53 protein-coding genes, 1 tRNA gene and 1 pseudogene (2 of these 55 running past the window's edge) are annotated in these 56,066 nt (G+C 71.8%); 32 read left to right on the top strand and 23 right to left on the bottom strand.

The window, feature by feature from the left end; translation table 11 throughout:
- Together M8C17_RS11625 and M8C17_RS11620 are read right to left on the bottom strand one after the other, a co-directional pair.
- A protein-coding gene (locus M8C17_RS11625; RefSeq protein WP_252416451.1) for a phosphoketolase crosses the window boundary here: on the bottom strand, positions 1 to 11 show its 5' portion. It extends 2,383 nt beyond the left edge of the window; 11 of the gene's 2,394 nt are visible here — the first part of the coding sequence; its start codon is at positions 9 to 11; its stop codon lies off the left edge, out of view.
- Positions 12 to 83: 72 nt separating this feature from the next.
- Positions 84 to 944, bottom strand: coding sequence for a universal stress protein (locus M8C17_RS11620; protein ID WP_252416450.1), 861 nt, complete (start codon positions 942 to 944; stop codon positions 84 to 86).
- A gap of 164 nt (positions 945 to 1,108) precedes the next feature.
- Between M8C17_RS11620 and M8C17_RS11615 the strand changes: the two genes are divergently transcribed.
- The 6 genes from M8C17_RS11615 (at position 1,109) to M8C17_RS11590 (ending at position 6,421) form a co-directional block, all read left to right on the top strand.
- Complete coding sequence (locus M8C17_RS11615) at positions 1,109 to 1,345, top strand: helix-turn-helix domain-containing protein (protein WP_252416449.1); 237 nt, start codon at positions 1,109 to 1,111, stop codon at positions 1,343 to 1,345.
- Positions 1,345 to 1,923, top strand: a complete 579-nt coding sequence (locus M8C17_RS11610) for a Clp protease N-terminal domain-containing protein (RefSeq protein WP_252416448.1) — start codon at positions 1,345 to 1,347, stop codon at positions 1,921 to 1,923. Before M8C17_RS11615 ends, M8C17_RS11610 begins: the two co-directional genes overlap by 1 nt.
- A gap of 110 nt (positions 1,924 to 2,033) precedes the next feature.
- Entirely contained in the window at positions 2,034 to 3,038 is a 1,005-nt protein-coding gene (locus M8C17_RS11605) for a diacylglycerol kinase family protein (RefSeq protein ID WP_252416447.1), read from the top strand.
- A complete protein-coding gene (locus tag M8C17_RS11600) occupies positions 3,031 to 4,032 on the top strand; it encodes a YihY/virulence factor BrkB family protein (RefSeq protein ID WP_252416446.1) in 1,002 nt (333 codons plus the stop codon). Before M8C17_RS11605 ends, M8C17_RS11600 begins: the two co-directional genes overlap by 8 nt.
- 80 nt (positions 4,033 to 4,112) lie before the next feature.
- The gene (locus M8C17_RS11595; RefSeq protein ID WP_252416445.1) at positions 4,113 to 5,603 is read left to right on the top strand and encodes a phosphatase PAP2 family protein; all 1,491 of its coding nucleotides are present in this window, start codon (positions 4,113 to 4,115) and stop codon (positions 5,601 to 5,603) included.
- Between the two features lie 8 nt (positions 5,604 to 5,611).
- Entirely contained in the window at positions 5,612 to 6,421 is an 810-nt protein-coding gene (locus tag M8C17_RS11590) for an endonuclease/exonuclease/phosphatase family protein (RefSeq protein ID WP_252416444.1), read from the top strand.
- A 155-nt stretch (positions 6,422 to 6,576) separates the two neighbouring features.
- On the opposite strand, the gene M8C17_RS11585 is transcribed toward M8C17_RS11590, so the two are convergent.
- Both M8C17_RS11585 and M8C17_RS11580 read right to left on the bottom strand, forming a co-directional pair.
- A complete protein-coding gene (locus M8C17_RS11585; RefSeq protein ID WP_252416443.1) occupies positions 6,577 to 7,410 on the bottom strand; it encodes an alpha/beta fold hydrolase in 834 nt (277 codons plus the stop codon).
- Positions 7,407 to 8,369: a TIGR03557 family F420-dependent LLM class oxidoreductase gene (locus M8C17_RS11580; RefSeq protein WP_252416442.1), complete on the bottom strand. Its 963-nt coding sequence runs from the start codon at positions 8,367 to 8,369 to the stop codon at positions 7,407 to 7,409. Before M8C17_RS11580 ends, M8C17_RS11585 begins: the two co-directional genes overlap by 4 nt.
- A 379-nt stretch (positions 8,370 to 8,748) precedes the next feature.
- Here M8C17_RS11580 and M8C17_RS11575 point away from each other — a divergent pair, with 379 nt between their 5' ends.
- On the top strand, positions 8,749 to 10,080 hold the full coding sequence (locus tag M8C17_RS11575; RefSeq protein WP_252416441.1) for a cellulase family glycosylhydrolase: 1,332 nt from the start codon (positions 8,749 to 8,751) through the stop codon (positions 10,078 to 10,080).
- A gap of 51 nt (positions 10,081 to 10,131) precedes the next feature.
- On the opposite strand, the pseudogene M8C17_RS11570 reads toward M8C17_RS11575, so the two are convergent.
- The 7 genes and pseudogenes from M8C17_RS11570 to M8C17_RS11540 form a co-directional block, all read right to left on the bottom strand.
- Positions 10,132 to 10,470 (bottom strand): annotated as a pseudogene (locus M8C17_RS11570) (multidrug efflux SMR transporter); the annotation flags it as partial.
- A gap of 572 nt (positions 10,471 to 11,042) precedes the next feature.
- Positions 11,043 to 12,248: a DUF6596 domain-containing protein gene (locus M8C17_RS11565; protein WP_252416439.1), complete on the bottom strand. Its 1,206-nt coding sequence runs from the start codon at positions 12,246 to 12,248 to the stop codon at positions 11,043 to 11,045.
- Between the two features lie 66 nt (positions 12,249 to 12,314).
- Positions 12,315 to 12,716 (bottom strand): YciI family protein, encoded by a 402-nt coding sequence (locus M8C17_RS11560; RefSeq protein WP_252416438.1) that lies wholly within the window; start codon positions 12,714 to 12,716, stop codon positions 12,315 to 12,317.
- Between the two features lie 106 nt (positions 12,717 to 12,822).
- Entirely contained in the window at positions 12,823 to 14,961 is a 2,139-nt protein-coding gene (locus M8C17_RS11555) for an alpha-galactosidase (protein ID WP_252416437.1), read from the bottom strand.
- A complete protein-coding gene (locus M8C17_RS11550; protein WP_252416436.1) occupies positions 14,958 to 15,872 on the bottom strand; it encodes a carbohydrate ABC transporter permease in 915 nt (304 codons plus the stop codon). The genes M8C17_RS11555 and M8C17_RS11550 overlap by 4 nt, the downstream gene beginning before the upstream one ends.
- Positions 15,869 to 16,825, bottom strand: a complete 957-nt coding sequence (locus M8C17_RS11545) for a carbohydrate ABC transporter permease (RefSeq protein WP_252416435.1) — start codon at positions 16,823 to 16,825, stop codon at positions 15,869 to 15,871. The genes M8C17_RS11550 and M8C17_RS11545 overlap by 4 nt, the downstream gene beginning before the upstream one ends.
- A 21-nt stretch (positions 16,826 to 16,846) precedes the next feature.
- A complete protein-coding gene (locus tag M8C17_RS11540) occupies positions 16,847 to 18,172 on the bottom strand; it encodes an ABC transporter substrate-binding protein (protein WP_252416434.1) in 1,326 nt (441 codons plus the stop codon).
- 283 nt (positions 18,173 to 18,455) lie between these two features.
- On the opposite strand from M8C17_RS11540, the gene M8C17_RS11535 reads away from it, so the two are divergent.
- Both M8C17_RS11535 and M8C17_RS11530 read left to right on the top strand, forming a co-directional pair.
- Positions 18,456 to 20,459 (top strand): beta-galactosidase, encoded by a 2,004-nt coding sequence (locus tag M8C17_RS11535; RefSeq protein ID WP_252416433.1) that lies wholly within the window; start codon positions 18,456 to 18,458, stop codon positions 20,457 to 20,459.
- A gap of 36 nt (positions 20,460 to 20,495) precedes the next feature.
- Positions 20,496 to 21,272, top strand: coding sequence for a DeoR/GlpR family DNA-binding transcription regulator (locus tag M8C17_RS11530; RefSeq protein WP_252416432.1), 777 nt, complete (start codon positions 20,496 to 20,498; stop codon positions 21,270 to 21,272).
- A gap of 64 nt (positions 21,273 to 21,336) precedes the next feature.
- On the opposite strand, the gene M8C17_RS11525 is transcribed toward M8C17_RS11530, so the two are convergent.
- Positions 21,337 to 22,071, bottom strand: a complete 735-nt coding sequence (locus M8C17_RS11525) for a TetR/AcrR family transcriptional regulator (RefSeq protein ID WP_252416431.1) — start codon at positions 22,069 to 22,071, stop codon at positions 21,337 to 21,339.
- Between the two features lie 43 nt (positions 22,072 to 22,114).
- Between M8C17_RS11525 and M8C17_RS11520 the strand changes: the two genes are divergently transcribed.
- From M8C17_RS11520 to M8C17_RS11510, 3 genes are all read left to right on the top strand, one after another.
- Positions 22,115 to 23,077, top strand: coding sequence for an ATP-binding cassette domain-containing protein (locus tag M8C17_RS11520; protein ID WP_252416430.1), 963 nt, complete (start codon positions 22,115 to 22,117; stop codon positions 23,075 to 23,077).
- Positions 23,074 to 23,856, top strand: a complete 783-nt coding sequence (locus tag M8C17_RS11515) for an ABC transporter permease (protein WP_252416429.1) — start codon at positions 23,074 to 23,076, stop codon at positions 23,854 to 23,856. Before M8C17_RS11520 ends, M8C17_RS11515 begins: the two co-directional genes overlap by 4 nt.
- A 142-nt stretch (positions 23,857 to 23,998) precedes the next feature.
- The gene (locus M8C17_RS11510; RefSeq protein ID WP_252416428.1) at positions 23,999 to 24,949 is read left to right on the top strand and encodes a sporulation protein; all 951 of its coding nucleotides are present in this window, start codon (positions 23,999 to 24,001) and stop codon (positions 24,947 to 24,949) included.
- Between the two features lie 72 nt (positions 24,950 to 25,021).
- Here the strand turns inward: M8C17_RS11510 and M8C17_RS11505 are convergent, their stop codons facing one another.
- Both M8C17_RS11505 and M8C17_RS11500 read right to left on the bottom strand, forming a co-directional pair.
- Positions 25,022 to 25,399, bottom strand: a complete 378-nt coding sequence (locus M8C17_RS11505; protein ID WP_252416427.1) for a hypothetical protein — start codon at positions 25,397 to 25,399, stop codon at positions 25,022 to 25,024.
- A 188-nt stretch (positions 25,400 to 25,587) separates the two neighbouring features.
- Entirely contained in the window at positions 25,588 to 27,630 is a 2,043-nt protein-coding gene (locus M8C17_RS11500; protein ID WP_252416426.1) for a glycerophosphodiester phosphodiesterase family protein, read from the bottom strand.
- A 191-nt stretch (positions 27,631 to 27,821) separates the two neighbouring features.
- Between M8C17_RS11500 and M8C17_RS11495 the strand changes: the two genes are divergently transcribed.
- The gene (locus tag M8C17_RS11495) at positions 27,822 to 28,241 is read left to right on the top strand and encodes a hypothetical protein (RefSeq protein WP_252416425.1); all 420 of its coding nucleotides are present in this window, start codon (positions 27,822 to 27,824) and stop codon (positions 28,239 to 28,241) included.
- A gap of 63 nt (positions 28,242 to 28,304) precedes the next feature.
- Here M8C17_RS11495 and M8C17_RS11490 read toward each other — a convergent pair whose 3' ends face one another.
- The gene (locus tag M8C17_RS11490) at positions 28,305 to 30,524 is read right to left on the bottom strand and encodes an ATP-binding domain-containing protein (RefSeq protein ID WP_252416768.1); all 2,220 of its coding nucleotides are present in this window, start codon (positions 30,522 to 30,524) and stop codon (positions 28,305 to 28,307) included.
- Between the two features lie 224 nt (positions 30,525 to 30,748).
- Here M8C17_RS11490 and M8C17_RS11485 point away from each other — a divergent pair, with 224 nt between their 5' ends.
- Positions 30,749 to 31,384, top strand: a complete 636-nt coding sequence (locus tag M8C17_RS11485) for an SGNH/GDSL hydrolase family protein (RefSeq protein WP_252416424.1) — start codon at positions 30,749 to 30,751, stop codon at positions 31,382 to 31,384.
- Positions 31,385 to 31,437: 53 nt separating this feature from the next.
- Here M8C17_RS11485 and M8C17_RS11480 read toward each other — a convergent pair whose 3' ends face one another.
- Entirely contained in the window at positions 31,438 to 32,544 is a 1,107-nt protein-coding gene (locus M8C17_RS11480; protein ID WP_252416423.1) for a sigma-E factor regulatory protein RseB domain-containing protein, read from the bottom strand.
- 95 nt (positions 32,545 to 32,639) lie between these two features.
- Here M8C17_RS11480 and M8C17_RS11475 point away from each other — a divergent pair, with 95 nt between their 5' ends.
- Positions 32,640 to 33,296, top strand: coding sequence for a response regulator transcription factor (locus M8C17_RS11475; protein ID WP_252416422.1), 657 nt, complete (start codon positions 32,640 to 32,642; stop codon positions 33,294 to 33,296).
- Positions 33,297 to 33,511: 215 nt separating this feature from the next.
- A complete protein-coding gene (locus M8C17_RS11470) occupies positions 33,512 to 34,879 on the top strand; it encodes a cell wall metabolism sensor histidine kinase WalK (RefSeq protein ID WP_252416767.1) in 1,368 nt (455 codons plus the stop codon).
- 31 nt (positions 34,880 to 34,910) lie between these two features.
- Here M8C17_RS11470 and M8C17_RS11465 read toward each other — a convergent pair whose 3' ends face one another.
- Together M8C17_RS11465 and M8C17_RS11460 are read right to left on the bottom strand one after the other, a co-directional pair.
- Positions 34,911 to 36,677 carry a tetratricopeptide repeat protein gene (locus tag M8C17_RS11465; RefSeq protein ID WP_252416421.1) on the bottom strand — a complete coding sequence of 589 codons (1,767 nt, stop codon included), beginning with the start codon at positions 36,675 to 36,677 and terminating at the stop codon, positions 34,911 to 34,913.
- A 57-nt stretch (positions 36,678 to 36,734) separates the two neighbouring features.
- Positions 36,735 to 37,196, bottom strand: a complete 462-nt coding sequence (locus M8C17_RS11460; protein ID WP_252416420.1) for a MarR family winged helix-turn-helix transcriptional regulator — start codon at positions 37,194 to 37,196, stop codon at positions 36,735 to 36,737.
- 49 nt (positions 37,197 to 37,245) lie between these two features.
- Here M8C17_RS11460 and M8C17_RS11455 point away from each other — a divergent pair, with 49 nt between their 5' ends.
- Positions 37,246 to 37,767, top strand: coding sequence for a VOC family protein (locus M8C17_RS11455; protein ID WP_252416419.1), 522 nt, complete (start codon positions 37,246 to 37,248; stop codon positions 37,765 to 37,767).
- A 24-nt stretch (positions 37,768 to 37,791) separates the two neighbouring features.
- Positions 37,792 to 38,667 carry a hypothetical protein gene (locus tag M8C17_RS11450; protein WP_252416418.1) on the top strand — a complete coding sequence of 292 codons (876 nt, stop codon included), beginning with the start codon at positions 37,792 to 37,794 and terminating at the stop codon, positions 38,665 to 38,667.
- An 87-nt stretch (positions 38,668 to 38,754) separates the two neighbouring features.
- Here M8C17_RS11450 and M8C17_RS11445 read toward each other — a convergent pair whose 3' ends face one another.
- On the bottom strand, positions 38,755 to 38,934 hold the full coding sequence (locus M8C17_RS11445) for a DUF4236 domain-containing protein (protein ID WP_030333600.1): 180 nt from the start codon (positions 38,932 to 38,934) through the stop codon (positions 38,755 to 38,757).
- A gap of 249 nt (positions 38,935 to 39,183) precedes the next feature.
- Between M8C17_RS11445 and M8C17_RS32290 the strand changes: the two genes are divergently transcribed.
- From M8C17_RS32290 to M8C17_RS11415, 7 genes are all read left to right on the top strand, one after another.
- Complete coding sequence (locus M8C17_RS32290; protein WP_349881247.1) at positions 39,184 to 39,261, top strand: putative leader peptide; 78 nt, start codon at positions 39,184 to 39,186, stop codon at positions 39,259 to 39,261.
- 132 nt (positions 39,262 to 39,393) lie between these two features.
- Positions 39,394 to 40,425, top strand: a complete 1,032-nt coding sequence (locus M8C17_RS11440) for an ABC transporter substrate-binding protein (protein ID WP_252416417.1) — start codon at positions 39,394 to 39,396, stop codon at positions 40,423 to 40,425.
- On the top strand, positions 40,422 to 41,351 hold the full coding sequence (locus M8C17_RS11435) for an ABC transporter ATP-binding protein (protein ID WP_252416416.1): 930 nt from the start codon (positions 40,422 to 40,424) through the stop codon (positions 41,349 to 41,351). The genes M8C17_RS11440 and M8C17_RS11435 overlap by 4 nt, the downstream gene beginning before the upstream one ends.
- A complete protein-coding gene (locus tag M8C17_RS11430) occupies positions 41,344 to 42,210 on the top strand; it encodes an ABC transporter permease (protein ID WP_252416415.1) in 867 nt (288 codons plus the stop codon). The genes M8C17_RS11435 and M8C17_RS11430 overlap by 8 nt, the downstream gene beginning before the upstream one ends.
- Positions 42,211 to 42,221: 11 nt before the next feature.
- Positions 42,222 to 43,553 (top strand): LLM class flavin-dependent oxidoreductase, encoded by a 1,332-nt coding sequence (locus M8C17_RS11425; protein WP_252416414.1) that lies wholly within the window; start codon positions 42,222 to 42,224, stop codon positions 43,551 to 43,553.
- Positions 43,550 to 44,119: a flavin reductase family protein gene (locus M8C17_RS11420; protein WP_252416413.1), complete on the top strand. Its 570-nt coding sequence runs from the start codon at positions 43,550 to 43,552 to the stop codon at positions 44,117 to 44,119. The genes M8C17_RS11425 and M8C17_RS11420 overlap by 4 nt, the downstream gene beginning before the upstream one ends.
- On the top strand, positions 44,116 to 44,727 hold the full coding sequence (locus M8C17_RS11415; protein ID WP_252416412.1) for a malonic semialdehyde reductase: 612 nt from the start codon (positions 44,116 to 44,118) through the stop codon (positions 44,725 to 44,727). Before M8C17_RS11420 ends, M8C17_RS11415 begins: the two co-directional genes overlap by 4 nt.
- Positions 44,728 to 44,733: 6 nt before the next feature.
- On the opposite strand, the gene M8C17_RS11410 is transcribed toward M8C17_RS11415, so the two are convergent.
- The gene (locus M8C17_RS11410; RefSeq protein ID WP_210785538.1) at positions 44,734 to 45,189 is read right to left on the bottom strand and encodes an Rrf2 family transcriptional regulator; all 456 of its coding nucleotides are present in this window, start codon (positions 45,187 to 45,189) and stop codon (positions 44,734 to 44,736) included.
- A 43-nt stretch (positions 45,190 to 45,232) separates the two neighbouring features.
- Positions 45,233 to 46,183, bottom strand: a complete 951-nt coding sequence (locus tag M8C17_RS11405) for an AraC family transcriptional regulator (protein ID WP_252416411.1) — start codon at positions 46,181 to 46,183, stop codon at positions 45,233 to 45,235.
- A 184-nt stretch (positions 46,184 to 46,367) separates the two neighbouring features.
- Between M8C17_RS11405 and M8C17_RS11400 the strand changes: the two genes are divergently transcribed.
- Positions 46,368 to 47,144 carry a glucose 1-dehydrogenase gene (locus tag M8C17_RS11400; RefSeq protein WP_252416410.1) on the top strand — a complete coding sequence of 259 codons (777 nt, stop codon included), beginning with the start codon at positions 46,368 to 46,370 and terminating at the stop codon, positions 47,142 to 47,144.
- Between the two features lie 115 nt (positions 47,145 to 47,259).
- Here the strand turns inward: M8C17_RS11400 and M8C17_RS11395 are convergent, their stop codons facing one another.
- Positions 47,260 to 47,691: an SsgA family sporulation/cell division regulator gene (locus tag M8C17_RS11395; protein ID WP_007457244.1), complete on the bottom strand. Its 432-nt coding sequence runs from the start codon at positions 47,689 to 47,691 to the stop codon at positions 47,260 to 47,262.
- A 273-nt stretch (positions 47,692 to 47,964) separates the two neighbouring features.
- On the opposite strand from M8C17_RS11395, the gene M8C17_RS11390 reads away from it, so the two are divergent.
- The 5 genes from M8C17_RS11390 to M8C17_RS11370 all read left to right on the top strand — a co-directional run bounded on the left by M8C17_RS11390 (position 47,965) and on the right by M8C17_RS11370 (position 51,975).
- Complete coding sequence (locus M8C17_RS11390; protein ID WP_374558094.1) at positions 47,965 to 48,597, top strand: TIGR02611 family protein; 633 nt, start codon at positions 47,965 to 47,967, stop codon at positions 48,595 to 48,597.
- 50 nt (positions 48,598 to 48,647) lie between these two features.
- Positions 48,648 to 48,719, top strand: a tRNA-Val gene (locus M8C17_RS11385).
- A gap of 1,412 nt (positions 48,720 to 50,131) precedes the next feature.
- Positions 50,132 to 50,479 (top strand): PadR family transcriptional regulator, encoded by a 348-nt coding sequence (locus tag M8C17_RS11380; protein WP_252416408.1) that lies wholly within the window; start codon positions 50,132 to 50,134, stop codon positions 50,477 to 50,479.
- Positions 50,476 to 51,531 (top strand): hypothetical protein, encoded by a 1,056-nt coding sequence (locus M8C17_RS11375; RefSeq protein ID WP_252416407.1) that lies wholly within the window; start codon positions 50,476 to 50,478, stop codon positions 51,529 to 51,531. The genes M8C17_RS11380 and M8C17_RS11375 overlap by 4 nt, the downstream gene beginning before the upstream one ends.
- Before the next feature lie 177 nt (positions 51,532 to 51,708).
- Positions 51,709 to 51,975, top strand: a complete 267-nt coding sequence (locus tag M8C17_RS11370) for a hypothetical protein (RefSeq protein WP_252416406.1) — start codon at positions 51,709 to 51,711, stop codon at positions 51,973 to 51,975.
- Positions 51,976 to 52,279: 304 nt separating this feature from the next.
- Here the strand turns inward: M8C17_RS11370 and M8C17_RS11365 are convergent, their stop codons facing one another.
- Positions 52,280 to 53,278: a hypothetical protein gene (locus M8C17_RS11365; protein WP_252416405.1), complete on the bottom strand. Its 999-nt coding sequence runs from the start codon at positions 53,276 to 53,278 to the stop codon at positions 52,280 to 52,282.
- 225 nt (positions 53,279 to 53,503) lie between these two features.
- Here M8C17_RS11365 and M8C17_RS11360 point away from each other — a divergent pair, with 225 nt between their 5' ends.
- Positions 53,504 to 56,066 carry the 5' portion of a right-handed parallel beta-helix repeat-containing protein gene (locus M8C17_RS11360; RefSeq protein ID WP_252416404.1) on the top strand. It continues 35 nt past the right edge of the window, so only the first 2,563 of its 2,598 coding nucleotides appear in the window; the start codon lies at positions 53,504 to 53,506; its stop codon lies beyond the right edge, outside the window.

Genomic DNA, 56,066 nt, shown 5'->3' with positions numbered 1-56,066 from the left:
GCGGTGTCCATGATGCTGAGCCTCTCGCAGATAGGGGAGTGGGGCGTCCGATGTCCAGCCTCGCCACTGCCGGCGGTCCCGCGTCAGGGCCGTTGGTCCCGGTCGGGGTGGGCGGCGGGCCTGGTCAGCGGCGCCTCGGCCAGCCCACGGACGACGATCAGGGGGGCCGGAGCGTGGTAGAGCAGCGACTGGGCGACCGCGCCCAGCATGCCGCGCCCCGGCTCGTCACCGCGGGCGGCGACGAGCGCCACCTGCGCCGAGCGGGCCATGTCGACCAGCACCTGGCCGGGGTCACCCTTGACGACACGGCACTCGGTCGGCACCTCGCTGCGCCGGGCGGTGTAGTGGGCCACCACCTTCGTGAGCGCGTCGGTGACCGCTTCGGCGTCCTCGTCGGGTTCGACCACGCGCAGCGCCAGCAACCGGGCGCAGCGCAGGGCGGCGCATTCGAGGGCCCACTCCAGGGCGAGGTTCGAGCTGGGTGAACCGTCCACCCCGACCAGCACCGGACCCTCCGGTGGCTGCTCGCCGCGCACCACCAGCAGAGGGCAGCCGGCTCGCGCGGCGAGCTGGACGGCGATCGTGTCGGACGGGACGCACTCGCCGCTGCCGGCCATCCCGCTGTCGCCGACCGCGAGCAGGAAGGCCACCTCGGACCGGCGGATCAGCGTGGGCAGCGTCTCGCTCTCGATGATCTCGCCGCGTACGGTCAGTCCCGGCTCGACCTCGTGGGCGAGTTGGGCGGCCCGGGTGATCAGATCCTCGGCCTGGTCCCGGGGCGCGGCGACGGTGTCCGCGGCGAAGGCCGCCTGCCAGTCGAAGGTGTGCAGCAGGTGCAGCGGCCGGCCGTGTGCGGCGGCCTCCTGTGCGGCCAGCCGGACGACCGTGAGGTCGTGGTCGGAGCCGAGGCCGACCAGCACCGCTGCATCGGTGGATGTGGCCATCCGACATCACCTCCCGGGCGTCGCGCCCGGCACGACCACGCTGTCCCTGACCGAGGGTAGTCGGGTGGTAACGGCGGCGGGCGGGATCGGGCGGTGCCGGCGACGGTCGAGGGATCTCGTCAACTGGGGTTGACAGGGTGCCGCTGTCAACGTATGTTGACGACATGAGTCAGGCGACGGAACTCGCGGCGGCAGCCGGCAGCACCGATCCCCGGGTCGGGCTGCGCGCCGTCCGCGCGCTGCGCCGGCTGCTCGAGCGACTGGAGGTGGTCCAGGTGGACAACGCCCGCCGACAGGGCTGGTCCTGGCAGGACATCGCCGACGCGCTCGAGGTCAGCCGGCAGGCGGTGCACAAGAAGCACGCCGGGCGGCCGGCGGTCAATCAATCGTGGGAGGCGTGATGTTCGAACGGTTCACCGACCGGGCGCGCGGAGTGGTCCGGCGGGCGGTGGAGGAGGCACGGGCCGAGGGCCAGCGCCCGGTCGGCACCGAGCACCTGCTGCTCGCCCTCGTGGCCGACGAGGCCGGACTGGCCAGCCGGGTGCTGGCCGACGCCGGCGTACGCGCCGACGACCTGCGCGAGCGGGTCCGCCGGCACACCGCCAACGGGGGCGCCGGCCTCGGCGACGCGGACGCGGCGGCGCTGCGCGAGATCGGCATCGACCTGGCCGCCATCGTGGCCCGCATCGAGCAGTCCTTCGGGCCGGACGCCCTGCGCGAGGCCGTGCCGGCACCGCGACGCCGCTGGGGCCGCCGGCGCTTCCTCGGCGGGCCGTTCTCGCCCCGCTCGAAGAAGGTGCTGGAGTTGTCGCTGCGCGAGGCGCTGCGGCTGCGCCACAACCACATCGGCACCGAGCACATCCTGCTCGGCGTGCTCCGCGAGGGCCAGGGGCTGGGCGCGCTGGTGCTCACCGAGGCCGGGGCCGACCTCGACGACCTGCGCCGGCGGGTCGAGAGCGCGCTGCGGACGGCGGCCTGACAGCGGTCGTGGTGAAACGGCGGCGGACGCGTTGAAACCTGTCTGTGGCACTTCCGACGCCGGCCGCCCGGGGGCTCGCTGAAGGCGTCCCGGTGCTGCACACTGACGCCGTGGATGCTGCACAGGAAAGGCGGCCCTCGGGCGGCGACGGCGGGCTGCGTTCCGCCGTGGTGGTCAACCCGGTGAAGGTCGACGATCTCGACGAGCTGCGCCGCACCGTCAACGACGCCCTCGCCGCCGCCGGCTGGCCCGAGCCCCAGTGGTTCGAGACCACCGTCGACGACCCCGGCCGGGGCCAGACCGAGCAGGCCGTCAAGGCCGGCGTCGACCTGGTCTTCGCCTGCGGCGGCGACGGCACCGTGATGTCCTGCGTCAGCGGCCTGGTCGGCACCGACGTGGCGTTGGCCGTGCTGCCCCAGGGCACCGGCAACCTGCTCGCCGCCAACCTGGGGCTCTCCACCGACCTGGCCGCCGGGCTGCAGGTCGCCGTCGAGCGGGGCCGGCGGCTGCTCGACGTCGGCGCCGTCGAGGACCGGTACTTCACCGTGATGGCCGGCATGGGCTTCGACGCCCAGATGCTGGCCGCCACCTCGGAGACCACCAAGGCCCGGATCGGCTGGCCCGCGTACGTCATGGGCGCCGCCCGGCACCTGCGGGACCGGCCGATGCGGGTACAGATCCGCATCGACGACCGCCCGCCGGTACGCCGTCGAGCCCGCTCGGTGCTGATCGCCAACGTGGGCCGACTCCAGGGCGGGGTGCGCCTGCTCACCGAGGCCGAGCCGGACGACGGCTGGCTCGACGTCGCGGTGCTCACCCCGCGCAACCTGCGGCACTGGCTCGCCCTCGGCTGGGCGGTGATCCGCCGCAGCGGGCAGGTGCCGCGGATGGAGGTGTTCCGCGGTCGGCGCGTGGTGGTCACCAGCAACCGGGCCCAGCCCCGGGAGCTGGACGGCGACCTCATCTCCCCGGCCCGGCAGCTACGGGCCGACGTCCGACCCCAGGCGCTCTGGCTCTGTGTGCCGCAGCCCGAGGACGCCCCCGACCTGGCCGTCGACGCGCAGGGCGCCGGGGAGCGGGGCGAGGAGCTGATCAAGGAAGCGCGCAGTGAGTAGCACCCGGATCGTGCCGGAGACCCGGCTGATGGCCGACGAGGAGCTGTCCGCCGACGACGCCTGGCACACACTGCGCCGTCAGGGCGGCTGGCACCTGCTGCGGGACGCCTTCATCCGTTTCCGCTACGGCGACGGGTTCAGCCACTCCCGTGCCTTCGCGTTGCAGCTCTGCCTCGCCGTGGTGCCGTTCATGATCGCCCTCACCGGCCTCATCAGCGAGCTGGGCGTCGAGGAGGGCGGCCGCGTGGTGGCCGACACCGTCCTGGCGCTCACCCCCGGCCAGAGCGAGCAGATGGTCGCCGAGCTGCTCGGCGAGGGCGAGCGCGTCGAGGACGCCGGCGAGCTGGCGCTCACCCTCGGTCTGCTCACCGGGCTGGTCGCGCTGACCACCACGATGGCCCAGATCGAACGGGGTGCCAACCGCATCTACGGCGTGGAGCGGGACCGCCCGGCACTGTGGAAGTACCTCCGCGCCGCCGTGCTGGCCGTCAGCGCCGGCCTGCCCGCGCTCGCCGGCTTCCTCATCCTCGTCGCCGGCGGGGCGGTGGGTGACTCGGTGCGGGAGCACTACGAGTGGGGCGAGGTCGCCGACGGCATCTGGAACGTGATCCGCTTTCCGCTGAGCCTCGGGCTGACCGTGCTCGCCGTGGCGGTGCTGTTCCGGCGCGCGCCGCGCCGCAAACAACCCGGCCTCTCCTGGCTCTTCTTCGGCGCCGGCATCGCCACGGCGCTCTGGTGGCTGGCCAGCCTGCTGCTCGCCGCGTACGTGCGGTTCAGCGACGGCTTCGGCCAGACGTACGGCGCGCTGACCGGGATGATGGCGCTGCTGCTGTGGGCCAACCTCACCGGCATGGCGCTCTTCGGCGGGCTGGCCTTCGCCGCCCAGTTGGAGGCACTGCGCATCGGGGTGCAGGAGCCCGCCCAGCCGGATCTGTGGGAGCCCGAGGCCGACCGCGCCGAGCTCTTCGACACCGGAGACATGACGGCCCTGTAGCCGCCCCCGCCGGGCGTCCGCGTGTACGGGAGGCGCCGATCGGGTAAAGCGCCTCGCCAGACAGACAAGGGAGGTGCGGGGTGACCGCGGTCAAAGAGGTGGCGAGGCGTCCGATCGGTCACTTCGCCGAGCGGAGCGTCGCCGGTCTGGTCGCCGTCACCGGCGCCGGAGTGGCCTTCGGGCTGCTGTTGTTGCTGGTCCGGGTGCGGTGGAGCCCGTTGCAGGACGCCGACCACGCGGTCGCCGAGTGGTTCAACGGGCTCGTCGCCCCGCACCACGCGCTGGTCACCGTGCTCCAGGCGGTGACCGACCTGGGCGGGCGGCCCATCCTCATCTGGCTGGTCACCATCGCCGTGGTGGGGCTGCTCATCCGGCGGCAGCCGCGGCTGGCCGTCTACCTGATCGTCACCGGGGTCGGTGGTCTGATCCTCGACCCGTCCCTGAAGGAGCTGGTCGGCCGGCTCCGTCCGGTGGTGGACGTGCCGGTCGCCAGCGCTCCCGGGAACAGCTTCCCGAGCGGGCACGCGCTCGGCTCGTTCGTCGCGTACGGGGCGCTGCTGCTGGTGTTCCTGCCGGCGATGGCGCCGCGCTGGCGTAAGCCGGCGATCGTCGCGGTCGGCGTGCTGGTGGCCCTGATCGGGCTGACCCGGATCGCGCTGGGCGTGCACTTCATCTCCGACGTCCTGGCCGGCTGGCTGCTCGGCGCCGCCTGGCTGGGCGTCACCGCGTACGCGTTCCGGCTGTGGCGTCGTGAGCGGGGCCGCCCGGTGGTCCCGTTGACCGAAGGGCTGGAGCCGGAGGCCGGGCACGACATCGCCCCCGCCCCCGCCGAAGAGCACGTGCTGGCCCACCCCCGCTCGGCGGTGGCCGAGCTGCTGGTCGGCTGGGTGCTGGTGTTCGGGGCGCTGTACGCCTTCGGCATGTACGTCAGCTACCACGCCAAGGGCACCTTCTTCCACACCCTCGACACGGAGGTGCCGCGCTGGTTCGCCGACCGGCACACCGGGGTGCTGACCGAGGTGAGCTGGTGGTGGAGCAAGTTCGGCGACACCCACGCGATCCTGCTGATCTCGCTGGTGTTCTGTCCGCTGGTGCTCGCGGTGTGGCGGCGTTGGCGGCCGGTGCTGTTCGTGGCGCTGGCGATGGTCGGCGAGCTGACCCTCTTCCTCGCCTCCGCCCGGGCGGTCGACCGCCCGCGCCCGGCGGTGGAGAACCTGGACGGGCAGATGCCCACCTCGTCCTTCCCGTCCGGGCACATCGCGGCGACCATCTGCATCTGGCTGGCGATCGCCGTCGTCGTGCTGCCGCGTACCGACCGCTGGTGGCGCTGGATCTTCGTGGCCCTCGCGGTGATCATGCCGGTCGGGGTGGCCACCTCGCGGATGTACCGGGGGATGCACCACCCGACCGACTTCATGGGCGCGATCCTGCTCTCCGCGCTCTGGATCGGGCTGCTCTACCTGGTCATCCGCCCGAACGCCGATGTGCGGGAGGGCAACCGGCCGAGCATCGAGTCGGAGGACGTGGGCACCCTCGACGACGAGCTGGCCCGGGCCGGCCGGGCGGACTGAGCGCCGCCGTGCTGCGGGTGATGACCTGGAACATCCGGACGGGTGGTCGGGACCGGAACGACCCGGGCCGGCTGGACCGGGTGATCGAGGTGATCACCGCGCAGGCGCCGGACGTGCTGGCCCTACAGGAGTTGCGGGGCTTCGAGCGCGGCGGACTCATGGCCCAGGTGGCCACCCGGGTGGGGATGACACCCCATCTGGCCCGGTCCTGCTTCGGGCAGCCGGTGGCGGTGCTGGTCCGGCCACCGCTGCGGGTCGTCGCCGCGGGGGCGCTGCGCCGGCCGTTCCACCACGCCGCCGCCCGCGTCGTGGTGGGCACCTCGGCCGGCCCGCTGACCGTGCTCGGCACCCACCTCTACCCGTACTCGGGGGGACGGCGACGGGTGGAGGTGGACTGGCTGGTGGCCGCAGTGCGACGGGCACAGGGGCCGCTGACGCTGGTCACCGGTGACCTCAACTCGCTCGACCCCACCGTCGACCACACGGCGCGCCTGGCCGGGATGCCCGCCCTCTACCGGCGTCGCCATCTGCGGCGGGGCGGCGGCAGCGTGGACACCCGCGTCGTCGCCCGGCTGCTGGCCGCCGGCCTGGTCGACCTCTGGCCGTCGGTCGCCGCCGGAGCACCGGAGGCCGACGGCCTCACCGTGCCCACCCGGTTCGGCGGGGCCGAGTTCGCCGGGATGCGGCTGGACTACCTGTTCGGCACCCCGGCGCTGGCCGAGCGGGTCCGGGACTGCCGGGTGATCCGGGGCGGGGTGGCCGACACGGCGTCGGACCACTATCCCGTCCTGGCCGATGTGGACCTGACCGCCGGCTGACCGGGTGATCCCGGCGCTGTGCCCCCGCCGGTCAGAGCACCACGTTGAGCAGGACGGTGAGCACCACCGAGGCGACGATCGAGAAGAGGATCATCAGGAGGCAGCCGAGGCCGCCACCGAGCGGCCGGATCTCCGTGTTGCCGAAGCGCATGGGTTCACCTGTTCGTCAGAGTCGGGGAGAGAAGATGGCGGACCGCGTCAGCGACCGCCGTCGGGGCGGTGGTGGCCACGTTGTGGGCGGCGCCGGGCACGGCCACCGGGCGACCGTCGGGGACCAGTCGGGCCGCCAGGTCCCGCCAGGTGGCCGGCACCACCGGATCACGGCCACCGGTGATCACCACGGTCGGCGCGGCTATCCGCACCAGGTCGGCCTCGATCGGGTTGTGGACCGAGTGCGACAGCGTCGCGAGGACCCGCCACGGCCGGGCGTCCCAGATGTCCCGGAGCAGGATCGGCGCCTGCCAGGGCGCCTCCCGCAGGGTGTCGACCAGCCACCGGCCGAACTGGCCGCGTCGGGACCGGGCGGTCGGGTCGCTGGTCGGCCCGGCCAGCACCAGCGCGCGGACCGCGTCCGGGCGCGCCGCGGCGAGCGCGGCGGCCACCTCGGCGCCGAACGAGTGCCCGAGCAGGCAGACCGGCGGTAGCCGGTACGCGGCCAGCCAGGCGGCCAGGTGGTCGGCGTGCCGGCGCACGTCGTACGCGCCCCGGGGCCGCTCGGTCAGCCCGAAGCCGGGCAGGTCCGGCACGTACACCGGGTGGGTGGAGGCGAGCGCGACGGCCAGCGGGGTGAGGTACCGGTGCGAGACGGCCAGGCCGTGCACCAGCACGACCGGCGGAGCCCCGGTCTCCGGGTCGGCGCTGCGCCGGGTGTGTGTCCGTAGCCCGTCGACCAGTCGCCACTCGCTGACCAACCCGGCGGCCGGTCTGGGCGCGGCCAGCGCCAGCCGCAGCTCCGCGAGGCTGAATCGCCCGGCCGGGCTGAGCTTCACAGCTCACGCAGCCGCGGCAGCAGCTGCTCCTGCGCCCAGTCCAGGAACATCGGCTGGCTCTCCCCGCCGACCTGGACGACCGCCACGTGGGTGAAGCCGGCGTCGACGAACTTCCGGAACGCCTCGACGTGCGCGTCCACGTCCGGGCCGCAGGAGATGCCCTCCGCGACGTCCTCCTCGCGGACGAACTGGGTGGCGGCGGCGAAGGAGTCCGGGCCGGGCAGCTCGGCGTTGACCTTCCAGCCCAGCCCGAACCAGCGGAACTGGTCGTGCACGATCTTGCGGCACTCCGCCTCGTCCGGGCCGTAGCAGATGGCGACCTGCCCGTAGCGGGGCTGGCCGGCGCCACCGGCGTCGTCGTACATCTCGATGATGTGCCGGTCCGGCTCGGTGGCCACGATGCCGTTGCCGTACTCGGCCGCCAGGGTGGCCGACTGCCGGCCGGAGGCGGCGATGGCCATCGGCACCGGCCGCTCGGGGCGGTCCCAGACGTAGGCGTCGGGTACGTCGAAGTGGTTGCCGGAGAAGGTCAGCGACTCGCCGTTGAGCAGCGGTCGGATGATCTGCAACGCCTCCTCGAACATCTCGTGCCGCTGCTGCACGTGCGGCCAGCCGCCGACCACGTGCTCGTTGAGGTTCTCCCCGGCGCCCAGACCGAGGGTGAACCGGCCGTCCGAGAGAGCGCCGATCGTGCTGGCCTTCTGCGCCACGACGGCCGGGTGGTAGCGGCGGATCGGGCAGGTCACGAAGGACATCAGCTCCGCGCGGGAGGTGGCGTGGGCGACCGCGCCGAGCACCGACCAGGCGTACGGGGAGTGCCCCTGGGCGTCCAGCCAGGGGTAGTAGTGATCGGAGATCACCAGTTGGTCGAAGCCGGCCGCCTCCGCCCGTACGGCGTGGTCGATAAGCTGCTTCGGACCGGACTGCTCACACATCAGGGTGTAGCCGACGCCGACCATCCTGGTAACCCCTTCCCACCGCACGGTTCGTCCCGGGATACCCAGGTCGGCAGCGGTCAACCCTCCCGTCCGGTTCGGACGGGCGACGCTTGACGGATGACGGCGGCCTGCCTACGGTCGCTCTTAACCGGTTAAGACTCCGGTGTTGGCGCACATCCTGTGGTGGGGATGACCGCCCCGTGACGGCCCGCGTCCGCGTGGGCCGTCACGGCTGTCTCCGGCCCGGGCCCGGCCACTGAACCGGTTGCGCCGGTCGATCCATCGTCCTACGCTGATGCCTGCGCCGCCGGGATCCGGGCGGTGGCTGTCGGGCTGCAGCCGCCTTCCCCTGTCACGTCCCACCCCTGTCGGGCACCGGGGGTCCTCCCTGAGGAAGGCCATGAAGACTCGACTCTCCGCCGCCGGCGCGGCCCTGCTCGCGCTGGTCGTCGCCGTGCTGGCGTTCGGCCAGCCGGCACACGCCGCGGCCGGCTTCTCCGTCGCGGGCGGCAAGCTGTACGACGCCAACGGCACCGAATTCATCATGCGCGGGGTCAACCACGCGCACACCTGGTACCCCCAGGAGACCAGCTCGTTCGCCAACGTCAAGGCGCTCGGCGCGAACACCGTCCGGGTGGTGCTCTCCAGCGGCGACCGGTGGACCCGCAACACCAACGCCGACGTCGCCAACGTCATCTCGACGTGCAAGGCCAACCGGCTGATCTGCGTGCTGGAGGTGCACGACACCACCGGCTACGGCGAGCAGAGCGGCGCGATCACCCTCGCCCGGGCCGTCGACTACTGGCTAAGCCTCGCCGACGTCCTCGCCGGCCAGGAGAGGTACGTCATCGTCAACATCGGCAACGAGCCGTACGGCAACCAGAACTACGCCTCCTGGGCCACCGACAACGCCACCGCGATCAGTCGACTGCGTGCCGGCGGCCTGACCCACACGATCATGGTGGATGCGCCGAACTGGGGTCAGGACTGGTCGTTCACCATGCGCGACAACGCCGCCTCGGTCTTCGCCGCCGACCCGGCCCGCAACACCGTCTTCTCCATCCACATGTACGGCGTCTTCGACACCGCCGCGGAGATCAGCGACTACCTGGGTCGCTTCCGCGCCGCGGGGCTGCCCATCGTGGTCGGCGAGTTCGGTTTCAACCACTCCGACGGTGACCCGGACGAGGACACCATCCTCGCCTACAGCCAGGCCAACGGGATCGGCTGGCTGGGCTGGTCGTGGAGCGGCAACGGCGGTGGCGTGGAGTATCTCGACATGGCCACCGCCTTCGACCCGGCCAGCCTGACCAGTTGGGGCCAGCGGATCTTCAACGGCGCCAACGGGATCCGGCAGACCGCCCGGGAGGCAACGGTCTTCGGCGGCACCCCGCCGCCGACCACACCCCCACCGACGACTCCACCGCCGGCTGGTGGTTGCACCGCCACGTACACCGTCACCAACCAGTGGCAGGGCGGATTCCAGGGTGAGGTGAAGGTGACCGCCGGCGCGACGGCGATCACCGGCTGGAGCGCCCGGTGGACCTTCGCCAACGGCCAGAGCGTCAGCCAGGCCTGGAACGCGACGCTGACCAGCAGCGGAGCCACCGTGACCGCGCGCAACGTGGACTACAACGGCAGGTTGGCCGCCGGCGCCAGCACCAGCTTCGGCTTCATCGGCGGCTGGACCGGCAGCAACGCCAGGCCCGAGGTGAGCTGCACCGCGAGCTGACCGACGGGCAGGTGGCCGGGCCCGAGCCGGGCCCGGCCACCGCGACCCTGGTCAGTGCTCCCCGGCCAGGTTCACGATGACCACCCCCGCGATGATCAGCGCGATGCCGGCGAGCTTGGCCAACCCGACCGGCTCGTCGAGGAACACCGCCCCGATCGCCACGATGGTGGCGGTGCCCAGGCCCGACCAGAGGGCGTACGCGACCCCCACCGGGATCTCCTTGACCGCCTGCGCCAGCAGGATGAACGCCACCAGGTAACCGCCGAGGCACGCCACCGTCGGCCAGAGCCTGCTGAACCCGGTGGTGGTCTTGAGGAGGCTGGTCGCCAGCACCTCGGCGGCGATGGCGATCCCCAGCAGCACGTACGCCATGCGGTCCTCAGTCCTGGTTGCTCGGCGGGAACTCGTCGCTGGTCAGGCTAGCGCCGCCGCTGCTCGGCTTGGTGATCCACGACGCGAGCCCTCGCGCCCGGTGCGACGTGACGTCCGTGCGTCCGGGTGCATGTCGTCCAACGCTTTGGAGCTGATGTCACAAACGATTCAGGCCAAGGGCGTCCACCTGCTGCAAGCCGACGAGCAGGTAGCTGCGGCGGGTAGGGCGGCGGCTGGCGGGACTCGGGTGGGCCGGTGGCGGATGGCGGTTGCGGGTTGCGGGTTGCGGGGTTGCGGGTGAGTCGTTTACGACATCAGCTCCAAAGGCGGTGCAGGTAGCTACTCCGGCCCCGAGGCCGAGACTCCCATCCACGCGGTCCCCTCGCCGGGAGCCTGATGCGCCGGCAGTCTCTGCCCGCGGCCAGGCGGCGATGTCGCGGCACCGATCGGGTCTGGGTCCGACGGTGGAGTCCCGGCCCGGTCCGAGCGGCGGGTCCGCCTGGCTCCGGGCGGTCGCGGGTCCGGGCGGTCGCGGGTCTGGGCGGTCGCGGGTCTGGGCGGTTGGGGGTCCGGGCGGTGGTGGCCTCGGCCTAGGCAGTGGCCCGTCCGGTTTCGGCGGCGAGCCGGGCCGCCCGCATGGTGAGGTAGCGCTGCTCGGGCAGGCTGCTCGTGCGCCCGGCGGCGGCCCGGTAGTCGGCGATCGCCCGGTCCCGGTCGCCGGCCATCTCGTGCAGGTGGGCGCGGGCGGCGGCCAGCCGGTGGTGTCCGGCCAGCTGCGGGTCGTCGGTCAGCGCGTCGAGGGCGGCCAGTCCGGCCGCCGGTCCGTGCACCATGGCGGTCGCCACGGCCCGGTTGAGGGACACCACCGGGCTGCCGGACATCCGTTCCAGCACCTCGTAGAGCGCCAGGATCTGCGGCCAGTCGGTCTTCTCGGTGCTGGGCGCCTCGTCGTGCAGGGCGGCGATGGCGGCCTGCACCTGGTACGGGCCGGTCGGGCCGCGCGGCAGCGCCCGGGTGACCAGCGCGACCCCCTCGGCGATCGCCGCCGCGTCCCAGCGGGTGCGGTCCTGGTCGGCCAGTGAGACCAGCTCGCCGGAGGGTCCGGTACGGGACGGGCTACGGGCCTCGGTGAGCAGCATCAACGCCAGCAACCCGGCCGATTCGCTGTCGTTGGGCAGCCGAGCGTGCAGCGCCCGGGTCAGCCGGATCGCCTCCGCCGCCAGGTCGACCCGGCGCAGGTCCGGGCCGGCCGTGCTGGTGTGCCCCTCGGTGAAGATCAGGTAGAGCACCTGCCGTACGGCGGCAAGCCGGTCGGCCCGCTCGGCCTCGTCGGGCATCCGGAACGGCAGGCCGGACGAGCGGATGCGCTGTTTGGCCCGGCTGATCCGCTGCGCCATGGTCGCCTCGGGCACCAGGAACGCACGCGCGATCTCGGCGGTGCTCAGCCCGCCGACCGCGCGCAGGGTGAGCGCGACGGCCGACGCGGTCGTGAGCGCCGGGTGGCAGCAGAGGAGGAGCAGAACCAGCGTGTCGTCCCGCTCGCTGGTCAGTTCCTCGTCCGCCGGGGGCGCGTGCTGGCGGTCGTCCGGGGCCTCGCGGGCGACCAGGTCCTCCCTGCGGCGCCGGGCCTGCTCGCCGCGGATCAGCTCGATCATCCGGCGGTAGCCGACCTGGATCAGCCAGCCGCGCGGGTTCGCTGGCAGGCCCTCCACCGGCCACTGGGTCGCGGCGGCCAGCAGCGCCTCCTGCACCGCGTCCTCGGCGGTGGCGAAGTCACCGAACCGGCGGGCGAGCACGCCGAGGACCTGCGGCGCCAGCTCGCGCAGCAGGTCCTCGATGCGGGGATCGGTGGGGGTCAGGCCTCACAGCTCCTCAGGTGGGGCGGACATCACCGGGTGCACCTCGATCGGCATGTTCAGTGGCCGGCCACCGGGGCCCGGTGCGGTGGAGATGTACGCGGCCAGCTCCACCGCCCGTTGCGGGCTGTCGCAGTCGACGATCCAGAAGCCGGCCAGGAACTCCTTCGTCTCGGCGAACGGCCCCTCGGTGACCACCGGCGTCCCGCCCTCACCGGCGCGGACGATCCGCGCCTGCTGCGGGCCACCGAGGCCCTGCCCGTCGACCCACTCCCCGGCGGCGGTGAGCTTGGCGTTGACCTCGCCCATGAACGCGAGGTGCGCCTCGACCTCCTGCGGGGTCCAGGTGTCGATGCCCGGGAAGTCGGTTCCGGCGGTGCTGAACTGCATCAGCAGCATGTACTTCATGGTCTCGCTCCTCACGCCTGCGCACCATCTTCGGTGCTCTCACCCTGAGGTAGAAGCAGGCGGCACCGTTCTCGACACCCCGGCCCCAAAATCTTCGGGAATCTTCTCAGCCGGCGGCGGTGACCTCCAGGACCAGGCTCTGCTCCGGGTGCAGCGCGGGCAGTTGCACCCCGACCCGACCCAGCGCCGCCCCGGTGAGCGTGACGCCGGCGGCCAGCCAGCCCGGCGCGGACCGGTCGATCGTCGCCGGGGCGGGCACGTCCGACACCGGCCGGACCAGGTAACGCCGGCCCGGGTCCAGGCCGGGCAGCCGGACCGCGCCGGGGGACTGCGCCACCGAGGTGGCGAGGCGGGCCACCGCGTACACCGCCCGGGTGCCGTCGTGGTCGACCACGCCGTGCGCCCAGACGGCCGGGTCCGGGTGGTCGACCCGGACCACCCGGCCGGTGTGCAGCAGCGGACGGAGCCGCTTGTGCAGCGCCACCCAGGCGGCCAGTTCGGTCTGCTCGGCGGCGCTGATCGAGGCGATGTCCCACTCGATGCCATGGTGGCCGAAGAGCGCGGTGGCCGCCCGGAAACCGAGGTCGTGCACCCGGTTGGTGGTGTGCGAGCGTTCCGGACCGACGTGCGTGCCGACCAGCTCCGGTGGCAGCAGCAGCCCCGTCCAGCGTTGGATGCTGAGCCGTTCCAGGGCGTCGTTGCAGTCGCTGGCCCACACCCGGTCGGTACGCGCCAGGATGGCCAGGTCCACCCGGGCGCCGCCGGACGCGCAGCTCTCGATCTCCACGCCCGGGTGGCGGCTGCGCAGCTCGTCGAGGAGCCGGTAGACCGCCAGCGTCTGCCCGTGCACGCCGGGTCGACCGTGGTGCCCGGCCTCGGTGAGGTCCCGGTTGTGGTCCCACTTGAGGTAGCTGATGCCGGGATGCTCGGTGAGCAGCGCGTCGAGCCGTTCCAGCAGATAGTCGTACGCCTCCGGGCGGCCCAGGTCGAGCACCTGCTGATTGCGCCAGAGCGGCGGCAGACGCCCCGGTACGGCCAGCAGCCAGTCGGCGTGCGCGCGGAACAGGTCGGAGTCGGGGTTGACCATCTCCGGCTCGACCCAGACGCCGAACTCCAGGCCCCGGCCGGTCACGTGGTCGATCAGCGGTTGCAGGCCGTCGGGCCAGACGCCGTCGTCGATGAACCAGTCGCCGAGCCCCGCGGTGTCGTCGCGGCGTCCGCGGAACCAGCCGTCGTCGAGGACGAACCGCTCGACGCCGATCTGCGCGGCCCGGTCGGCGAGCGCCCGCAGCCGGTCCAGGTCGTGGTCGAAGTAGACCGCCTCCCAGACGTTGAGGGTCACCGGACGGGCGGAGCGCGGGTGCCTCGGCCGGGCGCGCAGGTGCGTGTGGAGCACGTCGCTGAGCCCGTCCAGGCCGGCGTCGGACCAGACCGCGTAGAGCAGGGGGGTGTCGTACCACTCGCCGGGGCCGAGTCGCACCTCGCCAGGGGCCAGCAGCTCGCCGCCGCCGAGGGTCGACTCGCCGGTGGGCCGGCGCTCGGCGAAGGTGACATGGTCACCGCTCCACGCGGTGTGCACCGCCCACACCTCGCCGTGGCCGAAGTCGAACCCGGCGGTGCCGGCGACGAGCAGCAGGGTGGCGTCGTGCCCGGTGCGCCCGTGCCGCCCCTCGCGAACCCAGGTGCCCTGCTGCCACGAGTGCCGCTGCGGGGACCGTTCCCGGCACCACCGGCCGGTCAGGTCCAGCAGTTCGGTGGCGACCGCCGGCACCGGCAGCACCGGGGTCAACTCGCGCAGCTCGTACGGGCTGTCGCCGTCGTTGCGCAGCCGGTGGCGCAGCAGCAGCAACCCGGTCGGGTCCACCTCGACCTCGATGGTCAGGGACAGGCCGGCGGCGGGGTCGCTGGCCCGTACGGTCACGCGAGCCGAACCCTCTGCGGTGGGTTGGTCGACGTCGAGGCCGTCCAGCCGGAAAGCGGTGGACCAGCCGGTGCCGTCGCGGTGCCCGGCCAGGCCCGGCCGGCCGCTCCAACCGGTGCTCGGCTCCGGCAGCAGCGAGAGCACGGTGGGCTCGTCGAAGCTGCTCGGCACCACCGGCGGCACGGTCGCGTCGACGAGCTGACGCAGGGCGTCGTCGTCGAGGTCGCCGACGTCGCCGCCCCAGTGCACGACCCGGGGCAGCCCCGGGCCGCGCGCGTCGAGCACCAGGCTGGTCCGCGCGCGGCGCAGGTGCAGGATCGTCATCCTTTGGAGGCTCCCAAGGTCAGGCCCCGAACGAAGTGCCGCTGGAGCATAAAGAAGATCACCAGGGTGGGGATCGCGACGAGCACACTGCCCGCCGAGACCAGGTTGTTGTCGGTGAAGAACTCGCCGCGCAGGTTGTTCAGCGAGCTGGTCACCGGGAACTTGTCGCCGGTGCGCATCAGGACGGTGGCCCAGAAGAACTCGTTGTAGATCCAGGTCACCTCCAGCGTCGCCAGCGCGGCCAGGGCGGGTCGGCACAGCGGCATGGTGACCTGCCAGTACTGCCGCCAGATGCTCGCCCCGTCCACCATCGCCGCCTCGTACAGGTCGCGGGGCAGCGCCTTCATGTAGTTGCTGAGCACGAAGACGCAGAACCCGCACTGGAAGGCGACGTTGATCAGGATCAGCCCCCAGTAGCTGTCGTAGAGCAGCTCCGAGTCGCTCATGAACTCCGGCAGCGGCACCTCGGTGAAGAGCCGGAACAGGGGGATGAGCAGCGCCTGCTGGGGCAGCAGGTTGGCCGCGGTGAACACCCCGAGCAGGACGAGGTTGAGTTTCCAACTGAACCGGGCGATCACGAACGCCACGCACGAGGCGAGGAAGAGCGTCAGCAGCACCGCCGGCACGGTGATGTACACCGAGTTGAGGAAGTGCTTGCCGAACTCGGCGGTCTGCCAGGCGGTGACGTAGTTGTCGAGGGTCCAGCCGCCGAACGAGACGTAGCCGTTGGCGGCCGTGTACTCGTAGGAGCGCAGCGACGTCAGCACCGCCCAGGCGATCGGGAACAGCCAGGCCAGCGAGACGGCGATGAGAAAACCGTGCAGCAACATCCGCAGGGGGGTCATCCTGCGGCGGCGCTGCGGTGCGTCGGGCCCGCCCTCGGTACGCCGGGTGATGGTCGCGGTGCTCATTGCCGGTTCTCCCTCATCACGGTCGCCAGGTAGATGGTGATGAAGACGAGCGAGACGACCAGCATGATGGTCGCCAGCGCCGAGCCGAACCCGATCCGGCTCGCCTCACCGACCACGTTCTGGGTGACCAGCGCGGAGATCAGCTCCAACCCGTTGCGGCCCTTGTTGACCACCCAGACCAGGTCGAACGCGCGCAGTGACTCGATCACCGTCACCACCAGCACGATGACGTTGATCGGCCGCAGCACCGGGAACACCACCCGGAAGAACGTCCGGCTCTCCGAGGCGCCGTCGACCGCTGCGGCCTCCCGCAGCGACGGGTCGACGCCCTTCAGCCCGGCCAGGTACAGCAGCATGATGTAGCCGACGTGCCGCCATCCGGAGGCGACCATGACCGCCCAGATGTTGACGTTCGAGTCGCCGTACCAGTCGATGTTGCTGCCGAAGACCGCGTTGATCAGACCCTGGTCGCGGGAGTAGAGCAACTGCCAGACAAAGCCGATCAACGCCAGCGAGAGCACCACCGGCAGGTAGAGGGCGGTCTGGTAGAACCGGCTGCCCCGCAGCTCCTTGTCGAGCAGGACGGCCAGGAACATGCCGAACGGGGTGGCGACGACGAACAGCGCCCCCAACCAGAGCAGGTTGTGCTGGATCGCCGGCACGAACGGCGGGTAGATGTTCACCACGTCGCTGTAGTTACGGGCACCGACGAAGTCGATCTCGTTGAGGGGGCCGATGCCGTCCCAGTCGGTGCCGGAGAGCAGCACGGTGGCCGCCGCGGGCAACCAGACGAACCCGGTGACGAGCAGCAGCGGGACGAGCACCATCAGCGTGATGACCACGCGGTCGGTGCGGGACAGGAGCCGTAGCCGCCGACGACGACCACCCGTGGAGGTGGTCGTGGCCGGCGGCGGCACGGCGCGATCCGCTTGGATCAGGGGCAGGTCGGACACGATGTCCTCCCCCTTCCGCCGTCAGTCAGTGAAGATCGACTTTTTCTGGTTCTCGATGGACGAGGTCAGGCCGTCGATGTCCTTGGGGTTCTTGATGAACTGCTGGATCGCCGGGATCATCACCGTGGAGGCGAAGTCCGGCCGGGTGTCCCGGTCGAGGAACTGGGCGATCTCGGTGGCCGACCCGACCAGCTCGGCCGCCTTCTTCTGCAGGGCGGTGTAGCCGCTGACGTCAGCGCTGCCGTTGGCGACCAGGGTGGCCGGGTCGTTCTTGACCGTGATGTCGCCGGCTTCCTTGCCACCGAAGTACTCCAGCAGCTTGCGCGCGTTGTCCTCGTTCTTGGGCTTGCGGGCCATCATGTAGCCGTCGATCGGGGCGTCCAGGGCCTTGGCGCCGATGGCCGGGTCGATCTCCGGGAAGGTGAAAAAGTCGAGGTCGCTCTGCTCCTCGTTGCTGAACTGCTGACCGACGAAGAGGCCGAGCATGTACATGCCGCTCTTCTTCTGCTGCAACGACTGCGCGGCCTCCTGCCAGGTGCGGCCGAGGCTGTCCGGCTGGTGCAGGGGGAGCAGGCCGGCCCAGGTGTCGAAGACCTTCTTGACCTTGTCGGAGGTCCAGGCCTCCTTGCCGGCCATCAGGTCGACGTGGAACTGGTAGCCGTTGATGCGCAGGTTGAGGATGTCGAAGGTACCCATCGCCGGCCAGCCGTCCTTGTCGGCGAAGGCGATGGGGACGAGGCCGTCCCTCTTCATCTGCGCGCCGAGCGCGGTGAGCTGGTCCAGGGTTGTGGGCACCTGGTAGCCGTACTGCTGCCACACCGACTTGCGGTAGAACATCGCCCACGGGTAGTACGACGCCGGGACGAAGTACTGCTTGCCGTCGTCCCCCGTGGACGCCTTCTTGAAGGCGTCGGAGTAGCCGGAGAGCTTGCCCCACACGTCGCTGATGTCGCTGGCCAGGCCCTTCTGCGCGAAGAAACGCATCCGGTAGCCGGCGAACCAGGTGAACACGTCGTCCGGCTTGCCCTGCAGGTAGTTGTTGATGTTCTCCTGGAACGTGTTGTGGTCGACCGTGTTCACCGCGACCTGAACGCCGGACGATGTCTTGAACCCGTCGGCGACCTTGGCGAGGACGTCCTTCGGTTTCGGGTCGGACTGGTTCGAGCCGAGTGACACGTCCTTCGAGTCGGACCCGCCGGCGTCGTCGCCGCAACCGGCCAGTAGGCCGGTGCCGAGCAGCGCGCCGGTGCCGGCCGCGCCGGCCAGCAGTGAACGTCGGTTGATGCCGGCTACGGAGGGCGGTACGAGCCGGGCCAGGTATTCGGCTTGGGATCGGGGACGGGACATCTGTGCCTCCTGCGAATGAAGAGGTGCTACGCCCAAGGGCCGTCAGGGTGGTGAAGGCAGGTGCGGCGCCGTGACTACACAGAGGGATCCCACGAGAATCCACATTGGCAAACACGAACGGCCATTGGGGCCTCAAGCTACCCGTCCGCCGGACGCTGTCAAGAGGGCACTTCGCCTCCAGGAACCCAGCCGTGACACGGCTGTTACGCGGTAAACGTTGGAAAAGAAGTCGATGTTGGAACCTGTTGACTTCCGTGGGTTGCCCGGTGCACCCTCAGCTCTCATGCGGCGATGGCAGGGTGACGGCATCTATTTCGGCGGCGACTACAACCCGGAGCAGTGGCCCGAGCAGACCTGGTCCGAGGACGTCGACCTGATGCGCCGCGCCGGGGTCAACCTGGTCTCCGTCGGCATCTTCTCCTGGGCGCTGCTGGAACCCACCCCGGGCCGGTTCGAGTTCGGCTGGCTGGACCGGGTGCTGGACCTGCTGCACGACGGCGGCATCCAGGTCGACCTCGCCACCGCCACCGCCAGCCCGCCGCCGTGGCTGGCCCGCGCGCATCCGGAGACGCTGCCCCGCCGGGCCGACGGTGCGATCCTCTGGCCGGGCGGACGGCAGGCGTACTGCCCCAGCTCTCCGGTGTTCCGACAGCGGTCGCTGGAGTTGGTGCGGGCGGTCGCCGACCGGTACGCCGAGCACCCGGCGGTGGTGATGTGGCACGTCTCCAACGAGCTGGGCTGCCACAACGTGCACTGCTACTGCGACGTCAGCGCCGGGGCCTTCCGCGACTGGCTGCGCGAGCGGTACGGCGACCTGGACCGGCTCAACGACGCGTGGGGCACCGCCTTCTGGAGCCAGCGCTACGGCGACTGGGCCGAGATCAACCCGCCGCGCACCGCCCCGACCTTCGCCAACCCCACCCAGCAACTGGACTTCCTGCGTTTCTCCTCCGACGAGCAGCGGGCCCAACTGCGCGCCGAACGCGAGTTGCTGAAGACGTTGGTCCGCCAGCCGGTGACCACCAACTTCATGATCGGCACCGGGATCAAGTACATGGACTACCACTCCTGGGCCGGCGACGTGGACCTGGTCTCCAACGACCACTACCTGACCGCCGCCGACCCGCAGGCGCACGTCGGGTTGGCGCTCTCGGCCGACCACACCCGGGGCGTCGCCGGTGGCGACCCGTGGCTGTTGATGGAGCACTCCACCAGCGCCGTCAACTGGCAGCCGCGCAACGTGGCGAAGCTGCCGGGGGAGTTGCGCCGCAACAGCCTGGCGCACGTCGCCCGCGGCGCCGACGGGGTCCTGTTCTTCCAGTGGCGGGCCTCCCGGGCCGGGGCCGAGAAGTTCCACTCCGCGCTGGTGCCGCACGCCGGGCCGGACACCAAGGTGTTCCGCGAGGTCTGCCAGCTCGGCGCGGACCTCAAGGCGCTGGCCGAGGTACGCGGCAGCCGGGTGGACGCCGAGGTGGCCATCCTGTTCGACTGGGAGGCCTGCTGGGGCGTCGAGCTGGACTCGCACCCCAGCGTCGACGTCCGGTACGTCGACCGGCTGACCGCCCTGTACGGCGCACTGTTCAAGGCCGGTGTGACCGCCGACATCGTCCACCCGTCGGCCGATCTCAGTGGCTACCGGCTGGTCCTGGTGCCCACCCTCTACCTGGTGCGCGACGGCGACGCCGACGCGCTGCGCCGGTTCGTCGAGTCCGGCGGCACCGCCGCGATCACCTACTTCAGCGGCATCGTGGACGAGAACGACCACATCCGGATGGGCGGCTACCCGGGCGCGTTCCGCGAGCTGCTCGGCGTACGGACCGAGGAGTTCTTCCCGTTGCGTGAGGGCGAGCAGGTCCGGTTGGACGACGGCGGCACGGCCGACGTGTGGACCGAGTGGCTGCACTCCGAGGGCGCCGAGGTGCTCGCCTCGTACGCCGACGGGCCGTTGCCGGGCGTACCGGCGCTGACGCGGAATCCGATCGGTGCCGGCGCCGCCTGGTACGTCGGCACCCGGCTGGACGAGCCGGCCACCGATCGGCTGGTCACCCGGCTGCTCGACGAGGCCGGAGTCCGCCCGGCGGCGGAGGCGCCGACCGGCGTGGAGGTGGTCCGGCGGCGCGACGGCGAGCGGAGCTGGCTGTTCGCCATCAACCATACCGAGGCCGAGGTGCGGCTCGCGGTGAGCGGCACCGAGCTGTTGACCGGAGCGCGGTGTGCCGGTGAGCTGACGGTGCCGGCCGGTGAGGTGGTCGTGGTCCGTGAGGACCCGGCCGCCGACGCGACCTGATTCGGCGACAATGACGGCGCGAAGGAGGTTACCCAGGTGCTCGCCCAGCAGCGGCAGACCGCCATCCTCGATCTGATCCGTCAGCGCGGTGGCGTGCGGGTGAGCCAGTTGGTCAGCCGGTTCGGCGTGTCCGACATGACGATCCGGCGCGACCTGGAGGTGCTGGCCGAACGCGGCCTGGTGGACAAGGTGCACGGTGGAGCGACACTGGCCGGGCCGGGTTCGGCCGAGGAGCCCGGCTTCGCCGCGAAGTCGATCCGCCAGCAGGCCGAGAAGCGGGCCATCGCCGAGCGGGCGGCGACCATGGTGGAGCCGGGGATGGCCATCGCACTCTCCGCCGGCACCACCACCGCCGCTCTGGCCACGCTGCTCTCCGACGTACGCGGGCTGACCGTGGTGACCAACTCGATCCCGGTGGCCGACGCGCTCTACCAGAACCCGCGTGCCGACCAGACGGTCGTGTTGACCGGTGGCATCCGTACGCCGTCGGACGCGCTGACCGGGCCGGTGGCCGAGGCGGCGATCAGCGCGCTCAACGTCGACCTGCTCTTCCTCGGGGTGCACGGGCTCAGCCCACGGACCGGCTTCACCACACCGAACCTGCTGGAGGCGGGGGTCAACCGGTGCCTGATCGGCGCCGCCCGCCGGCTGGTGGTGCTCGCCGACCACACCAAGTGGGAGACCATCGGCATCGCCACGATCGCTCCCCTGGAGGCGGCCGACGTGCTGATCACCGACCGTGGGCTGTCGGCGGAGGCGCGTGCCGCGATCGGCGAGCAGGTGGGCGAGCTGGTCGTCGTCGAGCCCGGGTAGGCACACGGCCGGCGTCGGTCGCGCCGCACCGGCATCCGCTGCGCGACGAGGCGCTTCAGACGGTTCAGCTCTCCCCGGAGCGACGCTGCTCGACGAGGACCTGGACGCCGTCGAGGATTCGTTGCAGGCCGAACTCGTACAGCCAGTCCCGGTCGGCCTCCGGGTTGTCGGTCGAGGCGAAGCCGCCGCCGCTGAAGGCGGCGGTCAGCGCGGGGAACCGTTTCGGGTCGATGATCCGGGTGAAGAGCGTCTCGTAGGGGTCGCCGTCGGCGACCGCGGTGGCCGAACCGGCCGTGTGGAACGTCAGGTCGGCGAAGCTGTGGGCCTGGATGAGCAGGATCGCCGACACCTTCTCGTTCTCGCCGAGCGGAGTCGGGCCGAGTGCGCGGAGCCCGTACTCGAACCAGCTGAGCTGGTTGGGGGTCGCGGGTGGGCCGAACATCGACAGCGTCTGCAGGATCCACGGGTGGTCGCGGAGCTTGCGTACCGCGGCCCATGACCAGCGGCCGAGGTCCGCCCGCCAGTCCTGGCCCGTCACCAGGTCGGCCGGTGGGGGGCCGACGGCGGCGTCCTGCATGTGCAGGATCAGCTCCTCCTTGTTCGCGACGTGCCGGTAGAGCGACATCGTGGTGAAGCCGAGGCTCTTGGCGACCCGGCTCATCGACACGGCGCCGAGGCCGTCGGTGTCGGCGACCTCGATCGCGGCGCCGACGATGCGCGTCAGCGACAGGCCCTCCCGTGCTTCGGCGGGGGGCCTGGCCGTCCAGATCGCCTCGAGCGGCGACATCGCGCGTTCCATGAGGGGTTGATCCTATACCCGGTGTATGTCATACACTCGGTATATGCCATACACAGTCGAGCTTGAATCCCTCACGAAACGCTTCGGTGGTGTCGCCGTCCTCGACGGCGTCGACCTGCTGGTCGAACGCGGCACCGTCGCGGCACTGCTGGGGCCGAACGGCGCCGGCAAGACGACGGCGGTCAAGGTGCTGTCGACGCTGCTGCGTCCGGACGGCGGCCGCGCCGTGGTGGCCGGGCACGACGTGGTCACCGCGCCGGCGGCGGTACGACGTTCGATCAGTCTCACCGGCCAGTACGCGGCCGTGGACGAGATGCTGACCGGCCGGGAGAACCTGGTTCTGATGGGCCGGCTGCGCCACCTGACCCGTGCGGCGGCGCGGGCCCGAGCCGACGAGCTGCTCGACCGCTTCGACCTGACGGCGGCCGGCGCGCGGCGGGTGTCGACCTACTCCGGCGGGATGGCCCGCCGGTTGGACATCGCCCTGAGTCTCGTCGTCGAGCCTCGGGTCCTGTTCCTCGACGAGCCGACCACCGGGCTGGACCCGCGCAGCCGCCGCGACGTCTGGGGCTCGATCGCCGACCTGGCCGCTGCCGGCGTCACGGTCCTGTTGACCACGCAGTACCTGGATGAGGCGGACCGGCTGGCGGACCAGATCACCGTTCTGAACGATGGGCGGGTCGCTGCCGAGGGGACCGCCGAGCAGCTCAAGGCCCGGATCGGCGGCGAGACCGCGCAGCTCGTACTGCCCGATGCCGGCGCGCTCGCCCGCGCCTCGGCGCTGCTGGCTGAGTACGCCGTGCCCGCCCGGGAGGATGCGGCGACGCTGTCCGTGCACGTGCCCACCGACGGCAGCGCGGCCGCGGTGCGGGACCTGCTCGGTCTGCTCGACGCCCGGGGCGTCGAGGTGGACCGGCTCGCGTTGCACCGGCCCACCCTCGACGAGGTTTTCCTCGCACTGACCGAGCAGGCGTCGATCGAGCCGGCCGTGGCGGTGGCCCGATGACCGCCAGCGAGACGACCCGGCTGCCCGGCGTGATCGTGGACGTGAGCGCCCTGGTCGGTCGCGGCCTGCGACGGTCGGTTCGCAGCGTCGATGCGTTGATCACGGCGATCCTGCTGCCGGTGCTGATCCTGCTGGCGTTCGTCTACGTCTTCGGCGGCGCGATCGAGACCGGCACGCGCTACCTGACCTACGTGGTGCCCGGGATCATCCTGATCTGCGCGGCCTTCGGTTCGGCGTCCACCGGCGTGGGGGTCAACCAGGACATGACGACCGGGATGATCGCCCGTCTCCGTTCGCTGCCGGTCCTCGGCTCGGCGGTGCTGATCGGGCACATCGTGGCCAGCGTGGCGCGCAACCTCGTCTCGACGACCATCGTCGTGGCGGTGTCGCTCCTCCTCGGTTTCCGGCCCACCGCCTCGGTGCTGGACTGGGTGGCCCTGGTCGGGCTGCTGGTGCTGTTCATGTCCGGGGTGTCGGCCCTGTCGGCGGCGTTCGGCCTCCTGGTGACGAACGCGGAGGCGGCCGGGGCGTTCTCCTTCGTGGTGCTGTTCCTGCCGTACGTGAGCAGCACGTTCGTGCCGCCGGAGACGATGCCGGTCTTCCTCCAGGGCTTCGCCCGCCACCAGCCGATGACGCCGCTGGTCGAGACGATCCGCGGTCTGCTGGTGGACGGCCCGGTCAGCGGGTCGGCTCCGGCCGCGCTCGCCTGGGCCGCCGGGTTCCTGGTGGTCGGTGTGGCCGCGTGCGGAGTGCTGTTCCGGCGTCGCGCCAGCCGCTGAGGCAACTCACCGCACTGCCCCGGAAACGCAGCGTGGTGGGCGTCGGTACTTCACAGCCACCTCACAGGGCCCCTGGATAAGGTGCCCACGAGTCAACGTCCGACTCCATCCTGGAGCGGTCGGCTGTCGCACAGGAGTTCCGATGGTCTTCAAGAAGATGTTGAGCGCGTTCGGTGTGGGCGGTCCCAGCGTGGACACCGTGCTGACCAACCCCAACACCCGACCCGGCCTGACCCTCGACGGGCAGGTCAACCTCGTCGGCGGTGACAGCCCGGCGGCCATCGAGCAGGTCGTGATCGGTCTGGTCACCCGGGTCGAGGTCGAGGGACACGACACCGAGTACGCGGGCACGATGGAGTTCCACCGCATGTCGGTCAGTGGCCCGCTCCAGCTCGCGCCCAAGCAGCAGCTCTCGATCCCGTTCCAGCTGCCGGTGCCGTGGGAGACCCCGATCACCGACGTCTACGGCCAGCGCCTGCACGGCATGACGATGGGCCTGCGGACCGAGCTGGCGGTGGCCCGCGCGGTGGACAAGAGCGACCTGGACCAGGTGGCCGTGCACCCCCTGCCGGTGCACGAGCGCATCCTGGAGGCGTTCCAGCGGCTCGGCTTCCGGTTCAAGCACGCCGACCTCGAGCGCGGCCACATCCGGGGCGTCCAGCAGACGCTGCCGTTCTACCAGGAGATCGAGTTCTTCGCCTCGCCGCAGTACGCGAACACGATCAGGGAGGTCGAGCTGACCTTCGTGACCAGCCAGCGCGGGGTCGACGTGATCCTGGAGTGCGACAAGCGGGGCGGCTTCCTCAGCGCCGGGCACGATGCGTTCGGCCGCTACCAGGTGTCGCACGCCGACGCCGACCGCGTCGACTGGGCGCAGGTCGTCGACGGTTGGCTGCGCGAGACCACGTCGCGCTACGGCAGCCTGCGCTCGCAGGGCTTCGGCCCGGGTCACGGCCACGGCCGAGGGCACGGGATGGGCGGCATGGTGGCCGGCGCGGCGCTCGGCGTCGCCGGCGGCATGGTCGCCGGCGAAATGATCGAGGACGCCTTCGAGGGCGACATGGGTGGAGACTTCGGCGGCTTCGACGAGTAGCCGTCCACAGGCGACGGTGGCCTCCGGGAGGTTCTCCCGGAGGCCACCGTTTGCTGTGCTACGCGTACCCGGTCAGTGCCGGGCCTTGCGCTCCTCAGCGCTACGGTAGTTACTGCCGGCCTTGGCCAGGCCTCGGCTACCGAGGTAACCCAGCGTCAGCAGGGTGATCATGAACCAGGCGTTGTCGGCCCGGAAGATGTCGACCCCAGCGGAGTTCCTGCCGACGACCTGCGACGCGCCCAGTACGGCGATCACCGCGGCGATGTAGACCCAGAACTCTGTGGTCTTGAACGCCTGCTTGGTCTCCGTGCCGGGTGCCTGCATGTCGTTCCGACGCCCGTCCTGCACGACCGGCATCTGCCGGGTGGCCCGGTCCTGCATCGACGCGGGGTTCTGCACGTCCGACGTCGGTCGGTTCATGGGCCTGGTGGAAGCAGCCTGCGTGCTCATCTGGTCCTCCTCAGGATGCGATGAGTCGTACCTGCATTCCCTCGCCCCGCTACCGCGTTTCGGCCACGGCAGGGTTGGCGTTCGTGGCGGGGACAACCCCCGACTACCCGAGGCGCCCGAGCAGGTAACACCGAACGCCGGCCGGAAAATGCCGGCCGGCGTTCGGGTGGTCAGCGTGTCAGCGCAGGTCAGCGCAGACCGTTGCGGATCGCCACGCTCACCAACAGGTCCGGGTCGTCGGTGATGATGCCGTCGACACCCAGGTCGATGACCCGCTGCATCACCCGCGCGTCATCGACGGTGTACGGGATCACCTTCAGGTCGTAGCGCGTCTGGAGGGTCCGTACGTCCGGTCCGTGGAAGTACGCCGGGTTCTCCCGCAGGTACCAGTCGGCCGAGGCCACGGTGCCCTGCTTCGGGTCGTGCACCTGCCAGTTGGCGGACACCGTGCCGGCGCCCGCGGCCCGGGTCAGCTTGCCCAGGTCCTGGTACTTCCACCAGTCCAGTCCACCGGTCCAGGGGCTCTTCACGGACGGGTTGCCGTAGACCGCCTGCAGCGAGCACTCGTCGGCGAGGGTGGCGCACTCGGCCGGGCCGTACTGCCAGACCAGACCGACCGTGCCGATCCGCCGGTCGAGCTGGCGGGCGTAGGTGATGGTGCGCCAGTCGAACGACTGGATGGTGGCCCGGTTGGTGAAACCGGCCCGCTGGATCGCGTCGACCAGCTTCCGGGTGAAGCTGCGGTACGGCTCGGTGTCGTTCACCACCGGGCTGATCTTCGTCTCGATGTTCATCCCGATGTCGCTGCGGCCGCTGGCCTTCACCAGGGCGAAGACCTCGTCCAGGGTGGGAATCCGGGCACCCGGCGCGGGCACCTGCGCGGGCAGCTCGGGCAAGGTCTTCGTGCCGCAGTCGACGGTCTTGAGCTGCGCCAGGGTCAGCTCGTGTACCGGCTTGCCCACGTACGGGAACTGGGGGTCACCGGGGCGCACCGGGGCGGTGTCGACGCAGTGCGACCCGTTGACCGTGCGGTCGTGCAGCACGACGAGCTTGCCGTCGGCGGTGACGCCGGTGTCCAGTTCCAGCGTGGAGATGGCCCGGTTGGCCAGCGCGTTGGAGAACGCCGGCAGCGTGTTCTCCGGTCGGGTGGCCCGACCGCCGCGGTGCGCCTGGATGTCGAACGGCGCCGCGTACGCCTTCGGCAGCCGGTAGCCGCGCTGGGCCAGCAGGCCGCGCAGCCGGTCCGGGTAGTCGGTGATGATGCCGTCCACGCCGTCGTCGATGAGCTTGGCCATGGTCGGTAGGTCGTCGACCGTCCACGGGATCACCTTGATGCCGTACCGGTGCGCCTCGGCCACCATCTCCCTGGTGACGTACGGCTTGTAGCCGGGGTCGGTGACCGTGCCGTTCTGCGGCGAGCCGTGCACCGGCGAGAAGGCGCTGGCGCCGAAGCTGCGGATCGCCCGGATCGGGTCGCCACCGAAGTTGTCGATGTCCAGCCCGCCGAGCCACGGCGAGGCACCCGGCTGACCGGTCTGCAGGAAGTCGTAGTTGGTCAGGGCGACCAACGGCAGCTTCGGCTCGACCTGGCGCATCCGCATCAGGGAGCCCCAGTCGAAGCTCTGGATGGTGACCTGCTTGAGCATCCCGGCGGCGCGGACCTCGGCCGCGGTGACCCGGACGAACTGCTCACGCGGCGCGGTCTCGGTCGGTGCGCCGGCCTCGACCTTGGTCTCGACGTTGAGCTTCACGTCCTTGGCCCCGTAGCGGTTGACCAGCGCGAAGACCTCACGCAGCAGCGGCATCCGGGCACCCGGGACGGCGAGCTGCCCGGGCTTGTCCGACAGCGTCTTCGAACCGCAGTCGAGGGTGCGCACCTGGGCCAGGGTGAGCGTGTTGACGTACTTCCCGACGTACGGGAACTCCGGGTCGCCCGCGGTCACCGGGGCGGTGTCGACGCACTTCGTGCCGGTGATCTTCCGGTCGTGGGTGACCACGGCCTGGCCGTCCTCGGTGATCTGCACGTCCAGTTCGAGGGTGGTCACCCCGAGCTGGAGGGCGTTGCCGAAGGAGGCGAGGGTGTTCTCCACCCGCAGCCCGAGGCCGCCGCGGTGGGCCTGCACGTCGAATGTCCGGTCCGGTCGCGGCTTCGCCTGGGCGGGCACCGCGAGCCCGGTCGTCACCGTCGCGGCCACCAGGGCAGCGATGGCGGTACGGCGTACTGTGCGCACGCTGTCATCCCCTCCTGCCGGCGGGCGTCTCCCACCGGTCGCCGGACAGCATGGACACCAGGGAAGACGCGTAGGCGGCCGGCGGGCGGCGCGACGGTGAACCGGGGTGGACGACCTCCCGGTCACGGCGGGTTTGGCCGGCCGGTGGCGGGGCACGCAATCAGTTCCACAGCTTCTGCGAGGTGATGGACATGCGTGAGGACGACATGCGGCAGCAGGCCGCCCGCCGGGCGGAAGACAGGATCGCCGGCGGCGTGTACGGCGAGGGCGCCCTCGACGAGGTGACGGTGCCCCGTACCGACGTGCAGAGCCAGATCCAGCGCGACGACCCGCTCGATCCGGCGCACGAACGGGTCGACCCGCAGGTGCTGCGCGACGGTGGCCCCACCCGGGGTCAGGGTGCCGTGACCACCACCGGTGGCACCGCGGGTCCGGCGAGCGTGCGTCGGGTGGCCCGGCAGCCGGAACGGCACCCGGGCAAGGTGGCGCCGACCACCACCGGCGACGCCACCACCGGCGGTCTGGGCACGCCGATGGGCGGCAGCACCAGCGACCAGTCCACGTCGGCGACCGGGCCGGCGAAGTCCATCAGGGACACGTCCAGCGACTGACCGGTCGATGCGGTCCTGCCCGCCCGTCCCCACCGACCGGCAGATCGGTGGGGGCGGCGCGGGTCAGCGGCCGGGCCGCAGGACGCCGAGGCGTTGGGTGGCGCGGGTGAGCGCGACGTACAGGTCGCTGCGCCCGCGCGGGGACTCGGCGACCATCCGGTCCGGGTCGACCACCAGCACCGAGTCGAACTCCAGCCCCTTGGCCTGCGCGACGGTCAGCACCACCACCCGGCTCTCCAGCTCCGGATGCTCGCCCACGGCGGCCTCCGGCAGCGCGGTGGTCACCGCCGCGCCCAGCTCGTCCACCCGACCGGCCGGCACGATCACGCCGAGTCGGCCCTCGGCCAGCGCGGTCGCCTCCCGGGTGGCCGCGGCGACCAGTTCCGCCGCCAACTGCTCGTCGGGCACCGCCCGGTCCCACGGCGGTACGCCGCTCTCCCGCACCGAGCGCGGGGGCCGCAGGCCCGGGTCGATCTCGGCCAGTACGTCGGCGGCGACGGCCATGATTTCGGCGGGGGTGCGGTAGCTGACCGTCAGCTCGGTCAACCGCCACCGCTGCGCCACGTACGGGGCGAGGGCGTCCGCCCAGGAGGGCGTGCCGGTGAGCGCGCCGGTCTGCGCCACGTCCCCGACGATCGTCATGGACCGGCTGGGGCAGCGGCGCATCAGCAGCCGCCACGCCATCGGCGACAACTCCTGCGCCTCGTCCACGATGACGTGGCCGAACGCCCACTTCCGGTCGGCGGCGGCGCGCTGCGCGGTGGTCAGCCGGTCGGCCTCCTCCTGCCGCTCCAGCAGCCGGTCCGCGTCGATCAGGTCGGTCACGCCGAGGATCTCACCGCCTTCGGCCTCGTCCTCGACGTCGATCGAGCGGGAACCCCGGGCGATCTCCAGCACGCCCTCGGCGTACTCCCGTTCCATCCGGCGAATGCGATCGAGTCGCGCGGCGGCGGCCCGCTCGTCCTCGCCGAGCAGCTCGGCGGCCTCGTCCAGCAGCGGCACGTCGGCCGGCGTCCAGCCACCCGGCTCGCGGTGCAGCAGGGCCCGCTCCTCGTCGGTGAGCATCGGCGCGGCGGCGGCGATCCGGTCCGGGTCGGCGTACAGGTCGGCGAGCAGGCGCTGCGGGGTGAGGACCGGCCAGAGCCGGTCGAGGGTGGCCTGGATCTCCGGTTCCTCCCGCAACTCCCGGCGGATCTCGGCCCGGTCGGCCTCGTCGAGCAGGTTGTCCCCGCCCAGCGGGTCGGCGCCGATCCGCTCGGCCACCTGGTCGGCGAGCGCGTGCACGATCTCCACGTCGAACAGCGCCCGGGCCAGGTTGTGCGGCCGGTCGGTGCGGCGCACCCGGTCCCGGGCGGTACGCACGGTCTCCGGGTCGAGGGTCAGCGCCTCCCGCTCCACCTCGATGTCCAGCGGCTCGTCCGGCACCCACTGCCGGTCCCGTACGGCCAGCGCCAGCACCTCGGCCAGCACCGCTCGGCCCTTGAGCGCGGCGGTCCCGGCCGGCTCGGCCCGTTGCGCGCTGACCCCGGGAAAGAGATCACCCTGGGTACGCAACAGCACGCCGGTCTCCGCGAGGGTGGGCAGCACCTGGGAGATGTAGCGCAGGAAGGTCGCGTTCGGGCCGACCAGCAGCACGCCCCGGCTGGACAGCTCCCGCCGGTGTGTGTAGAGCAGGTACGCCGCCCGGTGCAGCGCGACGGCCGTCTTGCCGGTGCCCGGGCCGCCCTGGACCACCATCACCCCGGGCAGATCGGCGCGGATGATCCGGTCCTGTTCGGCCTGGATGGTCTCCACGATGTCGCGCATCCGGCCGGTGCGACCGGCGTTGAGCGCGGCGAGCAGCGACGCCTCGCCGGTGAGTTCCTCGTGGGCGTCCGGAGCGGCGGTGTCGATGTCGAGCACCTCGTCGTTGAGCCCGGTCACCTTCCGCTGGCGGGTCCGCAGGTGCCGGCGGCGGCGGACGCCCTGCGGGTTGGCGGCGGTGGCGAGGTAGAACGGGCGGGCGGCGGGGGCTCGCCAGTCCATCAGCAGGGGGTCGTAGTCGCCGGTGGTGTCGAAGATGCCGATTCGGCCGATGTAGCGGCGGGAGTCGTCGTCGCCGTCGAGACGACCGAAACAGAGCCCGTCCTCGACGGCGGAGAACTGCTCGACCTGGTCGGCGTACATCGCTACCGAGCTGTCCCGCTGGGAGCGGTCCTGGCGGGTGCCGCCGGTGTTGCGCAGCTCGTCGGTGAGCCGGGAGGCGGCCTGCTCACGCAGCCCGTCCAGCCGGTCGTAGAGCATCGAGACGTACTCCTGCTCGCGGCCGATCTCGTCGTCGAGCGGCAATTCGCCGGAACCGCCGGAATGCCTTGACAAGCCGTCTCCCTTAAGATTAGAATCCTCTGCAGGAACGGCTTTCAAGCCGTTCTTTTTTGTGCCCTAGAACTGTTGAAGATAGCGCGTCCCGTCGGCTCCGACCAAGCCGGACGGGCCGGCGCGCCCGGGTGATCGCGAGGTGGCGGCGGATGATCCTGCGGACCGGGCAACGGGTGGTCTTCATCGGCGACAGCATCACCGACTGCGGCCGGCGGGCCGCCGCCGCGCCGTACGGCGAGGGCTATGTGAGTCTGGTCCGCGCCCTGGTCAGCGCCCGCCACCCCGAGGTGGAGCTGGAGTGGGTCAACCGGGGTGTGAGCGGGGACACCGTGCGGCACCTGGCCGCCCGCTGGGCGGAGGACGCGATCGCCCTGCGCCCCGACTGGCTCTCCGTGATGATCGGCATCAACGACATCTGGCGGCGCTACGGCGACCGGCCCGACGAGGCCGTCCCGATCGACGAGTACGAGCGCACCCTGCGCGACCTGCTTCGCCGCGCGGTGGACGCCACCGGCTGCGGCCTGATCCTCGGCGACCCGTTCCTGATCGAGACCGACCGCGGCGACCCGCAGCGCGCCGACACCGACCGGTACGCCGCCGTGGTGGCCGCGCTGGCCGCCGAGTTCGACGCGGTGCACGTGCCCACCCAGGCGGCGTTCGACCGGGTGCTGACGGTCAGCCCGGCGAAGCGCTGGGCCGACGACCGGGTGCACCCCCACCTGCCCGGCCACGCGGTGCTCGCCGACGCGTTCCTCACCGCCCTCGGCGTGACCACCGGCGCCTGACACGACGACGCGCCGGGCCGACCGTTGGGTCGACCCGGCGCGACAACGGTCGATCAGCCGCGGGCGGCCTGGTAGAGCCGCTCGGGCGTCACCGCGCCGGCGAGGACCCGGCCGTCGTCGGTGAGCAGCACGCTGAAGAGCTTGCCGGCGAGCAGCCGACCGCTGCCCCAGTCACCGCTGACCGCCGTCAGCCCGCCGAGCAGCTTCGACATGTCCGTCTCCGGTGCCCCGGCCGGCTTGTCACCGGCCGGCTTGCCGCCGGTGGCTCCGTCGAGGCGGGCGACCAGCACGGTGGTCCAGCCGGTGCCGACGGCCCGTACCTGCGGGTCACCGGCCGGCGCGGGATGCCCGGGCCGTCCCGCGGCCGGTCGCTCGGCCGTCTCCTCGGTGACGGTCACACCGGGCGGCGGGTTGAAGGTGAACTGGTCGGCGTCGGGACGCCGGTAGTCGACCTGGGTGAACGCCACCTCGAACGCCGGCTGGTCGCTGCCCTTGGCCAGCACCTCGAAGCGCAGCGGCACGTGCTGCTTGGCGTCGATGGCGATCCGCAGCTGGTGCACCAGCGAGTCCTTGTCACGCGGCTGGAGCACCAGCTCGTACGCGTCCCGGCCGGCGACGGTGGCCGACCGCCCGACGTTGACCTCGGTGCTCGGGTCGATCGCACCCAGGGCCAGGTCGGCGGCCTGCTGCGGGGTGGCCGGCAGGTTCGGCTGGGCCTCGGGGGCCGGCTTGCCGGCGCCGGCGAGAGTGCGGTGGTTGGCGGTGTTGGTGCGGCTGTCCCACGTCCACACGTCCCGGCCGTTGCGGATCACGTCCCGCTCGCCGAGGGTGTCCAGCAGCGCGACCCGCTGCCGCTCCGGCCCGGAGTACCAGACCCGCAGAGTGTGCGTGCCGCTCAGCAGGGTGGTCAGGTCGTTGCCGGGGACCATCCCCACCAGCGGCGGCAGACCGAGGTCGGCCCGCTGCACGACGGTCCCGGACAGCCCTTCCAGCCGGGAGGTCTGCAGGTCGACCAGGAGCTGTGCGGCGGTACGCGGCGGCAGGCTCGGTTCGGCCTCGGCGGCGAACGTGCCGATCGCGGCGCCGCCCCCGATGACGGCGACGGCGGCGGTCGCCGGGACCAGCCAACGCAGGACAGGACGGCTTCTCAGAACGGACATGGTGGCACCTCCTGCGACCATCCTGCCCGGTGGTCGCTGTGAACGTGCTGAGGACGCCGATCCGCCTCGATTGACCCGGGTGGCACCCTTGAAGCGTGCGGTTGCTGGTGGTGGAGGACGAGGCCCGGTTGGCGGCCGCCCTGCAACGTGGCCTGCAGGCGGAGGGATTCGCCGTGGATGTGGCCGCGACCGGCCCGGCCGGCCTGGATGCGGCCCGGCACGGCGGGTACGACGCGATGATCCTCGACGTGATGCTGCCCGGCCTCTCCGGCTACGAGCTGGTGCGGCGGCTGCGCGCCGAGCAGCACTGGTTGCCGGTGCTGATGCTCTCCGCGAAGGACGGCGAGTACGACCAGGCCGACGGTCTGGACTGCGGCGCCGACGACTACCTCACCAAACCCTTCTCGTACGTGGTGCTGCTGGCACGCCTGCGGGCCTTGCTGCGCCGGGGCGCGCCGGAGCGCCCGGCGGTGCTCGCCGTCGGCGACCTGCGGCTGGACCCGGCCCGGCGGCGGGTCACCCGGGCCGACGCGGAGGTGACGTTGACCGCCCGGGAGTTCGCGCTGCTGGACTACCTGATGCGCAGGCCCGGTCAGGTCGTCTCCAAGATCGAGCTGCTGGATCACGTCTGGGACGCGAGCCTGGAGACCGCCCCGAACGCGGTCGAGGTGTACGTCGGCTACCTGCGGCGCAAGCTCGGCCGCGACCGGCTGGAGACCGTCCGGGGTGCCGGCTACCGGCTGGCGACATGAGCACCGACGTGCCGGCCGGCCCGACCGCCGGCACGCCACCCGCCCTCGCGGGCGACCCGGCGACCACCGCCGGCGAGGAGACCGCCGGACGCCGGCCTCCACCGGGTGCCCGGCCCACCGGGCACGACGATGACCGGACCGCCAACGGCCGGTTGGGCGCCGCCGGCCGGCCGTGGCGCGGCCGGCTGCCGGTGCTCGGGCTGCGGGGCCGGCTCATGGCGATCGGCGTGTTCGGCCTCGCCGTCGGGCTGGCGCTCGGCGGGGTCGTGCTGCTCGGGGCGCTCGGCTACGTGTTGCAGCGCACCGTGGACACCGAGGCGTTCCGGACCGCGGACGCGGTCGCCCTGCTCGCCGCCGAGGACGCGCTGCCCGATCCGCTGCCGGTGGCCGGCGGGCAGGTCCGAGTCCAGGTGGTCGACGCGCAGGGTCGAATCCGGGCCGCCTCGATCGACGCGGACCGGCTGGTGCCGATGGTCCGCCCGGAGCGGCTCGACCCCGACCGGCGGCAACGGCTGGAGGTGCCGGCCGAGCGGGTCGGTCTCGCCGGCCCGGTCCGGGTGGTCACCGTTCCCGCCGGGACCGCCGCCGACCCGCTGACCGTGCTGGTCGCCCGCTCGATGGCCGACGTGCGGCACAGCACGCACGTGGTCCGGACCATCCTGCTGGTGGCGTTTCCGCTGCTGGTGGCCGGGCTGGCCGGCGTCGCCTGGCGGGTGGTGGGCGCGACCCTGCGGCCGGTGGAGGCGCTGCGCCGGGGCGCCGAGGAGATCACCGGGCGGGCGGGGACCGGCCGGCTGCCGGTGCCCGCCTCGGCCGACGAGATCCACCGGTTGGCCGTCACCCTGAACGGGATGCTGGACCGGCTGGAGTCCGCCCGGGACCGGCAGCGGGCGTTCGTCTCCGACGCGGCACACGAGCTGCGCAGCCCACTGACCAACATCCGGACCGAGCTGGAGGTGGCTCAGCGCCTCGCGGGGCGTACCGACTGGACGGCGGTGACCAGCAACCTGCTCGCCGATACCGAGCGGCTGAGCCGGCTGGTCGACGACCTGCTGCTGCTGGCACGCCTGGACGAGACGCCACCGGCGCGGGGGACCGGGCCCGTGGAGCTGGGAGCCCTGCTGACCGAGGTCGCCGCCCGGTACCCGTCGGCGCCGGTGCGGGTGGCGCCATCGAGCGGCCCGCTGTGGACCGTCGGGAACGCCGACGAACTGCGCCGGGTGCTGGCCAACCTGGTCGACAACGCGGTCCGGCACGCGCGCGGCAGCGTCCTGCTCGCCGCCGAGGCGACGCCTGCGAGTCACCGGGAGGCGGCGTACCACCTGGTGACGGTGACCGACGACGGCCCGGGGATCCCGGTGGCCGACCGGGGGCGGGTCTTCGGTCGGTTCACCCGGCTGGACGACGGGCGGGCCCGGGACGACGGTGGCGCCGGCCTGGGCCTGGCGATCGTGTGGGAGCTGGTGCGCCGCGCGGGCGGCAGCATCACGTTGACCGACGGCGACGACCAGCGAGGGCTGCGGGTCCGTCTGCTGCTGCCGGCGCTACCGACCGACGAGGGCCGCGAGGCGGCCACACCGTGACGAGCGGTTGTCACGGGACGACTCAGCACGCTCAGCGGCGGCGGGTGCAGACCTCGTCGGCGCTGGCGACGGTTTCGGTGGACCAGACGACGGCCACCGTGAAGCAGTAGTCGTTGGTGCGGCCCAGCGCGTAGACGACGAAGCTGGTGGCGCCGGCGGGCAGCGTGGCGAAGGCGGTCTTGCCCTGACCGGCCCGACCACCGGAGACGACCACCGGCCCCTCACCGCCGGCCGGGTAGGTCCAGTTCAGAGCGATGTTGTCCCGGTTGTCGCGCAGGGTCACGGTGCCCGGTGGCGTGCCGGGTGCGGCCGCGGGCGGCGCCCCGGCGGACGGGGTGGCGCCGCTGGCGGCCGGGGCGGCGCTCGTGGTGGCCGGCGCGGGGCCGGCGCTGGGGGAGCCGGTGTCGGGCGCCGGCGCCTGGTTGTCCCGGTCGCCGACCCGGGCCACCCCGGCGATCACGGCCGCGGCGCCCAGCAGGACCACGACCACGCCGCCCACCAACACCGGCACCAGCTTGTTGCGCTGTGGCGGCGGAGCCCGGTGTACGGGCACCGGCAGCAGCCGCGACGGCGTGTACGGCTCGGCCGGTGTGGACGGCTCGACCGGCGTGTACGGGTCAGACCGCGGGTACGACTCGGCCGGCGAGTACGGATCAGCCGGCGAGTACGGCTCCGCCGGTGCGTCGGGCTCGGGCGGTGCGCCGGGTCGGTGCAGCCGGTACACCCCGGACGCCTCTTCCGTGCCGCCCGCGAGGCCGACCACGGACGGAGGCACGGGCGGCTCGGTGGGGTGCGGCGTCGGCTCGTCCACCGGACCGGGCGGCCACCACGAGCCGGCCGACCCGCCGGGCTCGTCGGCCGGCACGCGGGGATTCGGCACGCCGCCGCCGACCGGTCCGCCGCCAGCGACCGGTCCGCCGCCGGTGGCCGCCGGGCCGCCAGCCGCGACCCCGCCACCGGCCGCGGCAGCGCCTGCCGCCGGGCCGGAGTGCGCCGGCCCAGGCTCCGGCGGGTGGTAGCCGGACTCGACCCGACCGTCGCGGTGCGGCGGTGTGCGGGCAGCCGGCACGGTCGGGGCGTCCCGGACGGTGGGTTGGTCGTCGGCGCAGACGTGGTCGGGGTTGGCAGCCGCCCGGGCCAGTGCCGCCACCTGCACCGACAGCGGGTCGTCGGCGGCCAGGTGCTGCCGGCACAGCTCGCGGGCCAGCGCCAGGTTGTCGTGCGCCTCGGCGAACTGGCCACAGTCGCGCTGCATCGCCCCGAGACGGGCCAGCATCTTGATGCCGCTGGGGTGCCCGTCGCCGTACACCTCGCGGTGCAGCTCCCAGGCGTCCTGGAGCCGGTCGCGGGCCACCGTGCACTGGCCGCGGGCGTACTCCACGGTGGCCAGGTCGGCGTGAGCGGCGAGCACCCGCAGCGACTCGGGGCCGTCCTGCGCGGTCAGCTCGATGATGACTTCCTGGTAGAGCCGGGCGGCACGGGAGTGGCTGCCGACCCGGTGCAGCACCGCGGCGAGGGTCGCCGCGGCGGCCACCGTGCGGGGGTCGGAGCGGCCGTGCAGCCGGTTGGTGGCCGCGTACGCGAAGGCGGCCCAGCCCCGGGCGGAGTGGGGCTCGCCGAGGGCCACCAGCACGCGCGCCTGGAGGCTGGCGGCCTCGGCCAGCTCGGGGGTGGAGTTGGCCGGGCGAGGGTCGGCGTCGGTGAGGGCGTCGGAGAGCAGCCGCTGCGCGCCGGCCAGGTCGCCGGCGGACACGAGGTGGTGCGCCTGATCAGTCAGTTCGCCGAAGCCGGAGGACACGCCCCATCGTGCTCATTTGACGACGGTAAGTACAAGACCCGCGCCGGTGTCGATCGGTCAGGATCTCGTCAGGTGCTCGGCCAGCGTCTCGCTGATGCGGCGCAGCTGGTCGACCTGGGCCGGGCTCAACGCGTCGAACAGGTGCCGGCGTACTCCCTCCACGTGGCCGGGTGCGGCGGCGGCGAGCGTGGCGAAGCCGGCGTCGGTGAGCAGCGCGACCTGTCCCCGCCGGTCGGTGGGGCACTCCTCGCGGCGCACCCATCCGGCCGCCTCCAGCCGGGCGACCGCGTGGGAGAGCCGGCTGCGCGACGACCCGGCCGCGTCGGCCAGCTCGCTCATCCGCAGTTGACGGTCGGGGGCCTCGGAGAGCCGGACCAGGATCTCGTAGTAGGCGTGCGGCATACCCGCGTCGCGTTGCAGCTCGCGGTCGAGCGTGTCCATCAGCGCTCGGGAGGCGGTGAGGAACGCCCTCCAGGTGCGCTGCTCGTCGGAGTCCAGCCAGCGGGTCATGAGCCCCATCATACCCGAGGTGGTTGAACGCTCAACTAAACCGCGCTAGCCTGGTGCCATGGGTATCCACCGGCTCAACCACGCGGTCCTCTACGTCAGTGACCTCGCCCGCAGCGTCGCCTTCTACCGCGACGTGCTGGGCTTCCGCCCGGTGGCGATGACCCCGGACGGCTTCCGGGGCGCCACCTTCCTGCAGGCCCCCGACTCGACCAACGACCACGACCTCGGCCTGTTCGAGATCGGCGCCGGCGCCGGGCGGTCCACCGCTGGCCGGGCCACCGTCGGGCTGTACCACCTGGCCTGGGAGGTCGACACCCTCGACGAGCTGGCCGCCACCGCCGAGCGGCTCACCGCCGCCGGCGCGCTGGTCGGCACCTCCGACCACGGCACCACCAAGAGCCTCTACGGGCAGGACCCGGACGGCCTGGAGTTCGAGATCGTCTGGCTCGTCCCGGCTGACCGGCTCGACGACGCGGCGCTGGCCGCGCGCAAGCGGATCGGCCGGCTCGACCTGGCCGCCGAGCGGCAGCGCTACGGCGGGCAGACCCGGGGCGGGGTGGGGATCTCCGTCCCGGCCTGACCGGTCATACGGTAGAACGGACCGATGCCGACCGACCGGACCACCGATTTCCTCCGCGAGCTGCTGGTCCGCCAGTTGACGACCTGGCTGCCCGCGGCCCTGCAACGCTCCCGCCGGGCCACCGTCGCCGTGACCTGGGCCGGTGGGGCGGAGGCCGCGCTGCGGGTGATCGCCGGGCAGGCCGACCAGCTCCGGGGCCGGCGGGTGACCGTGCTGGTGCTGGCCGACGGCGCGCCTGACCTGGCGGCCCGGCTCGGCCCCGTCGAGGCGGAGTTGCCCGCCGAGGTCACCGTCCACCTGCTGCCCGGCAATCCGGACCGGCTGCCGGTCGCGGTGAAGGCGGCCGGTGCGGCCGGCGCCCCGCTGTTCAGCTTCGTGGACCTGCCCGGCGCCGCCACCCCGGAGTTGCTCACCGCCGCGAGCAACGGCCGTGCCGGCGAGGTGCTGCTGCACGCCGGCAGCGGTGCCCGCGACGCTCTCCTCGCTGCCAATTTCCCGCTGGTCGCCGAGGTGGCGCCGGTTTTCCCCGACGGCGAGGCCGGCGTGATCGCGTTCGGCAGCCGCTCGGACCGCAGCCTGGAGGCGGTCCGCGACGCACTCTGGGCGGTCGGCGCGGATCTCGACGTTCGCTACCGCGACCCGGTCGACCCGGCAGGCGCGCCGGTCGACGTGGCCGCCGATCCCGACCCCGGGTCGCTGGCCCGCGAACTGCTGGCCGAGCTGCGCCGGGGCGGCTCTCGACCGGTCACCGACCTGCGCCGGCACACCCTCACGGCCACCGTCTACCGGGCCGCCGACGCCAACCGGGCGCTCGCCGCCCTGATCGAGGCGGGCGACGTGCGCCGCGAGCGCGAGGGCGGCCGGCTGGCCGGCGACGAGATCATCACCGTGCGGCGCTGAGCCCGCGCACCGGCCTGTGTCCCCCGGCACTCGGACACCGAGCGGGGTGCCGGTGGATCACCGGCACCCCGCTCGACTCCCGGGACTCTAGGACCGGGACTTGTCCTGCTTCCAGGACAGCGGACCCGGCAGGTCGACGCGGTGCGCCCTGGCCTTCGAGTTCCACGACCAGCGCCCGATCTTGATGCTCCACGAGGAGAAGCCGTTCTCGGTGAAGTTCAGGATGATCGGACCGTACTTCTTGCGCTTGCGAAACATGAGGCCCATCGGAGGACTCCCTTCGTCACCGTTCCCTGCCGTGTCGAGATCGAACATGCCCGAACCGGCGAATTCCGAAACTCTCTCCCTGTCCGACCTGGACGGTGCGCCACGACGCGCGGCGAATCCCTACTCAACAGATAGGTGTTGCGCGGCGGTAAACGCTGCTCGTGACGGCTCGTAACATAGTCAGCGATACAGATCTCACCTTCTGGAAGACCGTTGACCGGTCGATCCCGCCGACGGCAGCATGAGGTCATGTCGCAGCGGGATGAGCTTCTCCTCACCGCTCGCGTGCACGTCGACCTGGTCCGGCACGCGAGCGCGCTCTGTTGAGCTGACCGGTCCATCCGGCTCGGCTCCATCGCCGCACTCCCACCGCCCGCGCTCAACGCGGAGCAGCGTGCCTTCGCGCCCAGCACCTGGGCGTCCCCGCGATCCCATCGTGGACAGATCAGGAGACTCCCCATGTCCCCACCCCGTCATGCCGTCCTGCGTACCCTCGCCACCGCCGCCGTGCTGGCCCTGCTCGCCGGCGCCGCCGGCTGCGGTGGCGACGCCCAGGCCGGCGCCGGACAGGCCGCCGAGCTGCGCTACCAGGGCTCCGTCGGCCAGGTCACCCTCCCCGAACTCGCCGCCGACCTCGGCTACCTCGGCGACGTCCGGCTCAACTGGATCGGCAACGTCACCGGCGGCCCGCAGGACATCCAGGCCACCGCCACCGGGCAGAGCGACTTCGGCGGCGCGTTCAACGGCGCCATCGTCAAGCTCGCCGCCGCCAACGCCCCGATCACCGCCGTGGTCAGCTACTACGGCTCCGACGCGCAGAGCTTCCAGGGCTACTACGTGCTCGACGACAGCCCGATCCGCGGCCCCCGCGACCTGATCGGCAGGAAGGTCGGCATGAACACCCTCGGCGCGCACGCCGAGGCCGTGCTGAAGACCTGGCTCGCCCGCGGCGGGCTCACCCCTGCAGAGATCAAGCAGGTCGAACTGGTCGCCCTGCCACCGGTCAACACCGAGCAGTCGCTGCGGCAGAAGCAGATCGACGTCGCGGTGCTCGGCGGGGTGATCCGCGACAAGGCCGTCGCCGGCGGAGGCATTCGCACCGTCTTCACCGACCACGAACTGCTCGGCGCGTTCAGCGCCGGAACCTACGTCTTCCGCGACGACTTCATCAAACGCAACCCCGAGACCGTCAAGGCGTTCGTGACCGGGGTCGGCAAGGCCATCGAGTGGGCACGAACCCAGCCCCGGGAGACCGTGGTCGCCCGGATGCGGGACATCATCGCCAAGCGCGGCCGCAACGAGGACCCGTCGCTGGTCGCGTACTGGAAGAGCAGCGGCGTCGCCGGTCGGGGCGGCGTGATCGACGAGCGGGAGTTCCGCACCTGGATCGACTGGCTCGCCGCCGAGGGCGAGCTCCGGGGCGACCCGCCGAAGCCCACCGACATCTACACCAACCGGTTCAACGCCTTCGTGGACGGGGGCGGCGCGTGAGCACCGACAAGATTCTCTTCGACGCGGTGAGCAAGACCTTCCCGGTCCGCGCCACCCGGCGTGGCGCCGCCGGCGCGGTCACCGCGCTGGACCGGGTCACCCTGGGGGTACGCCCCGGCGAGTTCCTGGTCGTCGTCGGCCCCAGCGGCTGCGGCAAGTCCACCCTGCTCGACCTGCTCGGCGGGCTCACCGCGCCGACCGGCGGGCAGGTGCTGGTCGACGGCCGGCCGGTCACCGGCCCCGGCCTGGACCGGGGCATCGTCTTCCAGCAGTACGCGCTGCTGCCCTGGCGCACCGCCGCCGGCAACGTCGCGTTCGGACTGGAGGCCAAGGGGGTGCCCCGGGCCGAACGCGCCGACCTGATCGACCACCACCTGGACCTGGTGGGCCTGCGCGGCTTCGCCGACCGCTACCCGCATGAGCTGTCCGGCGGGATGAAGCAGCGGGTCGCGATCGCCCGCAGCCTCGCGTACGACCCGGACGTGCTGCTGATGGACGAGCCGTTCGCCGCGCTCGACGCGCAGACCCGCGACTCGTTGCAGGACGAGCTGGTGCGGATCTGGGCACGCACCGGCAAGACCATCGTGTTCATCACCCACGGCATCGACGAGGCCGTGCACCTCGGCCAGCGGGTGGCGGTGCTGACCTCCCGACCCGGACGGGTCAAGGAGGTCATCGACATCGACCTGGGCGACCGCGACGCCGTCGACGACGTCCGCTCCACCGACGCGTTCCGCCACCACCGGCACCAGATCTGGACGCTGCTGCGCGACGAGGTGCGCGCCGCACAGGCCGCCGAAGGCGCGACCGGCAGCCGCACCGCCCACGCCGGAGCAGCCGGTGGTCGTACCGCCGCCCCGGCCGGAGCCGACGCGCAGCGTGCCGCGCCGGCGGTGGCCCGCACCGAGGAGGCCCGCGTTGGTTGACATCGCCGAACGTCCCACCCGGCTGGCGGCCCCGCCCGCCGTGCCCGGCGCGGCGGCCGACCCCGCCCCACCCGGCCTGACCGGTCGGCTGCTCGGCGTGGGCGGGAAGGTGCTGCACCGCAGTGTCGCGATCATCGCGCTGGCCGCGATCTGGGAGGTCGCACCTCGGCTCGGGCTGGTGGACCGGGTCTTCCTGCCTCCGCTGTCGGAGGTGCTGGTGGCCTGGTGGGAGCTGCTGCGCACCGGACAGCTCGCCGAGCACGTCGGGGCGAGCCTGACCCGGTCGCTGGCCGGGCTCGGCCTGGCCGTGCTCACCGCCATCCCGCTCGGGCTGCTGATCGGCTGGTACCGGCCGCTCGCGGAGCTGCTCAGCCCGCTGCTGGAGGTGTTCCGCAACACCGCGGCGCTGGCCCTGCTGCCGGTCTTCGTGCTCATCCTCGGCCTGGGGGAGACGTCCAAGATCGCACTGGTGCTGTACGCCTGCTCCTGGCCGATCCTGCTGAACACGATCGCCGGGGTGAAGGGCGTCGACCCGCTGCTGATCCGGTCGGCCCGCTCGATGGGGCTCAACCACCTGCGGCTGTTCCAGAAGGTGATCCTGCCGGCAGCGGTGCCGACGATCTTCACCGGAATCCGGCTGGCCGGGGCGTACTCGATCCTGGTGCTGGTCGCGGCCGAGATGGTCGGCGCGAAGGCCGGGCTCGGCTACCTCATCAACTACGCGCAGTACAACTTCGCGATCACCGACATGTACTCCGGGATCATCACGATCTCCGCCATCGGCCTGGTCGTCAACCAGCTCCTCGTCGCCCTCGAACGCCGCTTCTCCACCTGGCGCGTCGACGTCTCCGCCGGATAGGACAGACACCAATGACCCGAACCCTGCACCTCAACGCGTTCCTGATGGGCGTCGGCCACCACGAGGCCGCCTGGCGGCATCCCCGCACTGACCCGCGCCGGGTCACCGACGTGCGGCACTTCCAGGAGCTGGCCCGGATCGCCGAACGCGGCACCCTCGACTCGCTCTTCCTCGCCGACGGGCTCTCCGTCGGGCCGAACCCCCGGCACAACATCCACACCGTCTTCGAACCGTTGACCCTGCTCGCCTCACTGGCCGCGGTGACCGAACACATCGGTCTCATCGCGACGGTCTCCACCACCTACAACGAGCCGTTCCACATCGCCCGCAAGTTCGCCTCGCTGGACCACCTCAGCGGCGGCCGGGCCGGCTGGAACATCGTCACCTCCGCGCAGGAACGCGAGGCGGTCAACTTCAACCGGGACAGCCACCCCGCGCACGCCGACCGGTACCGGCGGGCCGCCGAGTTCGTCGACGTGGCGATCAAGCTCTGGGACAGCTGGGAGGACGACGCGCTGGTCTTCGACACCTCGGCCGGGGTGATCGCCGACACCGACCGGGTGCACGAGGTGGCGCACCGCGGGCCGGAGTTCCAGGTGCGTGGCCCGCTGAACATCCCCCGAGGGCCGCAGGGCCGGCCCCTGCTCGTGCAGGCCGGCTCGTCGCCGGACGGGATCGGGTTCGCCGCCCGGTACGCCGAGGCGGTCTTCACCGCCCAGCAGACCCTCGCCGACGGCCAGAGCTTCTACGCCGAGCTGCGGCGGCAGGTCTCCGCCGTCGGCCGGGACCCCGACCTGGTGAAGGTCCTGCCCGGCATCGCCCCGGTGATCGGCGGCACCGAGGCCGAGGCGCAGGCCCTCGCCGCCGAGCTGGAGGAGCTGATCGTCCCCGAGTACGCGCTCGCCCAGCTCGCCGGCATCCTCGGCGTCGACCTGACCGGCCTGCCGCTGGACGGGCCCCTCCCGGAGCTGCCAGCCGGGGGTACGCAGGCCCAGCAGAGCCGCTACGAGCTCGTCACCGAGCTGGCCCGCCGCGAACGGCTCACCATCCGGCAGCTGATCGGCCGGCTCGGCGGCGGCCGGGGCCACCGCGTGGTCGTCGGTACCCCCGAGCAGGTCGCCGACCAGATCGAGCTGTGGTTCACCCGGGGCGCCGCCGACGGGTTCAACATCATGCCGCCGCACCTGCCCGGCGGGCTGGCCGACTTCGTCGACCACGTGGTGCCGGTGCTGCGCGCCCGGGGCCTGTTCCGCAGCGAGTACACCGGCCGGACCCTGCGCGAGCACTACGGCCTGCCCCGACCGGCCAGCGGGTACGCCGCACCGGTGCTGGTGCCGGCGTGACCACCGTGGAGCGTCCCCCGACGGACCTCGCCGACCTGCGGCCGGTGGATCGGGACCTGTTCCGTACGGTGCTGCGCCGGCAGGCCACCAGCGTCACCGTCGTCACCGCCGTGGCCCGGGCCACCGACCCGGCCTGCCTGGGTGGGATCGGCGCGCCGCTGCGGGCCGGGTTCACCGCCACCTCGTTCACGTCGGTGTCGCTGGACCCGCCGCTGGTCTCGTTCTGCCTCGGGGTCGACTCGTCGAGCTGGCCGGTGCTGGCCCGGGCCGAGCACGTGGCGGTGCACCTGCTCGCGGAGGGTCAGCGGGAGGCCGCACGGATCTTCGCGACCAGCGGCATCGACCGGTTCGCCGCGTACCCCGACTGGACGGCCGGGCCGTTCGGGGTGCCGCTGCTGACCGGAGTGCTGGCCCGGCTGCTCTGCCGGGTGGTGCACCGGGTGCCGGCCGGCGACCACAGCCTCGTGATCGCCGAGCCGCTGGCAGTGGGCGACGGCGGCGACGGCGCGCCGCTGGTGCACCACCGGGGCGGCTACACCACCGCCGTCCCGCCGGTGCCGGCGTGAGGGCACCCGCCGCGCCCGACCTGCTCGCGCTGGACCGGGCCGCCCAGGACCTGCTGTTCCGGGCGGCCCGCACGGCCAACACGTTCACCGACGAGCCGGTCACCGACGCCCAGGTCGCGGCCATCCACGACCTCGTCCGGTACGGGCCGACCGCGTTCAACGGCCAGCCCCTGCGGGTGCTGCTGCTGCGCTCACCGGAGTCTCGGGCACGGCTCCTGCCCCACCTTTCCAGCGGCAACCGGGCCAAGACGGCCACCGCACCGCTGACCGCGGTCCTCGCCGCCGACGTCGACTTTCACCAGCGGCTGCCCGAGCTGTTCCCGCACCGACCACACGCCCGGGACTGGTTGACCGACCCGGCGGCGCGGGCCGAGCAGGCCCGTTTCAACGCGGCACTCCAGATCGGGTACCTGCTGGTGGGCGTACGCGCCGCCGGGCTCGCCGCCGGCCCGATGGCCGGGTTCGACGCGGCCGGCGTGACCCGGGAGTTCTTCCCCGACGGCCGGCACGAGACGCTGCTCCTGATGAACCTGGGTCGACCCGGCCCGGACGCCTGGCACGCCCGCCTGCCCCGGCTCAGCACCTCGGAGGTGGTGCGGACCCTCTGACCGGGGTCAGCGAGGCTCCCACGCGTCGGGCAGGGCGGTGAGCTTGCGGACGTGGGCGGGCAGCCGGCCGCTGACGATCTCGGCGAGGCTCACCTCGTCGACGACCCGACGCACGGCGGCGCGCACCGCCACCCACAGGCCGGGCAGGTTCTCGGCCGAACCCTCGTACCGGGTCTCCTCGGGGCGCAGGCCACGGACCCCGGCGAGAGGTCCCTCCACGGCGCGCAGCACCGCGCCGACGGTCACCTCGCGCGGCGGGCGGGCGAGCGTGTAGCCACCCTCGGCGCCGCGCTGGGCGCGGACGACGCCGGCCCGGCGCAGATCGGCCAGGACCGCTTCCAGGAACTTGCGGGGCATGTCCTGCTCCGCGGCGATGGCCTGGGTGGACAGCAGCGACGGGTACGCGGTGGCGAGGCTGAGCGCCGCCCGTACCGCGTAGTCGCCGCGCGCGGAGATCTGCACCCTGCCATCATGCCCGCCTGCCGACGCTGCCCGGGCTCGCGGGCTACCAGGGTCGGGTGGCGTGACCGCCGTTGGCTGGTTCGCCGGGGGTGCCCGGTCGGAAACGCCCGCCGTTGGCGCTCGTCGGCTCCGCGGGCGCCCGTGGCCGGACCACCCGGCCGGCCGGCTGGTCGCGGGCGGCCCGGAACGCGCCGGGGCTGACCCCGACCTCCCGGGTGAAGAAGCGGCCGAAGTTGGTGGGCTCGGAGAAGCCGAGGTCCCGGCCGATCCGGGCGATCGGCTCGTCGGTGGCGGCGAGCAGCCGGCTCGCCTGCAACGCGACCCGCTCGTCGATGACCTGTTTGGCGCTGCGTCCGGTGACGGCCAGGCAGGCGCGGGTCAGGGTCCGCACCGAGCAGCCGAGCGCGGCCGCATAGTCCTCCACCCGGCGGGTGTGCTGGTAGCCGTGCTCCACGTCGCGGCAGAACCGCTGGAACGTCTCCATCTCAGCGCGCGGCGGAGGCCGGTCCGCGCCGGGCAGGGCCAGTCGCAGCAGGAGTACGGCGAGCTGGTGGCGGAGCAGCGCACGGGCGGCGGAGCTGTCGCCGTGCCGCTGGCAGTCCACCGAGAGCTGACTCACCTCGGTGATCACGGCGTCCTCGTCCTCGCCGGCCAACTGCCGCCAGGTCGGAGCGTCGGGGTCGACGTCGAAGCCGCGTAGCGCCTCGGAGTCCCAGGCGACCACGGTGGCGTCGAACTGCGGGCCGGCGCAGCGCAGCACCTGGCCGGCACGGACCCGCAGCAGCGTGCCCGGTCGGCACGGCAGCAGGTGGAAATCCAGCTCGGCGTCGCCGTGCCCACGGGTGGTGAGGATCAGCAACTCCTGCTCGACGAGCACCGGCCTACGCCAGCCCGGGTCACGGGCCAGGTCGGCCAGCGCGAACGTCGCTATCTCGTCGGGTACGGGTGGCGCCGTTCCGATCGGTGGCGCGGGGGAGGGACCGGTGGAGACCATCGCCTGCGACGGTAGCCCGAACCGCAGGTCACCGCATCCCGGACCTCGCCGCCCTCCGCGCCGGTGGGGCGCGCACGGGGTTGTGGTGATCCGGACGGCCGGGCTACGTTACCCGGCGGTAGTGCCGTTCGGTCCCGGCCGCCCGCCGGACCGGCGCACCCCGCCGACTCGCGATGGGATGGGCATGACGCAGCTGTTCTCGGTCGAAGGCAAGACGGTCCTGGTCACCGGCGGGTCGCGGGGGATCGGCCTGATGATCGCCCAGGGCTTCGTCCGGGCCGGCGCCCGCGTGATCATCTCGTCGCGCAAGGCGGACGTCTGCGAGGCCGTCGCCAAGGAACTCTCGGCCGAGGGCCGCTGCGAGGCCATTCCGGCCGACCTCAGCGACGACGCCGGCGCCGAAGGGCTCGCCGCCGCCGTGCGGGAGCGCTTCCCCCGCCTCGACGTTCTGGTCAACAACGCCGGTGCGACCTGGGGCGCGCCGCTGGAGAACTACCCGGAGGCCGCGTTCGACAAGCTCTGGGCGGTCAACGTCAAGGCCGTCTTCCGGCTGACGACCGCGCTGCTGCCGGCGCTGCGCGCCGCCGCCACCGCCGACGACCCGGCCCGCGTGATCAACATCGGGTCGATCGACGGCGTCCGGGTGCCGTGGATGGAGGTGTACGCGTACTCGGCCACCAAGGCGGCCGTTCACATGCTCACCCGCAGCCTCGCCCACCAACTGGCCAGCGAGCAGATCACCGTCAACGCGATCGCGCCCGGCCCGTTCGAGAGCAAGATGATGGCGTTCGCGCTGAACGACCCGACGAGCAGGGCCACCATCGAGCAGCAGGTGCCGCTGGGCCGCATCGGGCGCCCCGAGGACATGGCCGGCACGGCCATCTACCTGTCCTCGCGGGCGGGCGCCTACCTCACCGGCGCGGTCATCCCGGTCGACGGCGGCATCACCACGCACGGTTGAGCACCGGCCGCCCCGGGCGGGCGGACCCGCGTACCCCCCCAGGGTGTGCCGGAGCCGCGCGGTCGGCAGATCCGCGCGGCCCCGTGATGGCCGGTGTTGCCCGGTCGGGCGGTGGTCAGCGACCGGCGAGCAGTCGGTTCACCGCCGTGTCGACGTCCAGGTGCTCGGCCTCACGGCCGCGCGGGACGACGACGTAGGTCCGTCGAAGGAATCGCACCAGGACGCTGCGCGGCACCTCGAAGAGGGCGTTGCCGTCCGGTGACGAGAGGGCCAGCGCGACGAAGTCGCCGCGCGGGGTGGCCCAGGGCCAGACCCGGACATCCCCGATGCCGGCTGGCTCGTCCAGGCCGGTTACCAGCAGTTCGCGGGCGAAGGACCAGCTAACCGCCTCGCCACCCGCCGATTCGGCATGGAACAGGACATGGACCGCATACGGGTCAGCAGGGTCGTAACGCAGACTGGCACGCACCGGCAATGCGGTGGCGTCAGGCGCGACGAGCCTTAGCGACGTCTCGACCTCTACGGTCGTCGGTCGGATGACACTCATGGACGTTCTCCCCCCGGCACCGCTGCGGAACGCGCGTGTCCCGCTTTTCCCATACTCAGGTGCTACTCCTGGCTACGCTCCGCCATACGCTGACTTCACCCAGTGGTGGGAAGGGGGACGGAAAGGCCGCGTGAATGTGAGCATTCATGTAGGATTTCCGGTTCTGCCCAGTGCGTGATCCCGCCCGGCATCGGGTGGTTCAGTCGTCGACTTACTCCGGTAACGTCCAGTCGACCGTTGCAGTGACGGGCCCGAGCGACACTGGGGGGTGAAATGGTCACGAAAGGATCCTCAGTGGATCCGGCGACGGCGCCCGGCCCACCGAAAGTCGCGGTCGGAGTAGCCGAAAAGCGGGGGTACGGAGTGCCGATGGAGCAGCCCGAGAGGTCCGGTCGGCCGGCGTCAGACGCCGGACACGCCGGCGGTGATGCGCGCGCCGATGGTGAGGGTGCCGAGAGGCCCAGCCGTGGAGCCGGCGGCGTCCTCGTCGTGGCCGACCCACCGAGACGCCCGCGTTGGCGGGACCGGATCACCACCACGCTCGACCTGATCCGCGCCAACCCCACCGGCCGGATCACCCTCAAGATCGTCATTGCGATCGCCGGGGCACTGGTGGTGACGATCGGCATCGCGCTCATCCCGCTACCCGGGCCTGGTTGGCTGCTCGTCATCGCCGGCCTCGGCATCTGGGCCGTCGAGTACCACTGGGCCCGCCGACTGCTCGGCTTCACCCGCCGGCATGTGCACGGCTGGACGCAGTGGGTGACCCGACAGTCACTGGCCGTGCGAATCGTGCTCGGCTCCGTCGGCCTGGTCTTCGTGGGCACGGTGGTCTGGCTGTCGCTCAAGTACAGCCTCGGCATCGACGTGGTGGACGAGGCGATGCAGTACCTCGACGCGCGCTGACCCCGGATTTCCGGTCCGGTCCCACGATCGGGTAGAGTCATCGGCGCTGAGGGCGATTAGCTCAGTGGGAGAGCGCTTCGTTCACACCGAAGAGGTCGCTGGTTCGATACCAGCATCGCCCACCCTTAGTTTGTGCAGGTCAGAAGCCCGTTACCGGAGTGGTCGGTAACGGGCTTCGCCGTATGTGCCGCTTACATTGGTAGCAGATTGGGAGCAGCGCGGCTGGTTCTGGGTTCGGACCGCCATGGACCGCCCGGCTGAGTGACCTGCGTGCGGTCCCGAGCGGGCCTGCTGGCTGGTTGAGTAGTTGGGCCGACCGCTGCCGGTGCCGCGTGGCGAGAGGGTGTCCTCGGGTTATGGCTCATGGGTTGACTGGCGGCCGTGGGTCCGATGGTTGGCCCATTCGCCGGTCCACATTGCGAGGTCGTGTACCCAGAGCTCGGTGCTCTGCCGGGACTTGGCGGCCCACTTCGTTGCGTTCCGTGACGCGAACCGGTGACGCGGGTGAGGCAGCAGAGCTTCGTGCGCGGACTATGGAGGGCGTCCAGGTCTTCACTCGTCGGCCGTTGGGGGACATCCAACAGCGAAGTGGTGGTGCGGACAAACTGGAGCAGAGTCTTCGGCGGCGTTTGTCCGAAGCAGAATCTGCGGGGCGTCTGGTCAACCCGCATGACTTCGCGCTGTTGGCTGAAGTGTGCGAAGACAAGGGCAACCACGACGAGGCGGAGGCTTTTGCTGAGCGTGCAGCGTGCGCCCGGAGACGTGTCCGCTTTTGGGAACCTCGTCGTGGTGCGTGGCAACAGCGGCCAGGATCAAGAGGCGGAAAGATTGGCGGCGTGAGACGGACGCTGGCGGCAGGGATTGCCTGATGATCTTGGTCGATGCATATCCCGACGACCCCCGCTGGCAGCGAATTCGCCGGTTTGGCCTGGAGCCGGATGGCGGGACGGCCACGGATTGGTTCTGAGCTCGGTGGTGGACGCGCGCCGATCGACTCGACTCGCTCGGGGGTCGGTGTAACCCAGCCCAGGTGGCTGCTTGTGAGTGCGCGGATCTACAAGAGCGCGCACATCTGCCGCGAAGCGCTCGTCACCGAAGGTGACGTCGGCACCGGTCTGCGACGGCCGGACGTGCCGACGCGGTCGTTCTCGCTAGCTTCCGGCCCCGTTACGGATGGTCGTCGGCGCTGCCCGTGAATCCTCTCCAGCTCCGCCGCCAAGGTCACTGCTTGCGACTGGGGGCAGCGGCCGAACCCGTTGCGGGGTCCTGGGCAGTATGACCTGACCGCTGTATCCGGGACCCAGGACGATGGCCGCCCCGTTGGTGGGCGGGGCGCCGACGACGCTGCTCTCCACCGCCGGTATCGCAGGAGCGAAATCCGGCCCGCCCAGGTCTCCGGCGTCCGCCGCGTCACCGTCGCCCATGATCACTCCTTCTTGTCGTGGGCTCCGCGCATGCCGGGGCGCGGTGAACCCGCCGGCGCCAGCTCGGCCTCCGGCACACAACATATCTTGTCTTCCACTATATTAGGTGGATGAGTTCTCGGGCGATGACGGAACCAGCCTTCTTCATCCTCACCGCGCTGCTCGACGCTCCGCGCCACGGCTACGGGATCGTCGCGGAGGTGGCGGAACTGTCGCGGGGCCGCGTGCAGCTGAAGATCGGCTCCCTGTACGGGGTCTTGGACCGACTCGTCGGTGATGGCCTGGTCGAACTGGACCGCGAAGAGGCTTGGCAAGGACGTTTACGCCGGTACTACCGGTTGACCGAACAAGGCCGCGACGCCCTCGACGCAGAGGCTCAACGGCTGGCCGCCAACGCGCGCCTCGCCTCGACCCGGTTGCGCGAGCGGCGGAACCTGATCACGGGGACGCCGTCGTGAGCCGGCTGGAGGAGCGCTACCGGTTCGTTCTTCGGCTGCTGCCCGCCGCATACCGGCAGGAATGGGAAGACGACATGGTCGCCGCCTTCCTGGACAGCATGGACACCGGCGACTCCGAGACCACCGCGTATGTCACGGACTACGGCCGGCCGAGCCTGTCCGAGGTCGCCAGCATTGTGTCCCTCGCCGTGCGGTTGCGTCTCGGCGGGGCGGACGCGCCACCCCGCTCGTACGCCTGGGGGCAAGCCGTGCGACTGGCGACCCTGATGGCGATGCTGACCCACGCCGTCATGGTCACCGCCAGCATCGCCGTCACACTGTGGCTCTCCGGGAAGATCGCCTGGTTGCCGGCTCTTGCACCCGAATGGGCACTCATCCCGTCGGGGAGCATCTGGCACACCGCCTGGGACCTGGCCGGCTACGCATGGTTACCGGCCTACATTGCGCTCGTCCTCGGACACCGACGCGTGGCCCAGGCAGTCGCCCTGCTCGCCGTCGTGCCTCCCGCCATCACCACCGCCGTGCAACAAGCCGGTGATGTACCGCTGTCCGTGTCGCCCTGGGCGATGCTGCTCATCGACGTCGTCTTGCTACTCGCCATGGCGGCCTTTCACCACGGCGCCCCACCGGTGCCGCGCCGCCCCTGGCTCCTCGCGCTGCCGGTCGGCATCCTCCTCGTCCCCGTGCCGCTGTTCACCATCCAGGCGACCACACCGGCGCTGAGGCTCGTCGACTGGCCGGGCCTGTCCTGCGCGGCGGTTACTGCTGCCATGGTGATACACCTGGCCGTTCGAGTATCGCGTCGTCGTCCTCGCACGCTGCCGTGGTCGCTGGCGCTCACCCTGCTCGCCGTAGCCACGCTCGCCCTGCGAACCGCAACCCTGCTCGATTACAGCGACCAGGCACAGCACACAACCCTCGCCACGATCGCTTCCGTGCAGGCAATCGCCGTCCTGGCGGTGGGCGTACCGGTCGCCGTAGCAGCCATCCGGGCGTTGCGCCGACTTCCATCGATCCCCACCGTCTGCCCAAGACCCACCACACCTTCGTAGGACTCGCCCAACCTCGGCACCACCGGCCCGAGACGCAAGCCCCATCGGCCGCGCAGACCACAACGGAAAGCACTGTCATGCAGCCGCGATCAGCGCGCCCGCTCACCGGTCGCTGAACGACCGGATCTGCCGATGAGCGAATGTTCGGCGCGGCCGTAATGATCAAAGATATTGGCCATGAGCCACGAGCACCGCACCTTTCACACCCCTCCGTCGGCAACGCCCGACGATGTGCGGAGGGCTCTCGACCGCAACGACATCGTCGGGGCCACGGATGCCATGGTCGGATGCGCGTTGTACGGCGACGGCGACTGGAAGGTGTCGCAGGAGCTCTACCTAACCCTGCTCGATCACCATGACCACCAGGTGCAGGCGATCACGGAGTCAGGTCTGCCCTACATCGATGGCGGTCGCGTGGTTCCGCCGTGCCGGACCAGGAGTTAGTCCCGTCAGCTGAGACACCGATCCCGCCCGCGACGCGGTGGCCAGCGCATCCTCCGTGGTGACATTTTCGGCGGACCGAAGGCGTCACAGTCGTGGGTCGCACCGGCGCCGACGACGCCCTCCATTGTCGATGAGAGTGCACTCGATCTTGCGACGAGCGGACGGCTGATCACGGCACCGTTGCGGTGCAATTTCGCCGGGAGCTACCGTCAGCGGCGTTGTTGCCGAGGGTCTTCCATCACCCGGCATTTGGGCTTCATGCCGACCGACCTGGCGGGGCAGTGGCTCATCGTTCCGGGCGTCATCACACTGTTTTGCTGGCCCAGTAGTCCCGGTCGGGCAGTAGGACCCATTGGTCGGCGGGGCCGGTGATGCATCGGGCGTCGACAGGACGCAGGCCTGCGAACGCGCACGCGTATGCGGGGGCCTGCACCCGGTAGAGGTAGCTGAGCAGGACCATCTGGCTGGTGTCTGTGCTCCAGGCGGCACCGCCAGGGTGCAGGTCCCAGCCGATCGTCTCCCCACCACGGTAAATGCTGCCCTGGTTGCCGCTTTTCGGGTTCGCGTAGAGGCCGTAGGCGACGGTGCCGGCGGATAGCAGCCGACCGATCAGGGGTGTCTGAGGCTGGTATCCCCACGGCTGAGTGATCACGCAGCCGCCAGGCACGTCGGTGACGCCGACCAGTAGCAGATCGTCCATCTCCGAAAGCCAGCCCCAGTCGTCCTCGTCGCCTGGCTCGGGCTCCTCTTCGCCGTCGACGTCGTAGTGGGCGAGCAGTTCGTCCTCGGTCATCGGGGTGCCGTCGAGCCGGCGGACCGCCTCGATCGCGTCAATCCCGGCGACGCAGAGAAGCCCGATCCCGTCGTAGTAGTCGACCTGCAGACGTTCACCCAGCTCACAGGCCAACGCGACGGCTTCCCGCTCGGCTGGGCTCAGCTCGACACCGGCAGGGGCGGCGCCGAACAGGTCGGGTTCGGGGCCCGCGAGGCTCAGCCGACCGGGTGACCAACCGGCCATCATCGGCTGCCACGGGTCCGCACCAGCGGCCGCTAGCACCCGGGCGTTGTCGTGCCGCCGCGAGTGAACCGCCAGCCATAGCGGGGACCGGCCGTCCGACAGGCAATCGACATCGGTTGCCGCCGCGGCCATCGCCGCCACGACTGCGGGCGGCCAATGCTCCGCCGCGACGTGCAGGGCCGAGTCATGCCCGAGTGGCATGCAGGGGTCGGCTCCCGCCGCCAGACGAGCCCGTACCTCATCCTCGCCGCCGCCCCACAACGGCACGCCATCCCAGCCCGTCATGGCCCGCCCTCCCGTCGCCCGTCAATGCGGACGACGCTAAACGGCGCATACGACACCCTGCGAGAGATTGGCGATAGCTCCAGCGGAGCAAAGGCAGTCACGACTGACCGCGGCGGCCGAACGGCCGAGGGTGCCGACCGATCGGAGCTGATCGCATCGGTTGGCATCGCGTTACGCTCTCCCCCGCATGATCGACTTGCACGGGGGTGCGTGATAGACAGACGAATGGTGGCGAGCCTGGCGGTCGTACCGCTGCTGGGTAACGCGGGCCTGGTGGGGCTGGCGGCGCCCGCGGTGGCGGCGGCCCCCGCACCGGTCGCCCGAGCAGCTGCCAGTCCGACGAGCGAGCTGTACGTGAGCGGCAAGGACTGCGCGCCGGGCGCCAACGGCACCGAAGAGGCGCCGTACTGCACGATCTCGGCGGCGGCGGCCGTGGTGCAGCCCGGCCAGACGGTGCTGGTGCAGCCCGGCAACTATCCCGAGACGGTCACCTTCACCCGGTCCGGCACGGAGACCGCGCCCATCACCTTCCGTGCGGTGAACGCCTTCGCCGGGTGGGTCTACGTGGGCCGGACCAACGGGTCGGACGTCACCGGCACCATCTTGTCCCTCAACCAGGTCCACGACGTGGTCGTGGACGGCTTCGTGTTGTACGGGCATAACTCCAGCGCGTCGCCTGCCGTGGTGATCGACGGCTCGTCCCGGGTCACCCTGAACGGCATCGCCGTGCAGCAGGTGAAGGTACCGGCAGCCGTACGGGTGAGCGGCGCCTCCCACGACGTGACGATCAGCCGAAACTGGCTGATCAACATCAGTGACACCGGTAACGTCGCGCTGGCTGTCGAAGGGGCCGCCACCGGCACCAGAGTCATCGCCAATCAGGTCGCGGTCGGGCGGATCAGCGTCACCGACTCGCCCGGCGCCACGGTCACCAACAACACGGTGACCGCAGCGTGCGGCCCGGGAATCGACATCACCGGCACCTCGCCCGGCGCCGCCATCGAGAACAACATCGTCAAGCCACTGAGCCAGCAGGTGTCGCTGTGTAAGGCAACCGTCGGCGACGGCGCCATATCGGTCTCGGCGGCTTCGCTGCCGACGGTGGCCGACTACAACCTGATCGATCCGACCACGGGCATTGCCCCGTATGTCTGGGCGGGCACCAAGCACTCCACCGTGGACGCGTTCCGTGCCGCAACCGAGCAGGGCGGGCACGACATCGCCGCCGATCCGCTGCTCGACCTCCAGCGCGGCGGAATGCGGAGTTTCCTCCCCCTGAAGCCGGGCTCGCCAGCGATCGATTCGGCCAAAGCGACGGCACGCGGTGTGCCGGCAACCGACATGCTGGGCAATGCGCACGCCGACGACCCAGAGGCGGCCAACGCCGGCACAGGCAATGGTTACCACGACCGGGGCGCGGTCGAGCGGGTCGTCGGCTTCGACTGGTCCACGCAGCCCTTCCGCCAGACCATCGGCGGTGGACCGCTGGACGGGACCTCCCGGAGCATCAGTCAGTCGATCTGGCCGTCCGACGGCCCAGTGGGGATCTTCACCTACAAGTTCAGCGACTCGAAGTTCTACCGCGTGAGCCAATCTCCGGAGGAGACCCACCGGTTCCGCCGCGCGGGCCGGGCCTGCGCCTACGTCCGCACGAACTTCTCCGGCAACCGTGACGCCCCCGGCTCCATCACCAACCTCTGCACCGTTCTGGGGGCGCACTACACACCGGTGTCACCGACCCGGCTACTCGACACCCGCAACGCGGTCGGGGTAGGGACGAGAACCCCGATTCCCGCGAACTCCGACGTGATGCTGCCGCTCAGCAGCATTGGCGGAGTGCCCGTGGCGCGGATCAGTGCCGTGGTGTTGAACGTGACGGTGACCGAGCCGACGACGTCGGGCTTCCTGACCGTCTATCCGGACAGTGCGGCGGTGCCGAGCGCGTCGAACGTCAACTTCGTGGCCAGGGAGACAGTGCCGAACCTGGTCACCGTCCCGGTGGAGAACGGGAAGATTCGGATCCGGAACAGCAGCGGCGGCACCGTGCACGTGATCGCCGATCTGCAGGGTCAGTACAGCGCCGAGGGCCAGGGGTTCACCGCCCTCAACCCGCTGCGGGCGCTCGACACCCGTACCTCCGGGGGTGCTTTCCCGCCGAACACCACCCGGCAGTTGGACCTTGCCCAGAGGACCCCGGCGGGTGCCACCGCCGTCGTCCTCAATGTCACGGTGACCGGGCCGACGACGGCCGGCGTCCTGAAGGTCTTTCCCGCCGGTGACGCGCCGCCTGCCGCCTCGAACCTGAACTTCGTCGCCGGGCAGACCATTCCGAACCTGGTGACCGTCCCGATGGTGGGCGGCAAGGTGAGCATCCACAACGCGAGTTCCGGCAGCACACACGTCGTCGTGGACGTGGCCGGCTACTTCGGGCCGGACGGTGAGCTGACGTACGTGCCGAACTTTCCGGTTCGGATCGCCGACACGCGCGCCGACCCGAACCGGGGAAACCACCCCCTCGATCCGCGCGAGTCGATCACGGTCTATGGCAACTTCGCGGCTGGCGCGAACTGCTCCTGCCCGTTCGTGGCGGCGATGGTGGCGAACCTGACCGTCACCGCTCCGACCACGGCGGGCGTGCTGACCGCCTACCCGACGGACGAGGCGCGACCGTCGGCGTCGAACGTCAACTTCGCCGCAGGGGAGACCGCCTCTAACCTCGCCATCGTCGGGACGGGTCGCGGCACCACGCTCTACAACAACAGCTCAGGCACCACCCACGCCATCGTGG

This window comes from Micromonospora sp. RHAY321 (assembly GCF_023896955.1).
Classification (GTDB): Bacteria; Actinomycetota; Actinomycetes; order Mycobacteriales; family Micromonosporaceae; genus Micromonospora.
Note: the sequence above shows the minus strand (reverse complement) of the source record. Positions and strands in the feature narration are given on the sequence as shown.

Coding starts and splice junctions, on each gene's coding strand:
- M8C17_RS11620 (WP_252416450.1), bottom strand. CDS start 944: ATGGCCACATCCACCGATGCAGCGGTGCTGGTCGGCCTCGGCTCCGAC.
- M8C17_RS11615 (WP_252416449.1), top strand. CDS start 1,109: ATGAGTCAGGCGACGGAACTCGCGGCGGCAGCCGGCAGCACCGATCCC.
- M8C17_RS11610 (WP_252416448.1), top strand. CDS start 1,345: ATGTTCGAACGGTTCACCGACCGGGCGCGCGGAGTGGTCCGGCGGGCG.
- M8C17_RS11580 (WP_252416442.1), bottom strand. CDS start 8,369: ATGGTCGGCGTCGGCTACACCCTGATGTGTGAGCAGTCCGGTCCGAAG.
- M8C17_RS11575 (WP_252416441.1), top strand. CDS start 8,749: ATGAAGACTCGACTCTCCGCCGCCGGCGCGGCCCTGCTCGCGCTGGTC.
- M8C17_RS11560 (WP_252416438.1), bottom strand. CDS start 12,716: ATGAAGTACATGCTGCTGATGCAGTTCAGCACCGCCGGAACCGACTTC.
- M8C17_RS11555 (WP_252416437.1), bottom strand. CDS start 14,961: ATGACGATCCTGCACCTGCGCCGCGCGCGGACCAGCCTGGTGCTCGAC.
- M8C17_RS11550 (WP_252416436.1), bottom strand. CDS start 15,872: ATGAGCACCGCGACCATCACCCGGCGTACCGAGGGCGGGCCCGACGCA.
- M8C17_RS11540 (WP_252416434.1), bottom strand. CDS start 18,172: ATGTCCCGTCCCCGATCCCAAGCCGAATACCTGGCCCGGCTCGTACCG.
- M8C17_RS11535 (WP_252416433.1), top strand. CDS start 18,456: ATGCGGCGATGGCAGGGTGACGGCATCTATTTCGGCGGCGACTACAAC.
- M8C17_RS11525 (WP_252416431.1), bottom strand. CDS start 22,071: ATGGAACGCGCGATGTCGCCGCTCGAGGCGATCTGGACGGCCAGGCCC.
- M8C17_RS11520 (WP_252416430.1), top strand. CDS start 22,115: ATGCCATACACAGTCGAGCTTGAATCCCTCACGAAACGCTTCGGTGGT.
- M8C17_RS11515 (WP_252416429.1), top strand. CDS start 23,074: ATGACCGCCAGCGAGACGACCCGGCTGCCCGGCGTGATCGTGGACGTG.
- M8C17_RS11510 (WP_252416428.1), top strand. CDS start 23,999: ATGGTCTTCAAGAAGATGTTGAGCGCGTTCGGTGTGGGCGGTCCCAGC.
- M8C17_RS11505 (WP_252416427.1), bottom strand. CDS start 25,399: ATGAGCACGCAGGCTGCTTCCACCAGGCCCATGAACCGACCGACGTCG.
- M8C17_RS11495 (WP_252416425.1), top strand. CDS start 27,822: ATGCGTGAGGACGACATGCGGCAGCAGGCCGCCCGCCGGGCGGAAGAC.
- M8C17_RS11490 (WP_252416768.1), bottom strand. CDS start 30,524: ATGCTCTACGACCGGCTGGACGGGCTGCGTGAGCAGGCCGCCTCCCGG.
- M8C17_RS11485 (WP_252416424.1), top strand. CDS start 30,749: ATGATCCTGCGGACCGGGCAACGGGTGGTCTTCATCGGCGACAGCATC.
- M8C17_RS11480 (WP_252416423.1), bottom strand. CDS start 32,544: ATGTCCGTTCTGAGAAGCCGTCCTGTCCTGCGTTGGCTGGTCCCGGCG.
- M8C17_RS11470 (WP_252416767.1), top strand. CDS start 33,512: ATGGCGATCGGCGTGTTCGGCCTCGCCGTCGGGCTGGCGCTCGGCGGG.
- M8C17_RS11460 (WP_252416420.1), bottom strand. CDS start 37,196: ATGGGGCTCATGACCCGCTGGCTGGACTCCGACGAGCAGCGCACCTGG.
- M8C17_RS11455 (WP_252416419.1), top strand. CDS start 37,246: ATGGGTATCCACCGGCTCAACCACGCGGTCCTCTACGTCAGTGACCTC.
- M8C17_RS11450 (WP_252416418.1), top strand. CDS start 37,792: ATGCCGACCGACCGGACCACCGATTTCCTCCGCGAGCTGCTGGTCCGC.
- M8C17_RS11445 (WP_030333600.1), bottom strand. CDS start 38,934: ATGGGCCTCATGTTTCGCAAGCGCAAGAAGTACGGTCCGATCATCCTG.
- M8C17_RS32290 (WP_349881247.1), top strand. CDS start 39,184: ATGTCGCAGCGGGATGAGCTTCTCCTCACCGCTCGCGTGCACGTCGAC.
- M8C17_RS11440 (WP_252416417.1), top strand. CDS start 39,394: ATGTCCCCACCCCGTCATGCCGTCCTGCGTACCCTCGCCACCGCCGCC.
- M8C17_RS11425 (WP_252416414.1), top strand. CDS start 42,222: ATGACCCGAACCCTGCACCTCAACGCGTTCCTGATGGGCGTCGGCCAC.
- M8C17_RS11405 (WP_252416411.1), bottom strand. CDS start 46,183: ATGGTCTCCACCGGTCCCTCCCCCGCGCCACCGATCGGAACGGCGCCA.
- M8C17_RS11400 (WP_252416410.1), top strand. CDS start 46,368: ATGACGCAGCTGTTCTCGGTCGAAGGCAAGACGGTCCTGGTCACCGGC.
- M8C17_RS11395 (WP_007457244.1), bottom strand. CDS start 47,691: ATGAGTGTCATCCGACCGACGACCGTAGAGGTCGAGACGTCGCTAAGG.
- M8C17_RS11390 (WP_374558094.1), top strand. CDS start 47,965: ATGGTCACGAAAGGATCCTCAGTGGATCCGGCGACGGCGCCCGGCCCA.
- M8C17_RS11380 (WP_252416408.1), top strand. CDS start 50,132: ATGAGTTCTCGGGCGATGACGGAACCAGCCTTCTTCATCCTCACCGCG.
- M8C17_RS11370 (WP_252416406.1), top strand. CDS start 51,709: ATGAGCCACGAGCACCGCACCTTTCACACCCCTCCGTCGGCAACGCCC.
- M8C17_RS11365 (WP_252416405.1), bottom strand. CDS start 53,278: ATGACGGGCTGGGATGGCGTGCCGTTGTGGGGCGGCGGCGAGGATGAG.